Origin of the sequence: Prosthecobacter sp. (assembly GCF_044227185.1) — a bacterium.
Taxonomy (GTDB): domain Bacteria; phylum Verrucomicrobiota; class Verrucomicrobiia; order Verrucomicrobiales; family Verrucomicrobiaceae; genus Prosthecobacter.
The window spans coordinates 1-57671 of sequence record NZ_JBGAFO010000010.1 but is presented as its reverse complement, the minus strand read 5'-3'; the positions used below and the strand labels follow the sequence as shown (position 1 = coordinate 57671).

The window sequence follows — 57671 nt, the reverse complement described above, 5'->3', positions numbered from 1 at the left end:
GCATCGAAAAAATCGCCAATGAAACCTTCCTCAAGAACATCCGGGTGAACAGTGAGATCCCCCCTGGTCTTTGGATCGTCCCGGGAGACCCCACGCAGATTCATCAGATGCTGCTCAATCTCTGCCTCAATGCCCGGGATGCCATGCCCAATGGCGGTACCTTGAACCTTAGCGCCAGCAATCATCTCGTCGATGAGCAGTGCGCCGCGATGATCGCCGGCGCGCGGCCCGGCCCCTATGTGCTCATTGAACTGGAAGACACCGGCAGCGGCATGCCGCCGGAGGTGATCGACCGCATCTTCGAGCCCTTCTTCACCACCAAGGAGCTGGGCAAAGGCACCGGTCTTGGCCTCTCCTCCGCCCTGGCCATCATCAAAAGCCACCAGGGCTTCATCCGTGTCTTCAGTGAAATGGACAAAGGCTCCAAGTTTCAGGTCTATCTCCCCGCGCAGATGGCGGACGGCACGCCGCCTCCGCCTCCCACGCAGACCGAGATGCCGCGGGGGAATGGCGAACTCGTCCTGCTCATCGATGACGAGGAGCCCGTGCGGCACATCACCGGGCAGACCCTGGAGTCCTTCGGGTACAAAGTGCTGCCTGCTGCTGACGGCGTCGAGGCCTCCACCCTGTACGCCGCCCACAAGGACAAAGTCGCCGTGGTGCTCACGGACATGATGATGCCCGTCATGGATGGTCCCGCCACCATCCAGGTGCTCATGCGCATGAATCCTCAGGTGCGCATCATCGCCGCCAGCGGCCTCAGTGTGAAGGACATGGTGGCCAAGGCCACCAGCGCCGGCGTCAAACACTTCATCCCCAAACCCTACACTGCGGAAACGCTGCTGAGAATGTTGGACACCGTCCTGCACATGCAGCCCGCCCCGCTCCTTAAGCCGATGAACCTTCCGGCCATCACCGGGGAGCACGCCTCTCACGCCCGAATCCAGCTTGAAGCATGACAGAAGCTCTGATCTCCAGATTTGTCCTGCCTCCTTTCCGTGCTTCGGCATGGCGGTGTGGTCTGTTGTCGTTGCCCCGGCTCCGCTGCGTGCGTGCTTTCTTTCTGCTTGGCTCCCTCCTTCTCATTTCCCTGAATGCCACGGCGCAGGAGACGGCCACGCCCCACACCATCCGGGTCGTGACGGATGACAACTTCCCGCCCTACGTTTTCAGAGACAGTGAGGGCAGGCTGCAGGGGATCATCATCGACCAATGGCGCGTGTGGGAAAAGCGCACCGGCGTCACCGCAGAAATTCATGGCATGGACTGGAGCGAGGCCGTCCGCCGGATGAAGGCGGGCGAGTTCGATGTCATCGACGCGATGTTCAAGACGCCCGAACGCACGGCCTATCTGGATTTCGGCAAGCCCTACACCACCATCGAGGTCTCCATCTTTTTCCGCGACTCCATCGCCGGCATCAACAACCTCTCCTCCCTGCGAGGATTCCCCGTCGCGGCCAAGCTGGGGGACACCGTGGTCAAGCTCCTGCAGGAAAACAAAATCACCCCCATGTTGTTGTACAACAACTACGAGGCCATCATCACCGCTGCCAATGAGCGCAAGGTGAACGTCTTCGTCGTGGACAAGCCTCCCGCGCAGTACTTCCTGCAAAAGCTCGGCATCGCCTCTGAGTTCCGCATGTCCGAACCCGTCAGCATCGGCGAGTTTCACCGCGCGGTCCGCAAAGGAAATGCCGGGCTGCTGCAGCTCGTCGAAAAAGGCTTCGACGACGTGGGCGAGAAGGAGCTTTCCTGGATCGAAAAGAAGTGGTTCGGCCAGACCCTGGACGGTCATCCCTACCTGCGCAGCCTGGGCTACGCCGCGCTCGCCGCTGTCTCTCTGGTCACTCTTCTGGTCGGCCTGAACTGGATGCTTGCCGGCCAGGTCCGCATACGCACCTCCGCCTTGCAGGAGAAGGAGGAGCAGTTGCGCCTCTGCGTCCAGCACAGCCCGGCCGCCATCGCCATGCTGGACCGTGACATGCGTTATCTCGTGGTCAGTCTGCGCTGGATGGAGGATTACCGTCTCGGGGATCAGTCCGTCACCGGACGCAGCCATTACGAGGTCTTCCCCGAAGTCCCTCCTCACTGGATCGAAATCCACCGTCGTTGTCTCGCCGGCGCTGTCGAAAAAAGCGAAGATGAAAAATTCGTCCGTGCGGATGGCTCCATCGACTGGATCCGCTGGGAGATCCGCCCCTGGCATCAGGCGGACGGCGCGATCGGCGGCATCATCATCTTCTCCGAGGACATCACCACCCGCAAGCAGGCCGAGCTCGCCCTGCGCGCGAGCGAGGCCGAGTTCCGCACGCTCATTGAATCCGCCTCCGACGGCATCCTTGTTTCAAACGTGGCCGGCCGTCTGCTGGAGGCAAACGCCGCCGTGTGCCAGATGCTGGGCCATCCACGCGAAGAGCTGGTGCGCAAAGGCTTTGTGGACATCGTGGCCTCCGGTGAAATGATCCGGATCCTTCCTGAACTGGCGCGCATGAAAGAAGGCGAGGTAGTGCGGAGCGAATGGTCCTGCCGCCGCAAGGACGGCTCCGTGTTTCCAGCCGAAGTCAGCTCCACCGTTCTGCCTGACGGTCGCATCCAGTGCATCATGCGTGACATCACCCAGCGCAAGATGGCCGAGGACAAAATCCGAGAGCAGGCCTCCCTCCTCGACAAGGCGCGTGACGCCATCATCGTGTGCGGCCCGGACAACCATCGAATCTCCTACTGGAACCGCAGCGCGGAGCGTCTCTACGGCTGGCAGGCCGGCGAAGTGCTGGATCATTCCCTGGTCGAGCTGCTCAGCCGCGAGCCCGTGCAGTTTCTTGCCGTCATGAAAGCCGTCATGTCGCAGGGGGAGTGGGCCGGTGAAATGCAACAGTGCGACAAGGAGGGACGGCAGGTCATCGTGGAGTCGCGCTGGACGCTCATCAAGGATGCCCAAGGCCATCCCCAGTCCATTCTCTCCATCAACACGGACATCACAGAACGTAAAAAGCTTGAGCAGCAGTTCCTGCGCTCCCAGCGCATGGAGAGCATCGGCACGCTGGCCGGCGGCATCGCCCACGATCTCAACAATGTGCTGGCACCCATCATGATGTCCATCGAGCTCCTGAAGCTTCAGGAGAGAAGCATGAAAAAGCAGGACATCCTTGCCACCATCGAATGCAGCGCCAAGCGTGGCGCCGATCTGGTGAAGCAGGTTCTCTCCTTTGCCCGGGGCGTGGAGGGGCGCCAGCTCGCCGTTCAGGTGGGGCACCTGCTCAAGGAGATCGAAAAGATCACCAATGAGACCTTCTTGAAAAGCATCCAGGTCCGCTGCGAAAGCTCCGGCGGCCTGTGGCTTGTGCAGGGAGACCCCACCCAGATCCACCAGGTGCTGCTCAATCTCTGCGTCAATGCGCGGGATGCCATGCCCAATGGCGGCCATCTGAGGCTCTCAGCCAGAAACATGCTGATGGATGAGCAGTGTGCGACCATGATCGCTGGTGCCAAGCCCGGGCCCTATCTTCACATCGAGGTGCAGGACAATGGCACCGGCATGCCGCCGGATGTGATCGAGCGCATCTTCGAACCGTTTTTCACCACCAAGGAGCTGGGCAAGGGCACCGGTCTTGGCCTGTCCTCCGTCATGGCCATCGTGAAAAGCCATCACGGCTTTGTGCGGGTGGAGAGTGAAGTGGGGAAGGGCACCACCTTCCACATCTACCTGCCGGCCCACATTTCCTCACATACGGAGGTCGAGGTGCTTGTGCATGGCGAGCTGCCCCGCGGCAACGGCGAGCTTATTCTCGTCGTCGATGACGAGGCGGCTGTGCAGCAGATCACCAAGCAGACCTTGGAAACCTTCGGCTACAAAGTCCTCCTGGCCGCGGATGGAGCCGAGGCCGTCTCGCTTTATTCCGCCCACCGTTCGGAAGTCGCCCTGGTGCTCACGGACATGATGATGCCTCTCATGGACGGCCCGGCGACGATTCAGGTGCTCATGCGCATGAACCCGGAGATCTGCATTGTCGCTGCAAGTGGAATGAATGCTGCTGGCATGGAGGAGAAAGCCGCGTTCGCCGGCGTCAAAAACTTCATCCCCAAACCCTACACAGCAGAGACTCTGCTCAAGACTCTGGACGAGATGCTGCATGATCAGCGCCCCGTATGACCGGCGCTGTGCATCTGCCGCGAAAAGAAGCGCTGACCTCAACCGCTTTGATGTTCAAAGCGTTAGACTCGCGGGTGGTTATGACGTAATTTTCGGCCATGAACTTACACACGCTCTGACATAGGCGCATCATGTGGAAAACGTTCTTCATGGATGCCGGCTTGGATCAGGCTTGTGCAATGAAACAGGCGAAGCGCCCGACCTCGGGACGCAGGCTGTTCCGGAGATGGTACACTTCGTGGCGGACCAGTTCTGCCCTCCTCGCCGCTGCGGCGGCGGGACGCCGCTGGCTCCGCGCCTGTGGTGTCATTGTCTGCTTTCTGCCTGGGTTTGCTGATGCCGCGGCGTCCGCTCAGCAGCCTGAGCCTCCACGTAAAATCACCGTGGTCATGGATGACAATTTCCCGCCGTATGTTTTCAGGAATGACGGCGGAGATCTGCAGGGCATCATCGTTGATCAGTGGCGTGCCTGGGAAAAAAAGACGGGCGTCACAGCGGAGGTTCACGGCATGGACTGGGGGGAGGCTCTCAGGCGGATGAAAGCACGCGAATTTGATGTCATCGACACCGTTTTCGCCACGGCAGAGCGCGCCGCTTACCTCGATTTCTCCCAGTCCTACGCCACCGTGCAGGTTCCTATTTTCTTTCGCGCCACGATTTCAGGCATCACCGGCATCGACTCCCTGAAAGGCTTTCCGGTGGCGGTCAAAGAAGGGGATGCAACCGCCCAGATGCTGCAGGCCAGAGGTGTCACTCCGCTGCTTCTCTACCACAATTATGAATCCATCATCACCGCCGCTCGTGAGCGCAAGGTGAATGTCTTCGTCGTGGACAAGCCCCCGGCGCTTTATTTCCTCCACAAGCAGGGCATGGAGGCGGATTTTAGAATGTCGGAGCCCATCAATGTGGGGGAGTTTCACCGCGCCGTCCGCAAAGGGAACACCGGGCTGCTGCAGCTTGTCGAAAAGGGGTTCTCTGACGTGGGAAAGATGGAGTTCTCCCGCATCGAAAAGAAATGGTTTGGTCAGACCCTGGGTGGCGCCCGTCATTACCTGCGCTACCTGGGCTATGGCGCCATGTCCGCCGCCGCCATCGTGGCCCTGCTCCTCGCCTGGAACTGGGGGCTGGCCCGCCAGGTAAAAAAACGCACCCAGACCCTTCGCGAGCGTGAAGAGCAGCTTCGCCTGTATGCTCAGCACAGCCCCGCTGCCATCGCCATGCTGGACCGGGACTTGAAATATCTGGTCGTCAGCCGGCGGTGGATGACCGATTATCGTCTCGGCGACCAGTCCATTGTTGGCCGGGGTCACTACGAGGTCTTTCCGGAAATTCCGCCTCATTGGCGCGCAATTCATCAGCGCTGCCTCGCCGGTGCGATCGAGAAATGTGATGAAGAAGCCTTCCTGCGTGCGGATGGCAGGACGGACTGGATCCGCTGGGAGATCCAGCCATGGCGCCAGGCGGATGACTCCATCGGCGGTCTCATCATGTTCACCGAAGACATCACCGCGCGCAAGCAGGCCGCCGAGCTGCTTCGTGAAGGGGAGACCAGGCTGATCAAGGCCTTCCGCAGCAGTCCGGTTGCGCTGACCATCGCCCGCAGGCGGGATCAGCGGCTTGTGGAGGTCAACGACGCTTTCACCATTCTTCTCGGCTGGACGCGCGAGGAGGCGGTCGGTCGCTCCATGGTGGAGCTCGCGGTGCTGGATGAACCGGGCGCCGCCCTGTTTCGCAGGACTCTTGAAGAGCAGCACTCCACCCGCGACATGGAGCTCACGCTGCGCGCGCGCGGTGGCGAGAGTCTCAAGGCCATCGCCAGCATGGAATCCATCGAGTTTCAGGGCGAGCCCCACGTGGTGGCCACTTTTGTGGACATCACCGAGCGCAAACGGGCGGAGGAGGCGCTGCGTGGAAGCGAGGCCACCTTCGCCTCCGCCTTCGAGCATGCTCCCATCGGCAAGGCGCTCGTCTCTCCCGAAGGGCGCTTCCTGCGCGTCAACCGTGCGTTGTGCGATATTGTCGGCTATGCCGAATCCGAGCTCCTTGCCCTCACCTTTCAGGACATCACCCACCCGGAAGACATCGAGGGTGATCTCACCAAGGTGCGGCAAATGCTGCGCCATGAGATTGAGACCTTCCAGATGGAGAAACGATACCTGCACAAGAAGGGCGGTGTTGTCTGGGTCCTTCTCAGTGTCTCCATGGTGAACAATGAGCAGGGGAGGCCGGCGTTCTTTGTCTCCCAGGTCCAGGACATCACCGGCCGCAAAAAGGCGGAGCTCCGCATCCAGCAGCTCAACCGTCTTTACGCCGTGCTGAGCGGCATCAATGAAACCATCGTTCGTGAAAAGAGCACGGCGGCATTGCTGGCCGCCGCCTGCCGCATTGCGGTGGAAAGAGGTCTCTTCGGCATGGCATGGATCGGCCTGTTCGATCCTGACACAGGCCGTCTTCGGGTCGCTGCGCAGGTGGGCGTCACGGATGAAATGGTGCCCAGGCTCGAGACCATCGTCAATGACACCCCGCCGGGGTCGGGCTGCACCGTGACCGCGCATGCGCTGCGTTCCGGCGAACATTCGGTCTGCAATGACATTGAAAACGACCCGGACGCCGCCTCCTGGCGCGCGGAGGCCCTGTCCAGAAACTACCGTTCGATGGCATCCCTGCCGCTCAAGTCGGCGGACAAAACCATCGGTGTGTTCAACCTGTATGCGGACTCCGCGGAGTTCTTTGACGCCGAAGAAATGACCCTCCTCGACGAACTCGCCATCGACATCAGCTTCGCCATCGACATCAGCCGGCGCGAGGCCGAGCTGCGGGAGGCCGACAAGCGCTTCATCAAGCAGCGCAAGGCCCTCATCGAGCTCACCCGCCACTGGGGCGGAGATGGTGACGAGGCGCTGCTGCTCCTGCGAAAAATCGCCGAGGGAGCCGCCCAGACCCTCAGCGTCTCCCGCGTCAGCATCTGGCGCTACAACAGCGACCGGTCCGCCATCCGCTGCGTGGATTTGTACGAGTGGGAGGAGGGCCGCCATTCCTCCGGCCTGGAGCTTTCCGCGGACACTCATCCGGCCTATTTTCGCGCTCTCGCGGAGCAGGAGATGATCGTGGCGGACGACGCTGCGGAGAATCCCAGCACCTGCGAGTTTTTGGACGACTATCTGCGCCCTCATGGCATCCGCTCCATACTGGACGTTCCCATCATCGTCGGCGGGTTTCGCACCGGCGTGCTGCGCATCGAGCATGTGCGCACGCCGCGCGAATGGACGGCGGATGAGAAGACCTTTGCCCTGGCCATGTCCAATCTCGTTTCCCTCGCGCTCGAAGGCGTGGAGCGCCGCCAGGCGGAGAACTCCCTGCGGGAGAGCGAGAAGCGCTTCCGCCAGTTCGCTGAAACCATTGAGGAAGTGTTCTGGATGACCGACCCTGCCGGCGGCGAGATGATCTACGTCAGCCCGGCTTATGAAAAAATCTGGCACCGCACTTGCGCCAGCCTGTACGCAGACCCGCGGAGCTGGCTCGAGGCCGTGCATCCGGATGACCGCGAGCGCATCTCCCAGGCCACCGAGGTCAAAAGAAAACGTGGCGAGTATGACGAGCGCTACCGCATTCAGCGCGGCGACGGCACGCTGCGCTGGATCCATGACCGCGCCTTCCCCGTGCGCGATTCCCATGGCAACGTGCTGCGCATCGTCGGCACAGCCGAAGACATCACGGAAAGCAAGCAGGTGGAGGCTCAGCTCCTGCGTTCCCAGCGCATGGAGAGCATCGGCACGCTGGCCGGCGGCATCGCCCACGATCTCAACAATGTCCTCGCTCCCATCATGATGTCCATCGAGCTGTTGAAGCTGCAGGAGAAGGACACCCGGCGGCTGAACATTCTCTCCACCATCGAAACCAGCGCCAGACGCGGGGCGGACATGGTTCAGCAGGTGCTCTCGTTCGCCAGGGGAGTCGAAGCAAAACAGGTGCCCGTGCAGATGGGCCGCCTGCTCAAGGAGATCGAAAAGATCGCCAACGAAACTTTCCTCAAAAGCATCCAGGTCCGCAGCAGCATCCAGCAGGGCCTCTGGGTCGTCCAGGGAGACCCCACCCAGCTCCATCAGGTGCTGCTCAATCTCTGTGTCAATGCACGCGATGCCATGACCGGCGGCGGAATTTTGCAGCTCTCCGCCAGCAATGTGACGCTGGATGAGCGGTGCACGGAGATCAGCGCCGAGGCACGCCCCGCCGGGTCCTATGTCCTCATCGAGGTGGAGGACAGCGGCATCGGCATGCCTCCGGAAGTGCTGGAGCGCATTTTCGAGCCATTCTTCACCACCAAGGAGCTCGGCAAAGGCACGGGTCTGGGGCTTTCCACCACCCTCGCCATCATCAAAGGCCACCACGGTTTCCTCCGCGTGAACAGCGAGATGGGAAAAGGCACCCAGTTCCAGATTTACCTCCCCGCGGACGCCGCAAAGAGCGCCCAGCCCGCCCTGTCAGCCGAGCCGGTGCTGCCGCGCGGCGAAGGCGAGCTCGTCCTCGTGGTCGATGACGAAGTCACCGTCCGGCAGATCGTCAAACAGACGCTGGAGGCCTTCGGCTATCGCGTTCTCGTGGCCGCGGATGGTGTCGAGGCTTCATCCCTCTTCACCGCGCACCAGCAGGACATCGCCGTGGTGCTCACAGACATGATGATGCCCGTCATGGACGGACTGGCCACGATCCAGGTGCTCATGCGCATGAATCCCCAGGTGCGCATCATCGCCGCCAGCGGCCTGAGCATCAAAGACATGGTGGCCAAGGCCATGCGCGCCGGCGTGAAGCACTTCATTCCCAAACCGTACAGCGCTGAAATGCTGCTGAAGACGCTCGCGGAAGTTATGCGCAGCTAGCGCTTATTTCTGTTTCGCCTCGTAGCCCGGCAGGGGCTTGCCGTCTTCGCCCAGTTTGCCGCAGGCCCACAGCAGGCCGCGCGCCACCAGGTCCAGATAGACGGGGGACTGCATCGTTTCATTGCCGTGGCCCAGCGTGGTGCCGAAGACCCTGGCCTTGCCGTATTCGTTCACCCAGATCACGTTGTGGTCCTTTTTTGTGTCCTCGCCATAGGCCTTGGCCAGCGGCACAAAGTGCTCCCACAGCTTTTCGTTCTTATAGAGCTCGTCCTTCGCGTCCAGCCATTCCGCCGGAAAGCCCTTCATCACCGGATGCGTCTCCGCGATGTTCTTCACATGCAGGTCGCGGTTCTTCTCATGGCTCATCGAGGTCTGGCCCACGCACTTGCGCCACTCGTCCGTCTTGGCCGCACGATAGCTGTGGGTGGAGCAGTGCAGCATCACCGCCGGCACGCCGTTGAAGTGCGCCCTGGCGATGCGCTCCACAAACGCCACGTCTTCGATCGCGCCAAAACATTCGTTGTGCAGGATCACATCATAGCCTTCCGCCCAGTTGTCCTTTTCATAGATCGAGATCTTGTGGCTCTTGTCCTTCTTCCCTTCAGGCCCCTCTTCATGCACGATGGTGAACTCCACGTTCGCCCGCGCGCTCAGCCCCTCGGCCAGGATGAGCTTCTGATTCTCATAGTCATGGCAGCAGCCTCCGGTGACCATGAGGACCTTCAACGGTTTCACCTCCTCCTTGGGAGCGGCGGCTACGGCAAACAGGCAGGCGACAGACAGGAGGGAGATGAGAAGGGGGCGCATGGCGGCGGTTCGGGTTGGGAGTGGCCGAGTATGCGCGGAATGCGCCGCTTGTCTTTCACGATTCTCGCCCCCCTGCGGTTCTGCCTTGTGTCTCGCCTGGGAGATTTGGTAAAAGCTTCGAAAATTCTTTTATGCGCATTGGGTTCTTTTTCCTCGTTTCGGCCATTGCATGTTTCGGACAGTCCGCCCCCCCGCCGGGATCTGAGGCGGAAAAATACCACCAGATGCTGCTCAAGCGCCCCCAGCCGGGCTTGGTTTATGACAGGTTCTATTCCGCATGGCTGGAAACGGGAACCCCGGACTCTCTGGCGGAGTTCTTGTCCCACCGCACCGGCACCGCCGGCGATCTCCTCGTTCTCGCGATTTTCCATGACCAGCGTGGCAACGAGGCCGAGGCCCTGAAGGCTTACACTGCCGCCTTGGAGCGGGACGGTACAAACTCCCGCGCCTGGCTGCAGCGGGCCAGACTGGAGGCGCGCATGATGAATTTCGATGCGGCGCTCACCTCCCTGACTGCGGCGGACAAAGGCACCAAGGATGTGGGTCTCACCCGTGAGGTCGGCCAGCTCCGTGGCCGCTGGCTCCTGCGCACCGGCAAGCCGGAGGCCGCCCTCCAGGCCTGGCGCGATCTGGTCAAGGCGAACGCCGACGATGAAGATCTCATCGAGGAAGTCATCGATCTGCAGCTTGATGAAGGCCTCTTTGCCGAAGCGCAGGCGCAGATGTCGGCCCTGATCGCCAGGACCAAGGACACCTATGCAAAGGCGGTGCGCCAGCTCCGCCTCGCGGAAATCCAGCTGCGTGCCACCCAGAGAGAGGCCGCGCTCGCCACCTTGACCGCCACCCTCGCGGACACCGGCCAGGGCACCTGGATCGAGGGCGAAGTTCTCTCTCAGATTGAGGCTCTTTTTCGCCGCGATGAGAACCTCAGCGGTCTCCTGAAGGAACTCGAAAAGCTCCAGGCTGCGCACCCCCAGCGCACCACGCTCGAGCGTCAGCGCGCCCGCGTTCTGGCCGAGCTCGGCGAGAAGGACAAGGCGCTGGCCATCTACGCCGCTCTCCTCCAAAAAACACCCGGCCAGCGCGATCTGCGCGAAAGCTATCTCGATCTCCTCGCCCGCTTTGAAAAGTTCAAGGAGGCCATTGAGCAGACAAACCTGCTGCTGGAGCAGACCCCTGACGACCGCGAGCTCCTCGTCCGCCTGGCCACGCTCCAGGAGCGGGCGAAGGACAAGGCGGCCTCCAAAGCCACCCTGGAAAAATACCTGGCCGCGAAGGACACCGCGGAGTTCGATCACCTCCGCGTCGCGCGGCTCTACGAGAGCTGGGAGCGCACTGAAGACGCCACCCTCGCCTACGAGCGCATGGTCGCGGCCTTTCCCGACAGCACGGCCGCCAGGGAGGCCCAGGCCCACTACCTCCACCGCAGCGGCAGGCGGGATGCCGCGCTGGCCATCTGGCGGGCTCTCGCAAAAAGCGGCGATCTCCCCCAGGTCATGGCTGTCGGACAGGCCTTGATGGCCCGCCTCGAGCCTCAGGTCGCGCTGGAGATCTTGCAGGCCCGCCACACGGAGTTCGCGGCGGATGAGCGCTTTCTGGGCCTGCTGGTCAATGCCGCTCTCAGCGCCAAAAAATCTGCGGATGCCATCCCCTGGGCGCTCGCCCGCATTCGCGCCACCACGGACGTCAGTTATCTCGACGATGCGCTTCGTCAGGCGGTGACATGCTTCAAGGAGAATGAGGCAAAGTTTACTGAGACCTTGGCCTCTCTGCAGACGGGAACGCCCACCGTGCAGGAGCGTGTCCTCCTCGCCACCCTCCTCGAAGAAAAGCAGGACCGCATGGGCGCTGAAAAAGTCCTGCGCGAAATCCCCGCCGAGCACGCGCTGGCGGCGCAGACGCGTCTGCTGAAGCTCATGGAGTCCCGTCAGGACTGGCTGCGTGCCACGCAGGAGGCGGAGAAACTCATCGCCATGCCCCAGGGCAGAAATTCCACCAACCTGCAGCGCCTCGTGGATCTCACGGAGCGCTCTGGCAAACTGGACGAAGCCCTCAAGTGGGTGGCGGAGTGGAAGACGCTTTCCCCCGGCTCCTCCACCCCCTGGCTGCGCGAGGCCCGCCTGCTCCAGCTCAGCGGCAAAGGGCGCGAGGCTCTGAAAATTCTGCAGGCGGCCACGCGAAAATTTGATGACGATGAGGCCGTCGCCGATGCCCTGGCCTCCGGCTTCATCGAGCAGGGGCAGATGAGCGAGGCGGAGCGGGTTTACCTCTCTCTGTTTGAAAAGGAGGACAAGCCCGAGGATAAAATGCGCTGGGTGGGCACTCTCGCCCGTCTGGCCGCTGATCGCGGGCAGTTGAAGGCGCTCACTGATAAGTTCCTCGAACGTCAGCGCACCAATCGTGCCGACGCCGCTCCCTGGCTTGCGCTCGCGGAGATTCATCGCGTCGCCGGCAGCACCACCGAGCAGGAGCGCGCCCTGCGCGAGGCCCTGCGCCTCCGGCCGGACGACTCCAATCTCGCCATGCAGATCGCCCGCATGGATCTCGACATGGGCCAGTGGAAGCGCGCCATCGAGGAACTTCAGCGCCTCGCCAGTCTCGCCAGGGGTGGCCGCGTTCAGCAGATGATCGCCTCCATCGAGATCGAGTATGGCGACGCCAATGCCGGCTACCGCATGCTTTACGAAATCGCCGGCGGCGCCCAGATGACTGCGGACGACGCCCTGACCCTGGCCAAAAGCATGAGCGCCCAGCAGGACTGGAAGCGCGTCATCACCTTTCTGGAGCCTCTCCTGCGCCGTTTTCCCGAAGACTACCGCCTGGGCTATGTGCAGGCCGTCGCGCTTGAGGAGGACGGCAAAACCGCCGCCGCAGTCTCGCTCTTCCTGCGCCTCATGGCGCACACGCAGGAGCTTCCTTCCATCCTGGCCGCCACCAAGGCCCCCGCCACCGGCAAGGGTCAGTTTTACGAAGATTTGGAGAAGCGCATGCCAAAGGGGTCGGCGGACCTTGTCTGGCTCACTTCTGGCAGCTCCTATCAGGCCTACAATTATCGTCCGAGCTCCATCCGCTATTCCGGCCAGTCTCCCAGCAAGGCCGTGATGATTCCCTCCGCGCTCAACAGCCTTCACTCCATGTCCGTGGCCCACGCCGTCACCCTCATGAAAGGGGAGCCCGCCGAGAAAAAGGCGGCATGGCGCGCGGAGGCCGTGGCTGCCGGCGTCTCTGCCGCGCGCTACCTCGACGCCATCGACATCGACCAGTACTACCGCCTGCACGAAAGCCCTGTGGCCTTGGAATTCTATCCCGATGACGACGCCGTCCTGGCCTTTGTTATCAGCAGGGCGGACAACGTCTCTTTTGAGGTCGCCGCCCGGGGCTATGACCGTTTTAAATCGAAGTATCCCGACCTTGCCTTCCTTGCCGCAAGACGCGCGGTGATGGAGGACAGCCAGAAGGGCGCGGACCTCCTCGCCGCATCTCTGGACGCATTGGAAAAAATGCCGCCGGACGAGCTGCGCAAATCAAACGCCGGCAGTTTTTATATGAGCTACATGCTTGGCGGAGGCCAGAGCATGCGGGAGAATTCCTCGCAGCCCAGCCTGCCGGAGCCGGTGCGCCAGCGCATGCTCGCGCTGGTGCTGCGGCATCTCGATTTGAAGGATCCGGAGGTTCAGTCCCCGGTGGATAAAACCTGCGTGCCCAATGCCGCCAATGCCTGCCGCTCCCAGCGTGCATGGAAGGAGTTCGTCGCGCTGATGGAGCGCGAACAGCGGCTCTGGACCGAGCATGAGCCCACCCGCCGGGAGTGGTCGAAGTTCAATTCCCAGTATCAGCGCCGCAGCCAGACTCCCGCAGGAGACATGATCGCCCGCCTGCCTTTCCCAGGCGGCACGGTTCTGCCGTCCACCCTGGTGCTCTATTTCGGCCGCCACGACATCTATAATCCTCGCGATGACGACAAGCTGGAAGCGGAACCGGGCGAATATGAAGGCCTGAGACCTTTGATTGAGGGTGTCAAGTCTCCGGAACTGCGTGCCCTGCTCGCCTACAAGGTCGGCTTCCGTGAGCGCGTGAAGCGCGATGTCACCCAGCTCATTTCCACCCCGAATCCTTCCGTGGACTCTCTGTTGCTCGCCGCCTCATGGTTCAGCGTTGAGGATGAGTACGACCGCGTGGCCGAACTGCTCGTCCGCGCCTCCGGCATGAACATTCCCGCCAGTGTCCGCCCTGCTTTTGACGGCGCCCTCGTGCATGCCGCGCTCAAGCTCAAGCCGCAGGCAGGCAGCCCGCTCATCGAGCCCGCGCAGATGGCCCTGCGCCGCCTCCGCAGCGCACGCGTGACGATCGAGCAGAAGGAGGAGCTCGTCGCCGCCATGAAATCTCTCCGGATGGAGGACGAGGCGGAGCAGTGGTCCCGCATTGCCATGGTCACTCCTTCGGCCCCCCAGCGCACCGCCACCTATGTCAGCAGTTCCAGCATCGATACCAAAAAACTCCAGTCGCTCATCGCCGGCAAGGATGAGGACGCCATCGTCAAGGAGGCTGTCACCCAGTTGCGGCGCGTCATGCTCTATGCCAGCAACGGCAGTCAGTCCACCGCCACCAATCGCGCCAGGGAGATCATGCGCCTCGCGGGCAGGCCGGGCCTTTATGAAAAAATTCAGGCAGTTTTTGACCCGGGGGAAAACGCCACGGCCACAAAGCTCTATGAGCAGGCCCAGTTCCTCCAGGTGATCGAGCACAAGGCCGAAGCCATCACCGTGCTGGAGAAAATCGTGGAGATGAACCCAAAGCACTTCCAGGCGCGCCTCAACCTCTGCGCCCTTATTGCCGCCACGGATGCAGAGCGCGCGGTCAAGATGCTGACTGACGTCCCGCTCTCCGCCTACCAGCAGAGCAACGTGGGGAGCCAGATCGCGGAAATGCTGCGCCGGGAGGACTCCATGCCCTTTGAAAGCCGCATGAACATCGTCACGGCTCTGGCCGGCATGCTGGATGCTGCGCCGCCCTCGGCGGGAACAAAAGGCCTGGAGTGGATGATTGATCTGCCCGGCATCATCGCCAACAACATGTACCGGGAGCCGCGCCTCGCACATTTGTATGCGCGTCCAGGGCTGGCCAGTGAGTCCTCCTTCAATTATCTGCCAACGACTTCGCAGCCCGCATTGAAGCGGCGTGAAGTGCATGACCGCCTGTGCCAGGCGCTGATGAAGCATCCCGCCATGGCGGAGGAAGGATTCCGCCGCTTTGCATGTCTGGCGATTCATGACGGTCAAAAAATCGACGAACTGGCCGCCACGGCTCTCCGCCTTCTGCAGGAGATGAAAGCAACCCCGAGCGCGCAGCGGATCGGACTGACCCGCCGGTATAACAGCTATCAGGAGATGACCGGCCTGTGGCCTCCCACCCCGGCGGAATTCCTCGCCTGGAAAGCCTGGAAGGAGAACCGCCTGGAGCAGTTCCAGCAGGAGGTCCTTCCCCTGGCCGCCGCAGCCACGGATGCCGCGCAGCAGAGCGCGCTGCGCGCAAAGCTGAATGTCTGGTCCTGCCCGCCGGATGCCTTCGCCCAGAATGCCAAAACCTTTCTCACCACCGTCGGCGGTCGTAGCAATTCCGGCTTTGGCGATGAGCAGAACGTCATGTGGCTGATCGACCGCTGGGAGGAGCGCAAAATTGAAGGCCTGCCGCTTGATGAGCTGATCGCCGGCAGCTTGAAGCAGAGCCGGGGCTTTGGGGATGGTTCAGCCGTCGCCCGCTATCTGGACCTGCGTCAGCAGCAGCATCCTGAGGCTGGACTCACAAAGTTTTTGACCCGTCTCGTTTCCAATGTCCTGGGTGCTGATCAGAATGCCTGGCCCTCAGCCATGAAGAGCACGCTGGATAGCTATTATGGCGGTGGCGGCTCACTGAACAATCCCTCCGCTTACACCTTGCTGCGTGTCATCAATGGTCTGATCCGCAAGCCTGCCACCTTTGGCGCCGGTCTGCAGATGGCCACCCTGGTGGGCGCCGTCGGCCACTCCGGCTGGACTCGCAGCAACGGCTCCAGCATGACCGCTGCCATGAAGTCGCCGGAGCATGCTTTCGCCACGCTTGGTTCGCTCGGGTGGCTCGGTGCTGCGGATCAGATGATCCTGCCCGAAAATCCGGCCTGCCTCCAGGTCGAGTTCATCAAACAAACACGCGAGAACCGCGATGTGATGCAGGACCTGCGCGTGCGGCTGGCGGCGCTGAAGCAGCGCACCTTCGGGGTGGAGCTCTGCGAGGCCCTCATGCAGGAAGCGCCCGGCGGCCCGGTAGCTGCGGTGCTGAAGCGGCGCGCGGCTGATATCGCGCTGATTCCCGAAAAAAGCGGCCCTGCTTTCATGGCGGTCATCAAAGCGCAGATTCCTGCCCTCAACCAGCCTGCCACGGCCGACCCCGCCCTGGTCAAGGCGCTCGGCCCGCTCTACGACACCGAACAGAAAAAGGCCATGGATGAGATCGACCGCTGGATCGCCGCCACTCGCGCCGAGGACGTGCATGGGGACGCCGAGACTTATGCGGACACGCTCAAAGGCATGCTGAAAACCCTCATCCCTGGCGATGCGGAAAAGGCGCGCAGCCTTTTCCTCCACGGCTGTGAACTGATGGAGGCCAAAGCCACCTCCTCCAACTGGAAATACTACGCCGGAGCCAATGCCTGGCTCACCCGCTCCAACATCCTCGACGAATTGAAAAAGGAGTGGGCCAAACCGGAGACCATGGCCTTTGTCATGCGGCTCTGCCACGAGGACATCTCCGGCAATCTCTCTCCGGACGGCTGGGCGGCCAACAGCGGCTATGGCCAGACGCTGGTGGAACTCTGGCGCACCAATGGCGGCGCTGCCGTCATGGGCCGTGGCATCGATGCCATGCTCAAGCGCACCACGGAAGTCCTGCAGGACACTCCCCACACGCTCATGCCCCTCGCCTTCTTTGACTTCTACCAAAGGCTGCCGCAGAGCCTGCGCGTGCCCGCCATGAAGTATGCCGCGCACCTGCCTGCCTCCCACCCCCAGGCCGCGCTGGGGCGCGAGCTCGATCTCGCCGGGCGTTTCTTCCTCGCCACTGACCCCCAATCCCGGCAGAATCCAGCCACTCAGAAGGCTGTGGCGGAACTCGGCGGCATGCAGCCCGTCTGGGAGCACTGCAGGGCCCTGCTGAGCACGGACAAAGCCAATGCGCGGGTACGCCAGTCTCTCGTTCACTTCCTTTCCTACTGGGCTCATGACGACATCGATCCCGAGTGCGCCAGACTCGGCGCTGCTGCCGCGCTCGAGTCCATGAAGCAGAAACACTGCATCCACGGCTACCAGTACGGCTGGATCATGCGGGCCTTCAACCGCCTTCCCGTGGATGATGCCTGGCAGGCCGCAGCCCAGGAGCACTGGGACGCCTGGCTCGCGCGCCTGAGCAACGGCGGCCTCACCAAATATGATCCCTGCGAGTGGGTCATCAACAGCATGCTGCGCATGACCGCCCGCACCGGCAACGACGACTGGATGCGCACCATGCTCCGCCAGCACCACGCCGCGCTCAGCAAGGAGCCGTCCGGCATTGTCAGCCTCATCATCGGCGGCCAGCCGCAGCTCGCCGCCGAGCATTTCAAGGCCGAATGGCGCAGCTTTTTGTTCGATCCGCAGCGGGAGCTGCTCTGGAGCAGGGAGCTCGTGGACAATCTCCCGGCCTTCAAAGCCGCCTGTGGGGATCCCGGCCTCGCCTTGCTCGGGGAGATCTACCTCTCCTACCTCAAAGATCCCATCAAGCCCGAGCAGGCCGCCATTCCTGGCTTCAAGAGCCGCGAGGACCGCTTCAAGGATCTCGCCAGGCGCTTCAAGGAAACCAAGTTCACCGACGAAGAGGTGCGCAGGGACTGCGTCGAGATCATCTGCAACTTCTACGATGCCGCTGACATCATCCACGATGCCGTCGATGAAGTCGCCGACAAAACCAAGGTGGAGGCGATCGCCGCCATCGATGAAACCTGGGAGCACTGGCGCCAGCTCAAGCCCCTTCAGTTCTCTCTGGGCTGGAAGGCCGCCCATGGCGATGTGAAGCCAAACATGGCCGCCTATGACCGCGTCCTGGCCGCCCGCTACAGCCAGAGCTACTACCAGCGCTCGGCGGTGAAAGAAACCGGCTGGGGCCCCTCCTGGGTCAGCGGCTGGCTCTGGTCCCGCGAATCCGAGGCCGGTCGTGAGCCCGATGTCCGCGCCACCCTGCCGTTCCTCGATCACGTCATTGCCAAAACCCCCGTCGATCTGCGCGACATGCACGTCGCCGACTGCATCACCCAGAAATGGCTCATCCACCTCGTGAGCAATGAGCCCGCCGTCTTTGAGTCCTGGCGCAAAGGACTCAGCGAGGACGACAGGCGCGACTTCAAAAAGCGCCTCAAGGACCGCTGGGAGATGTGGACCTGCATCCGCCAGCTCTCCGGCACGCAGAAAAAGATGCGCCTCTCGCCGGAGCAGCGCGCCGGCCTCATCGCTGCGGTGGCACGTGATGAATGGTGCGCCGCCATGTATCCCCCCGCAGGCCCGGGCATCCCCAATCTCATCAATGACATCGTGCAGAAAAGCACCGTCTTCAAACCTGACGAATTTGCCCCGGTGGCCGCCCAGATTGCCGACGCCCTCCCGCGCCTGGGCCGCACCGCCAGCGAAGCCGCCGACCTCCTGGTCGCCAATGGCAGACATGACGCCGCGGTCCCCCTCTTTGCCCTGGCCTTCGAGCACGCCCGCAAGGGAAACGAAAAAGATTACAATCTCGCCGCCGGCTACGCCGTGAAACAGGCGGAAATCCTCGAGCGCACTGGAAAAAAACCAGAGGCTCTGCAGGTGCTTAAAACACTCGACGAGAAGCGCTTGGGCGGAGGCGTTAAAAAATCCGTCGATACCGCCATCACACGTCTTTCGAAGTAGTCCCAAGCAAAGTCTTGTCCCGCACGTCTCTCTCTGGTAAAACCTCCGCAATTCCGCACACCATGCCTGCTCACGATCGAATCCTCGCGTTTCTGTCCGCTGTCAAAGCCCGTCTGGACCTCGCCTGGCTCGTCCGGGCTTTCTGCGCCTCCCTCCTCCTCATCGGCTCCGCGCTCTGCCTCTGGTGCCTGGTCTGGGTGCTGCGTGGCTATGCCGTCCCGGTCAGCGGTTACATTGCGGCGGCTGCCGCCCTTCCGCTCATGGCTTTGGCGGCCTGGGTCTTTGGCCGTGCCTCCCAGCGCAAGGCCGCCCGCATTGCCGATGAGCACTTTGACCTCAAGGACGCCATCAGCTCCCACCTCGGGTTCAGCGACGAGCATCGTGAAGGCGACTTCATTGCTCTGCAGGCGGAGGCCACCGCCGTGCGTGTGCAGGAGCTCTCGCCGCGCAGCATCCCGGTTCAGTGGCCGCGCCGCATGCTCACCATCGCCAGCGTGCTCCTGATCGCCTGCTTCGTCATGGGCTTCAAAAAGAACTCCCCCATCGTCATGGAGCGTCTCGCCCTCGAAGAGGAGACCTCGCGCAAGAGCGACGAGATCAACAAGGAGCTCGAAAAGGAGGTCGAGGAACTCCTCAAATCCGCCAGTGATGACGAAAAGGAGCTCCTCCGTCCCGACGAATGGCGCCAGTGGGTCAAGGAATTACGCGAGACCAAGGACCGCAAGGAAGCCATGCGCCAGTATGCCGAGCTCGAGCGCAAGATCTCGGAAGCCGCCCAGAAGCTGAGCCAGCGCGATACCGAGCAGCTTCTCGCCAAGGCCGCGCAGGAGATGAAGCAGACCGCGGAGCTCAAGCCCATTTCCAAATCTCTCGAAGAGCAGAACTACCGCCACGCCGCCGACCAGCTCCGCCAGATGAAGCTGCAGGCCGATGTGCGCAAACCCGATGACGCCCAGAAGGAGCTCTCGAAGCTGAAGTCCGCCTCCCAGCGCATGGCCTCCGCCGCGCGCAATTTCCAGCAGCGCACCGGCCAGCAGGGGAACCAGGGCAAAGGCAACCAGTCCCAGTCCAGCCAGAACCAGAACTCCCAGCAAAGCGGCCAGAACCAGCAGCAGGCCCAGGGCCAGCAGGGCAGCCAGGGTCAGCAGAGCATGGACCAGCAGATGACCGCGCTGGAGCAGGCCGTGCAAAATCTGGAGCAGCAGCTTCAGCAGCAGCAGCAGAATCCCAATCAGAATCAAAGCCAGTGCCAGGCCTGCCAGAACAAGGCCAACCAGGCCCTGCAAAGCCTCTGCCAGAGCATGTGCCAGTCCTCCGCCAAGCGCGACATGATGAAGAAGCTGCTCTCGCTCAGCCAGTGCACCGGCAAATGCCAGGGTTTCATGTGTGACAAGGAGTGCCAGAGCCTCAGCCAGTGCATGGGCACCAAGCCCGGCGGCAAAAAAGCCGGCGCAGGCACCGTCGAGAGCCGCCGCTCCGAAAGCGACGCCACCCAGGACAATGGCAATCGCGACCAGCTCACCGGTCAGAAGGGCAGCGGCCCCAGCAACACCAGCATCGAGTCCGCGGACAGCGGCACCGGCCGCGCCACCCGCACCGCCACCCTTCAGGAAAAAGCCTTCCAGCGCCAGGTCGAAAGCTTCATCCAGCGCGAAGACGTGCCCGCCGAAGTCAAAGAAGGCGTGAAGGAATACTTCAAAGGCATCCAGCAGGTCGGCAACGAAACGACCACGCCTGCCGCCAAATAAAGCTGACTCAGAGAGAGAGAAGTCGCTTCGTCATTTTCCCCACTCCATCCTCATGCCCGAAACTCCCGCCGCCGTCACCCACTTCAAGGAAACCTTTGAAAAACTCCGAGCCGAAGTCTCCAAATTCATCGTCGGACAGCAGGACATCATCGAACAAGTTCTAAGTGCTGTCATTTGCGGCGGTCACGTCCTCCTCGAAGGCGTCCCCGGCCTCGGCAAGACCGCTCTGGTGAACACACTGGCCAAGGCGCTTCATCTCAAATTCCAGCGCATCCAGTTCACGCCCGACCTTCTTCCTGCGGACATCGTGGGTACGCAGATCCTCGTCGAGCGCGCTGGCCAGAAAGTCTTCGAGTTCCAGCCCGGCCCCGTCTTTTGCAACGTGCTGCTCGCCGACGAAATCAACCGCGCCACACCCAAGACGCAGTCCGCCCTGCTCGAAACCATGCAGGAAAAGCGCGTCACCGTCGCCGGCACTTCGCACAATCTCGGCTCGCCCTTCTTCGTGCTCGCCACACAGAACCCCATTGAGCAGGACGGCACCTACCCGCTTCCCGAAGCCCAGCTCGACCGCTTCTTCTTCAAGCTCTTCGTTCCCGTCCCCAGCCACGGCGACTTCATCGAAATCCTCAACCGCACCGGCGGCAAGACCACGCCTGAGATCAATGCCGTCGCCACCGGCGATGACATCCTGCAGATGGGCCAGGTTGTGCGCGAAGTCCCGCTGGAAGCCAGCGTGCAGGACTACCTCGTCCAGATCGTGCGCGCCACTCACCCCACCGATGCCAACGCCACCGACCGCGTGAAAAAATACGTGCGCCACGGCTCCTCGCCGCGTGGTGCGCAGACCATCCTCGCCGCCGCCCGCGTGCGCGCTCTGCTCGATGGCCGCTACCACGTCGCCCGTGAAGACATCGCCAAAGCCGCCACTCCCGCTCTCCGCCATCGCATTCTCCTCTCCTTTGAAGGCGAGGCCGAAGGCGTGAAGACCGACGAAGTCATCGCCGATGTGATCGAAAAGGTGAAGGCATGACGCTCACCGATCCAGCCTTCATCCGCCGCCTCGAATCCCTCTACTTGCTCGCGCGCAAGATCCTGGGTGGTTCGTTGCAGTCGGATCGTCGCAGCACCAAAAAAGGCGCGGGCATCACCTTCGCCGATTATGCCCAGTACTCGCTTGGCGATGACTACCGCAGCATTGACTGGCGCATTTACGCCAAGTTCGAGTCCCTGCTCATCAAGCTCTTCGAACTGGAGGAAGACGCCACCATCTACCTCCTCGTCGATTGCAGCCCTTCGATGGCCTCTAAGCATGCCTACGCCAAGCAGCTCGCCGCCGCGCTCGGCTACATCGCCCTCAATACCCTCGACCGCCTCGCCGTTTACGGCCTTGCCGATCGTCTTCAGCCGCTGTTCGAACCCAGCCGCGGTCGCAATCAGGTCATCCCCTTTCTCCGCTCTCTGGAAGCCGCGCAAACCTTCGGTGGCAACACCGATCTCAACGCCTGCGCCCGCGAATTTGAAGCACGCCATCGCCGCAAAGGACTCGTCTGCGTCATCTCAGATTTCCTTCTGCCCGGCGGCTACGAAGAAGGCCTCAGCCGCCTCCAGTGGCACAAGCACGAAGTCTTCTGCCTCCAGACGCTCGACGACAACGACCTCCGCTGTGAGTGGAAAGGGGACGTCACCCTGGAATGCGTCGAGACCGGCCGCAGCGAACGCGTCACCATCTCCCCTCGCGAAGCCAAGCTCTACGAAGACGCCATCGCCGAATGGAACACCGGCCTGAAGCAGACCTGCGCCAAGCGCGGCCTCGGCTTCCTCTCCACCAATACCGACGTTTCCTTTGAAGCTGTCATCACCGACCTCCTGCGTCGCGGAGGTCTCGTCACATGACGCTTCTCGCTCCAGCATTCCTCTGGACCCTGGCGGCGCTCGCACCGTTGGCCGCCATCTATTTTCTCAAGGTGCGCCCGCGCAAAAAGCCGGTCACCGCCTTCTTCCTCTGGCAGAAAATCTTCACCGAGAAAAAAGCCTCCGCCCTCTTCAAGCGTCTGCGCGATGTCTTCTCCCTCATCCTCATGGCCCTCGCCTTTGCCGCCATCGCCTTCGCTTTGGCAGAGCCCGACTTCGCCGGCGATGAGCGCAAAGACCTCCTCATCGTCGTCGATCATTCCGCTTCCATGTCTGCCAAAGACGGCACGACCACGCGCCTCGAAAAAGCCAAGAAGCGCGCACGCGATCTCATCGCCGGCATGAACGGCACCCAGCGTGCCGCCGTCGCCTCCTTCGCGGAAGTCACGCGCGTGCTAGAGCACCCCACCCGCCACCGCAAAGCCCTGCTCGAAGCCGTTGATGGCATTCAGCCCACAGAGCTTCCCTCCCGCGTCGAAGCCCTGCGTGCTCTGCAACCCGGAGACGAATGGATGAAGGACACCCGCGTCCTCCTCATCACCGACGGTTGCCTCGATCTGCCCGACCGTTTGCCCAATGTCGAAGTGCTTCGCATCACCGACTCCGCCAAAAACATCGGCATCGCCTGTGCCGATCTCCGCAGCGTTCCCGGCGGCCCCGCACGCCTTGGCCTTTTCATCCTGCCCGTTTCCTCCTTCACCGAGCCCGTGAAAACCGACATCACCCTCATGCATGTCGATTCCAACAAGCTCGTGAAAATCATCCCCGTGACTTTGCAGCCCGGCGAAAATCCCGCCATCACCCTCACCCTCGATGACGCCCCCACCGGCTCATGGAAAGCCATCCTTGGCATGGAAGACGCCCTCGAAAGCGACAACACCGCCTTCCTCTACGTCCCTCCGCGCCAGCCCGTGCCTGTGGGCGTTTTGGCAGATGATCCCTTCTTCTTCCAAAACGCCGTCAGCGCCTTTGAGCGCAGCGATCAGCTCCTCGCCCTCGCGGAAGACGCCAAAGCCGCCCGGCTCATGCTCAGCAAAGGCAAGGTCCCCGCGGACATCAGCACCGTCGTCTTCCAGCCCTCCGGCGAATCCACAGTCTGGTCCAAAGTCGGCGACGAAATCGCCGCTCCCGTGCCCAAAGTCCTCGCCAAAGACCACCCGCTCCTGCGCTACCTCGATGCCGAAACCATGACCTTTGCCGGTGCCCGGCAAATCACCGCACCCACCGGCGCCGTCGTTCTCGTCGCAGATGAATCCGGCCCGCCGCTGATCTACCTCATGCGTCAGGGCGCACAAACCGTCTGCGTCGTGAATCTCGATCCCCTCGCCGCCCAGTTCTACCTCAGCGCCTGGTTCCCAGTTCTCATTCACAACGCCGCTGCTCACCTCACCCATCGTGAGGACATGCCGCCCGCCACACTGGCTACCGGCTCCAGCGCCCGCGTCCCCGGCCGCGCCGATCCCACACCCTTCGGCCCCATGCTCACCACTGGCTTTCACGAAACCGGCGAGTGGACCTTCGGCGCCTCCCTCGTCTCACCCGAAGAAAGCCTGCTGAAAAACGACACCCTCAAAGAAAGCGTCAAGCCCATCGCCAGCGGCGAAGCCCCCAGCTACTGGCTCCTCGTCCTCGCCCTCGGCGTCCTCGTCGGTGAGTCCATCCTCTACGACAGGAGGAAAGTCGGATGAGCTTTGCCGCAATCACCAGCGCTCGGGATTGTAGCTCGGTATTCCGATACCGAGTCCGCGCCGCCGCGAAATCTGTGCTCCGCGTTACCTCGCCGCATGCCACACCCATGCCGCCGAAAACCGGTTATCAACCCAACACGCCGGAGGTGCGCCAGCCATGAGCTTCACCACCTTCACCCCTCTCCTCTGGCTCCTCCTGCTCTCAGTCGCAGGTTATGGCTACTGGCGCTCCCTCGTTGACCGCCCCACCGGCCTCAAAGCCACCTCCTTCGCCCTCCGCATCCTCGGCGTCATCCTCCTCGCTCTCGCCCTCTGCCAGCCTTATGCAGGCGAAGAGTCAGACGAAGCCCACGTCGTTTTCCTCGTGGACGTCTCCCAGTCCATCGATCTCGAGTCCGCCAAAGACGCTCTCAAACAAGTCGAAGCCGGCGTCAAAGCCCTCCGCCCGCAGGACACCCACTCCCTTTTCGCCATGGCCAATGGCCTCCGCGACAAAAAGCTCCCCGACTTCACCAAGATGCTCGACGACTGGACCAAAGGCGTCGCCGATGACGCCTTCCGCTCCCACACCCGCCTTGGCGACTCTCTCCTCGCCGCCCGCCTCGCCTTCCCCGCCGGCAAAGCCAAACGCCTCATCATCTTCAGCGATGGCATCGACACCGAGAACGGCGTGGACACCTCACTCGAACAACTCCAGCGCGAAGGCGTGGACGTAAAATTCGCCACCCTCAAAACCCTCAGCGAACCCGAGGCCGCTCTCGTCAGTCTCGAAAGCACCTCCCCCTTCGCCTTCCATGGCGAAGTCCTGCGCCTCACCGCTCGCGTCATCGCCAATCAGCCCATGAACACCCGCGTGCGCCTCCTCAACAAAGGCGTGGCCGTTCAGGAAAAAACCGTCGCCCTGAAACCCGGCGAAGACGCCAAGGTCTGGTTCGACACCGAAATGACCACTCCAGGCCCCAGCGTCTGGAGCGCCGAGATCGTCCCCGAGCGGGATCACTTTCCCATCAACAACCAGGCCACCACCACCATCACCGTCCGTGGCAAGCCCCGCATCCTCGTCATCCATCAGGACGAGAAAAAAATGCGCCCCTTCATCCGCGCTTTGAAGGAGCAGGATTTCGATGTCGATCTCCGCGGCAAACGCGGCCTGCCCGAAGGCATGGAGGACATGCTCTCTTTCGATGCCATCGTGCTCGCCAACATGTCCGCCACCGACATGACCCCGCGCCAGATGAGCCTGCTGCGCAGCTACGTCTCAGACTTCGGCGGCGGCCTCGTCATGACCGGCAGCGAAAACAGCTTCGGTCTCGGCGGCTACTACAAATCCCCCGTCGAAGAAGTCCTCCCGCTCGTCTCTCGCTTCGAAAAAGAAAAAGAGAAACCTTCTCTCGCGATGGCGCTCGTTATCGACAAAAGCGGCTCCATGTCCGGCCTGCCGATCCAAATGGCACGCCAGGCCGCGAAGAGCGCCGCCGAGCTCCTCGGCCCCCAGGATCAGATCGCCGTCGTCGCCTTTGACGGCGATGCACAGATCGTCTGCGAAATGACCCCCGCCTCGCAGCAGGGCACCATCCAGGCCTCCATCGATTCCATCGCGGAAGGCGGCGGCACCTTCATGTACACCGGCATGGTCGCTGCCAAAGACATGCTGGACCGCACCACCGCCAAGGTGAAACACATGATCTGCCTCACGGACGGCCAGACCCAGGAGGCCGATCACATGGGCCTCGTGCAGCAGCTCGTCGATGGCGGCGTCACCGTCTCCACTGTCGGCCTCGGCGATGGCGCTGCCCGCGAACTCCTCGCGCAGATCGCTGAAGCAGGGAAGGGGCGCTATTACGAAAGCAACGACCCCGCCACCCTCCCGCAGATCTTCACCAAGGAAACCACGCAGGCCTCCAAGAGCGCCGTGCAGGAAGGCGTCTTCACCCACATCGGCATCACCGAGCACCCCATGCTCGCCGGTTACGAAGCCGAAGGCCTCCCCGTCGTGCTCGGCTATGTCATGACAGAGGCCAAGCCCGCCGCCCAGGTTCTCCTCGGTGCCGAGAATGGCGATCCCCTCCTCGCCGTCGGTCGCTTCGGTCTCGGCATCGGCCTCGCTTACACCGGCGATCTCACCGAAGTCTGGGGCGGCGAATGGCTCGCCTGGGACGGCTGCGGCCGCTTCTGGGCCCAGGTGCTGCGTGGCGCCTTGCGCAAGGCAGACGTCGAAGGCATGGAATCCCGCGGCGAAATCCGCGATGGCGCCTGGGTCATGAAAATCGACCGCCGTGGCGACGATGGCGCACCCGTCTCCGGCATCCATTGGGCCGCACAGTCCCTCGACGAAAACGGCAATACCCAGGACGTCACCATCCGCGAAACCGGCCTCGGCCGCTACGAGGCCCGCATCCCCATCGGCACCCGCAAGCACCTCAGCCTCCGCATGCATGACCGCGACCACGACAAGCTCGAGGTGAAGCACTACCACGCCCCCTATCCCGCCGAATACCGCCTCAATGGCAAGACCCCCGAAAGCCTTGCCGCCCTCGCGAAATACGACTCCACCACTCTCACAGCTGGACTCTCGCCTGCAAAACAGCTTCAGCCCGTTGGCCACTGGTTTGCTTGGAGCGCCCTTGGCATGCTGCTCGGTGGCATCTTGCTGCGTCGAATTTGAGTGGAGTGCGGCCAATTCGTCGCCATAGGGTGCGGCCCCCATGAAAATCGTTCTCCTCGACGCCCACACCGCAAATCCCGGCGACCTCTCCTGGCAGCCTCTCGAAGCCATCGCCCCGTGTGAAGTGCACCCTCGCACCCCGCTCGATCAAACCGTGGCCCGTTGCGCCGGCGCCGAGATCGTCATCACGAATAAAGCCCCTCTCACCCGCGAAATCATCGCCGCGCTTCCCGATCTCAAATACATCGGTGTCACCGCCACCGGCTTCAATGTGGTCGATGTCGTCGCCGCCAAAGAGCGTGGCATCATCGTCACCAATGTCCCCGGTTACAGCACACCCGCAGTCGCGCAGCACGTCATCGCCCTCATGCTGGAAATGACCAACCACGTCGGCCACGCCGCGCAGAGCGTCGCCGACGGCGGCTGGGTGAAGTGCCCCGACTTCTGCTACTACGACCACCCCATCATCGAGCTCTCTGGCCGCACCCTCGGCATCATCGGTTATGGCGAAATCGGCAGCGCCGTCGCCCGCATCGCCGTCGCCTTTGGCATGAAAGTCCTCGCCTCCAAGCGCACTTGGAAAGAACCCCCACCCGCCGGCGTCACCGCCGCCGAGATCGACGACATCTTCCGCCAGTCCGACGTCATCAGTCTCCACTGCCCCCTCACCGATGCCACCAAGCACCTCGTCGGCGAACGCACCCTCAATTTGATGAAGCCCACCGCCATGATCATCAATACCGGTCGCGGCCCCCTCGTTGATGAACCCGCCCTCGCCAAAGCCCTCAACGAAGGCCGCATCGCCGCCGCCGGCCTCGACGTCCTTTCCGTCGAACCCGCCAAAGCCGACAACCCTCTCCTCACCGCCAAAAACTGCCTCGTCACTCCCCACGTCGCCTGGGCCAGCCGCGAGTCCCGCTTCCGCCTCATCGACATCACCGCCGCCAATCTGCAAGCCTTCCTCGCAGGCAAGCCGGTGAACGTGGTGAATGGTTGAGGTGATCGAGACGTCATGGCTGTGCCTTGACCCTGACCATGGATCGGGTATCCTCGGTTCATGACTCAGCTTGCTGTCAATGTGCCTGTGGAATTGGGAGAATTCATCAGGACGTCGGTCGATGCCGGTGATTTTGCCGGTCCAAATGAACTTGTCGCTCAGGCACTCTATTTGTTCCGTGACCAGCACGAGCTTGACCGCATCAAGCTGGAGCGCCTGCGCAGAGACATCCAGGTTGGGATTGATCAAATCGAACGAGGTGAGGCAGTGACGGATTTTGATGTGGATAAATTCCTGGCTGAAATGAAATCCCGGCGAAAGCAGGCTCAAGCCACCTCCATGTAAATGGCACCGCAGGTCAACCGCTCACCTCAGAGCATTCTCGATTTGGAGGAAATCTGGGGCTACATCGCCCAGGACAGCGAATGGCGCGCGGATCGTTGGATTCGCAGGCTCAATGAACGCATGGTTCATCTCGCGTCCCATAACGGCCTCGGACGTTCTCGACCTGAACTCGCCGCACAACTTCGTAGCTCGCCGCTTAAGGACTACATTATCTTCTACCGGTCTCTTGGTGAGACCGGTATCGAAGTGATCCGCATTCTGCATTCCTCCCGTGACATTCGGCCGGAATTCTTCGGCGGGTAAAGCTGTTACAACGCCGCGATAATCGCCTCGCCGATCTCCTTCGTGTTCACCTTCTTCGTGCCAGGAGCCCCGCTGAAGATGTCTCCGGTCCGCAACCCGTCGTCGATCACCTTCTTCACCGCCGACTCAATGCTCGCCGCTTCCTTTTCCAGGCCCAGCGCAAACCGCAGCAGCAGCGCCACCGAAAGAATCTGCGCGATCGGATTCGCGATGCCCATGCCCGCGATATCTGGAGCCGTGCCGCCCGAAGGCTCAAACAGACCGAAATAGAGCCCGTCGCCCTTCGGCTTGCCCAGGCTCGCGCTCGCCAGCATGCCAAGCGATCCCGCGATCATCGCCATCTCATCGCTTAGGATGTCGCCAAACAGGTTCTCCGTCACCAGCACGTCAAAGCTGCGCGGCGCCTTGATCAGCTGCATCGCCGCATTGTCCACATACAGGTGCGCCAGCGTCACATCCGGATATTCCTTCGCCACTTCCACCATCGTCTCGCGCCACAGCACGGAGTTGGTCAGCACATTCGCCTTGTCCACGCTCGTCACATGCTTGCGGCGCAGTTGCGCAGCCTTGAAGGCCACATGCGCGATCCGCACGATCTCGCTCTTCTTATAAACCATCGTGTCGATCACCTCGATGTCGCCATCCGGCAGCGTCGTGCGGCTCTTCGGCTGGCCGAAGTACATGCCACCCGTCAGTTCACGCACGCACAGCACATCAAAACCACCTTCCACCAGATCTGCACGGATCGGCGAGGAGGAGGTCAGCGCCGGATAGCAGATCCCAGGGCGCAGATTCGCAAACAGGCCAAAGTGCTTGCGCAGCGGCAGCAGCGCGCCGCGTTCCGGCTGCTCGTTCGGCGGCAGCTTCTCCCACTTCGGTCCACCCACGGAGCCAAACAAAATCGCATCGCTGGCCTCGCACGCAGCCACCGTTTCCGCCGGCAGCGCCTTGCCCACCGCATCGATCGCCGCACCACCCACCAGCTGGTGATTGTAGCTGAAAGAAAGACCCGAACGGGCCGCAACGGCATCAAGAACTTTGAGCGCCTCGGCCATGACTTCAGGGCCGATGCCATCTCCGGGAAGGACTGCGAGTTTGTACGTACGTGACATAAAAGGTAGGGAAGGGGGCCTTCAGTGCATCCAAATCCCCCCCCTGGCAAGTCCCCGCCCCAAATTATGGAATTTCAAAGAAACGCCCCGCCGCCGCCCTTTCGTCTCCGGCCAGCCACCGTCAACAATCGTCAACCACAGTAAACAACCGTAAACTCCCCCTCCGGCCAACCACCGCAAACAATCGCAAACCACTGCCAACAACCGCAAACTCCCCTAAACTTCCCCTTGCCAAAAACAGCCTTTATGGTTCCTTCGCGGCCCCACATCCCAGAACACACCCCCGCCTGACAAGTTGTCCGGCCATTCAAACGAACCATGAGCGAAGCAACCACCATCGATTCCACCTCCTTCAAGATCCACGAAAAAGACACCGGCAGCGCCGACGTCCAGGTGGCCCTCTTGACGAAGCGAATCAACGATCTCACGCAGCACCTCGCCGCGCATGAGAAAGACCATTCCACACGTCGCGGCCTGCTTCAGATGGTCGCGCGTCGTCGCAAGCTGCTTGATTACCTCAAGCTGACCGCCAACGAGCGCTACCAGAAGCTCCTCAAGAGCCTCGGTCTCCGCCGCTAACAGAATTTCGCGAAGGGGTGATGCCACGTGCATCGCCCCTTTTTCTGTTTCTGGCTTTTTCCACGCATGTCGGCACCTGCCGATTCTTTTCATGCTGCTTGATGCGCGTCCGCGCATTGCCGCCGGGCTGAAGCCTGGAGTCTATTTTTTCACCCAAACCAAACAAACAACACAAGCCAACCTATGGCCATCCATACACAAAAAGTCCAGCTCGGTGCTGGAACCCTCGAAATCGAAACCGGCAAGTTTGCCAAGCTCGCTGACGGCGCCGTCACCGTCCGCATGGGCGACACCATCGTCCTCGTCACCGCCGTCTCCGCCACGAAAGTGAAAGACGGCCAGGACTTCTTCCCCCTCTCCGTTGAGTACAAGGAAAAAGCCTCCGCTGCAGGCCGCTTCCCTGGTGGCTACTTCAAGCGCGAAGGCCGCCCCACGGAAAAAGAAATCCTCACCTGCCGCATGACGGACCGCCCTCTGCGTCCCCTCTTCCCGAAAGGCTATTACTACGACACCCAGGTCGTCGCCATCCTGCTTAGCGCAGACGGCGAAAACGATCCGGATATCTGCGCCATGAACGGCGCCTCCGCCGCTCTTTGCGTGTCGGACATCCCGTTCGCAGGTCCCGTCGGTGCCGTCCGCATCGGCCGCATCAATGGCGAGTTCGTCATCAATCCCACCCAGGATCAGCGTCTCGACAGCGACCTCGACCTCGTGTACGTCGGCAACAAGACCGACGTCATCATGATCGAAGGTGCCGCCAACGAACTCCCTGAAGCCGAGTTCGTCAAAGCCCTCCACTTCGCCCAGGGCGAAGTCGCCAAGATCGTCGCCGCCCAGGAAGAGCTGACCAAGCTCGCCGGCAAGACCAAGCGCGAAGTTCCCCTCATGCTGGTGAAGGACGAGCTCCTCGAAATCGCCTACGCCGTTGCTGGCGACCGCATTGAAGGCGCTCTCTACACTCCCTCCAAGGTGGCCCGTGGCAAAGCCGTCGGTGCTCTCAAGGATGAAGTCGAGGCCGCCATCAAGGCCAAGTTCCCCGAAGCCACCGGCTTCGAAATCAGCCAGGCCTTCGACTACCTGCAGAAGAAAGCCTTCCGCATCTCCATCCTCGACAAGAAGAACCGTTGCGACGGCCGCGGCATCGACCAGCTCCGCCAGCTTTCCGGCGAAGCCTCCGTGCTTCCCCGCACCCACGGTTCCGCCAGCTTCACCCGTGGCGAAACGATGGCTCTCTCCATCGCCACCCTGGCCCCTGCGGACGAAGCCCAGGAAATGGACACCTACGCAGGTGGCCCGGACTCCAAGCGCTTCATCCTTCACTACAACTTCCCTCCGTTCTCCGTCGGTGAGACCGGCCGCTTCGGTGGTCAGAACCGTCGCGAAATCGGCCACGGTGCCCTCGCAGAGCGCTCCATTGAGCCTGTCATTCCGCCGAAGGAAACCTTCCCCTACGCCATCCGCGTGAGCAGTGAAGTCATGGAGTCCAACGGCTCCACCTCCATGGCCTCCGTGTGCTCCGGCGTCATGGCCCTCCTCGATGCAGGCGTGCCGATCAAGCGCCCTGTGGGTGGTATCAGCGTCGGCCTTGTCACCGAGTTCGAAGGCGACAACATGAAGCGCTACCTCACGATGCTCGACATCATCGGCAGCGAAGACCACTTCGGCGACATGGACTTCAAGCTTTGCGGCACCTCCGAAGGCGTCACCGGCTACCAGCTTGACCTCAAGCTTCCCGGCATTCCTCTGAGCATCCTCGAAGAAGCCATCGTCAAGGCCAAGGAAGGCCGCACCCAGGTGCTCTCCGCCATGGCTTCCGCCATCGCTGAAGTGAAGCCTCTCAGCCCGTATGCTCCGCGCATCGAGATCGTGAAGATCAACCCTGACAAGATCGGTGAGCTCATCGGTCCTGGCGGCAAGAACATCAAGGGCATCCAGGCCGAGTCCGGCGCCGAGATCAGCATCGAAGACGACGGCACCGTGTACATCTACGCTTCCCGCAAGGAAAGCCTCGACCGCGCCGTCGAGATGATCAGCGGCACCTCCCAGGAGATCGAAGTCGGCAAGACCTACACAGGCAAAGTCGTCAGCACCACGAACTTCGGTGCCTTCATGAACCTCGGTGGCAAGAAGGATGGCCTCATCCACATCAGTGAGCTCGCCGACTTCCGCGTCAACAAGACCGAAGACGTCGTCAAGACCGGCGACATCGTCACCGCCAAGTGCATTGGCATCGACGACAAGGGCCGCATCAAGATGAGCCGCAAGGCCGCCATGAAGGAAAAGGACGCCGCCGCCAAGGCCGAAGCCGAAGGCGCAGCCGCTCCTGCCGCCTAAGCTCCATCGCTCCCAAAACTCCCAAACCCCCACGAAGAGGCCGCTGCAAAGCGGCCTCTTTTTTTGCAGGGCGACAGACACTCCTGTCTGTCGATCAGCGCCCCCTCATCCCCTTGATCCACGTCCAATTCCCACCACACTTAGCAAGTCACTGACCAAATCAGCACCCAGCAGCTCGGAGATTCGCAAAAGGTCGATTTTCACATCGCCCGCGATGCAGCAAGAGCATCCTGCGAGTTCATGCGCGGAAATTGTCGTAATGCAGTCCCAGCTTGAGTTTCATGACCGCGAAGTGTCTGCTCGTTGTCTATGAGCCAACCTGCCTGCCCGCTGTGCGAGATGAATGATGTCCTGGACCACGCCGACCGCTTCGAATGCATGACCTGCGGTCACGAGTGGCCTAAGGAGGCCGCACCAGACGAGCCGGAAGCCGGACGCGTCGTGAAAGACGCCTACGGTGCCGTGCTCGCAGACGGCGATATCGTGGCGATGATCAAAGACCTGAAGCTCAAAGGAACCAACGAAGTGCTCAAAGTCGGCACCAAATCAAAGCCCATTCGTCTGGTGGACGGCGACCACGAGATCTCCTGCAAGATGGACGGCATCGCGATTGGCCTGAAGGCCTGCTTTGTCAAGAAGGTGGTCAGTTAAACGCCCGGCGCGGCCGCCACCTTCAGCTTCGGATTGATCACGCTCTTCCACCACGGCGGCAGCAGCACCATCGCGATCGCCCAAAAATACCCCACCGGCAGCTTCGGTGCCGTAGGCTCAGGCGTCAGCAGATAATACGGCTTCACCGCGATGTGATGGTACGAATGGTGCCCCACCCGATACGTCACATAGCTGGAGAAAAAGTGGTAGGTGTCCCACGAGTGCTCCGCTCCCGTCTTCTCATATTCCCCGTCATGCTTCTCCCGCATCAGCCCGTAGTGCTGGATGTAGTTCACCGACTCCAGCACGATGTGCGCCCCCAGGATGTGAGCCAGATAAAACAGCAGCCCGTTCGGGCCTGACAGCAAAAACAGCCCCAGCAGCAGCGCCGCTTGTCCCAGCGCATAGATGAACATCTGGTTCTTCAGCAGCCCGTTCCCGCTGCATCGTCTCGCCTCCATCTGCCAGCACCGGATCATGCTCCCGGGAATCGTGCGCAGGATGTACGTGTAGATGTTCTCGTTCAGCCACGCGGTGTTTTCATCGTTTTCAGTCCCCGCATGCACATGATGGCTGCGAATGTGAATCAGCTTGTAATGCGGATAAAACAAAAACGTCGTCAGCGCCCTCTGCACCATCTGGTCCAGGTCTTCCTTCCCATGCAGCAGCTCATGCGCCGCCCCAAAGCCAATCCCGCCCAGCAAGCTGGCGGCCGCCACCAGCATCCCAATTTCCATCGCATTGAAGCGCTCCAGATGCATCGCCAGCCACACCACCGAGGCCATGTAAAAGATCGCATACAGCCGCGTGTTCCAGTGGAGCAGCGCCAGTTGTCCTGCGGAGAAGTCGCTCTTCTGGTACTGCCCGTCATCCTGCCAGCCCGTCACCCAGTCCAGCGCAGGCAGCACCACCTGCAAAAAGACAATTGGCAGCAGCAACCACAATCCGCCGCCCCACACACCCAGCGCCAGCAGCACAAACAGCGCATGCGGCAGAAAGCACCACGCGACGTGGCGGCTGGTGGCCTTCTTGCTCTGGCTGGCTGGGGCGGTTGATTCCATAATGACGTGAAAGGAGAACGCGGAACTGCGTGGTTAAAACGAAGCACAGGCGCTGAGAATGATCCCGCCACGCCTTCTTAAAGATGTGCGCCCGCATTGCCCTCGCAGCTACTAAAACTTTATTTAGCCGGTTTCGCTTCGGCGGCGTGCTTGGACTCCGAATGGCCTTTGGCTGTTCCGCTCAGCTTCGAGTAACATCCAGCTCGCCAAACGCTCGTCCCTCGTTTCCTCGCGAGCGAGCCAATCTCACCCGCCGCTCCCTTCCAAAGCGCCCTAGCCGCACGGATTTCCCTTCGGCGCTGTGCAGCCGAACCCGCAGCACCTGTTCCTCCGCTCTTTCCACCCCAGGCCATTCCCATTGTCAAAAAACAGCACACCCTCTTCACCAAGAGCCTCTGTCGTCTCTCCACCTCCCCAAATCCATTCGTCCCCGCCGCTTCTTCACGCCTCAATAGGGTGGCGTTCCCGTCCCCTTTCGTCTACTCCTCCCCTCATGTCCGACCCAACCACCCCCACGGCTCCCTCACCTCAGCTTTTCTTCGAAACGATCAATGCTTTTCAGAAATCCGCCGCCCTGAAAGCCGCCATCGATCTCAGCCTCTTCACCGCCATCGGCAGCACCCCCGCCACTTCAGCCGAGATTGCCACGCTCTGCCAGTGTCCCGAGCGCGGCATCCGCATCCTCGCGGACAATCTCACCATCCTCGGCTTCCTCACCAAGGAGGACTCTCGCTACGCCCTCACGCCTTCCTCCGCCGCCTTCCTCGATCAAAAATCCCCCGCCTACTTCGGTGCTGCGGTAAAGTTCCTCCTCGCCCCCGGTCTCACCGAAGCCTTCTCCGATCTCGCCTCCACCATCCGCCGCGGCCGCCTCCACACCACAGAGCAGGGCACCACCGCGCCCGATCATCCCGCCTGGATCGAATTCGCCCGCGCCATGGGCCCCATGATGATCCCCACCTCGCAGGGCACTGCGGACCTCCTCTCGCTCGATCCCTCACGCGACACCCGCATCCTCGACATCTCCGCCAGTCACGGCGCCTACGGCATTGCCGTGGCGCAGAAAAATCCACGCACCCACCTCGTCGCTCTCGATTGGGAGGCCGTGCTCCAGGTCACTACAGAAAACGCCACCGCCGCAGGCCTCGCCGACCGCTTCAGCACCATCACCGGGGACGCCTTCACCGTCGATCTCGGCAGCGACTACGACGCCGTTCTCGTCCCCAATTTCCTCCATCACTTCAATATCGAAGAATGCACCCGCTTCCTCCAGCGCGTCCATGCCGCACTGCGTCCCGGCGGCAAGGTCGTCATCGTGGAGTTCGTGCCCAATGAAGACCGCGTCACTCCTCCACCCGCCGCCAGCTTCAGCCTCGTCATGCTCGGCACCACCCCGGAGGGCGATGCCTACACCTTCTCCGAGTATCAGCAGATGCTCACCGACGCCGGCTTCCGCGAGTCCTCACTCCACCCCCTGCCACCCACCGTGCAAAGCGCCGTCATCGCGGTGGCGTGATCAATAGTCAGTTCCGAGTAGCAAAGCACCCCTGTTTCTACGGAAAAAGAGCTCTCCGTTCCATAACACTTAAATCATTGCGTATCCGACTGACTTAGTTAGCTAGGGAGCAACGCCGCTCTCCCTCTCCCCGCCCCTAAAAACCGATAACATCAAATTTTCTCTCCGGGGAGAGGGCTGGGGTGAGGGGAGACTCACACTCTTCGCAACCGTCCGTCGCGCCCTCGTCTCCGTTCCCGGCATCACCAGCACACGATCAAGCTCTCTTCGTCCTACCCTCCGCCTTCGCCGAGATCTTCCTCAAGATCTCGCAGAACTTCTCACCCGCAGGCGTCACATCCCCTTTTTGAGCATGGACGATGCCCACTCGCTGGACTGCGTCCGAGTTGGAAATACGCCGGTACACCAGCCGCTTGCCCGCCACCCGCTGAAAAACTTCGCTCACCACACCAATGCCTCGGCCCACCTCGATCTCGGCGATCAGTGAACTCGCGCCATCGCACTCCACCGCGATGTGCGGGCGCACTCGATGAGGAGCGAAGATGCCGTCCAGTATCCGATAATACTCCGAGTAATCCAGACGGCGCAGACCCACCAGCGGCTCTGCGGCCACTCGCTCCACCGTCACGCTTTTGAGCTTCGACAGCGCATGCCCTGGCGCCATCGCCACATAGTACGGATACCGCTTCAGCTCTTCAAATTTCAGGCCCGCGCCAGACTCCGCGCTCGGCTGGATCATCACCGCGATCTCCAGCGTGCCTCGGTGCAGTCCTTCACAAAGTTCATCTCCGGCCAGGTCATGCAGCACCACCTTCACTCCCGGCGCTGCGTAGCGAAAGGCCGCCAGCGCCCGCGGCAAAACCTCCACGGTAGGCGAGGGCGCATAACCGATGTGCAGTTCGCCATACTCGCCGCGTGCCAGCGCTCGCACCTTCTCCACAGATTCATCCACCCGCTTCAGCGTCTCCAGCGTTTCTGCCAGAAAGAGCTTCCCCTCCGCCGTCAGCGTCACCCCGCGCGGGCTGCGCTTCAGCAGGTCCACTCCTATCTCATCCTCCAGGTCCTGCACCTGCCTGCTCAGGGAGGGCTGCGCCACACGCAGCCTTGCTGCGGCCTTGGTGAAGTTCATCACCTCGGCCACCGCTGCAAAATATCTGAGATGTCGCAATTCCATGGATGAATTCCATCATGCCTGAAAAGCATGGCTGCGCAAGGAACGCGGTATTGGGCGGAATGAGCAGCCCGCATTATCACTGTCGCCAGATGGACGAAGAGTTCATCACACACCTTCAAACCAAACACAAAACACGCAGGAGAAACAAACATCATGAATACGAACAACAACCTCAAACTGGCAGGCAAAACAGCACTCGTCACCGGCGCTTCCCGTGGCATCGGCGCGGCCATTGCTCATCGTCTTGCCTCCGAAGGTGCCGCCGTGGCCATCACCTACAGCTCCTCTCCTGAAAAGGCCGAGGAAGTCGTCCAGTCCATCAAATCGGCGGGCGGCAAGGCTTTCGCCATCAAGGCAGATGCCACCGATGCCGAGGCCACCGTCCAGGCCGTCGCTCAAACCGTCAAAACCTTCGGCGGCATCGACATCCTGGTAAACAATGCAGGCTACCTCTCCGTCGCACCGCTTGAGCAGTTTACCCTGGCCGACTTCGACCGTTCCGTCGCCATCAATGTCCGCTCCGTCTTCGTTGCTGCGCAGGAAGCCGCAAAGCACATGAAGGAAGGCGGCCGTATCATCAATATCGGCAGCACCAATGCCGACCGCATGCCCTTCGCTGGCGGCGGTGTCTATGCCATGAGCAAGTCCGCGCTCGTAGGCCTCGTCAAAGGCCTTGCCCGTGACCTCGGCCCCCGCGGCATCACCATCAACAACGTCCAGCCCGGCCCTGTGGACACCGACATGAATCCCGCCAGCGGCCCCTTTGCTGAAACCCTCAAAGGCCTCATGGCCCTGCCACGCTACGGCCACATCGATGAGATCGCCGCCATGGTCTCCTACCTCGCCAGCCCAGAAGCCGGCTTCGTCACAGGCTCCAGCCTCACCATTGACGGTGGCTTCGCCGCCTAAGTGCCAGTCCTTCACCGCGAACTCTGAGGTCATGCATCATGAAAGCTGCCTATCTCACCCGCCAGGCCCGCGCTGAAGCTTTGATCCTCGGCACTCTGGCCAATCCCTCTCCGAAGGCCGGAGAGGTGCTGGTCAAAGTTCACGCCACCGCCATCACCCCGAGCGAGCTCGACTGGTATCCCACTTTCCACCTCGCATCCGGAGCCGCGCGTCCGTTTCCCATCGTTCTCGGTCACGAGTTCTCCGGCGTCATCGCATCCCTCGGCGCAGACGTCGCGGGCTTTCAGGTCGGAGACGCCGTCTTTGGCCTCAATGACTGGTTCACCAATGGTGCCCAGGCCGAATACGTCGTCGCACCCGCGACCATGCTCGCACACAAGCCCGCATCCCTCGACCACGCTCACGCCTCCGCAGTCCCCATCTCCGCCCTCACCGCCTGGCAGGCCCTCTTTGAAAAAGCCACCCTCCAGCGTGGCGACCGCGTTCTCATTCACGGTGCCGCCGGAGGTGTTGGCCTGTTTGCTGTGCAACTGGCCAGGCATCACGGCGCGCATGTCACCGTCACCGCCTCCGCTGCCAGCCAGCCCTTCCTCCAGTCGCTCGGCGCTCATGAGATCATCGACTATCGCAGCACCCGCTTTGAAAACGTCATCAGCCATGTCGATGTTGTCTTCGACACCGTCGGCGGAGAAACCCTTGCCCGTTCCTGGGGCGTGCTGAGGCCCGGCGGCCGTCTCGTCACCATCGCCTCTTCCAGCTCAGCCTCCATCGAGCCACGCGTGCACGGGGCCTTCATGCTCGTCCGTTCAGATGGCGCACAGCTCGCGGAAATCGGCAGACGGTTGGACGTTGGAGAGCTGCATGCGTACATAGCCGGCACTTATCCTCTGGAGCACGTGCGTCGCGCATGGCGACCATGCTTCCTCCGGCACCGGGCATGGCAAGTCCGTGCTGCAGATTATTCAGCCAGGTATCGCCTCCTGACGCCGCCTCATTTTGCTTCCGGTTTCAGCCGTCCCTCATCGATCTCGATGTACTCAAACATCGTCTGCACCGTCCCTGCCGGCAGCCCGATCTCCTCCAGCCGTTCATTCAGCCGCTGCGTTCCCGCATCGCGCCAGCCGCGTTTCGTCATGAATCCATTCCACACCTCGATTTCCTGTTCCGTCGACTGTCTTCCGTTCGCATACGCCCACGCCAGCATTTCTTCATCACTGCCACCCTTCAGCGTTTCAGCTTCCAGCGTCGCATAGTCGACCTTCAAAAACTCGCAGCAGCGCCAGTCAAAGCTCCCTTTTGCATTGCCACGCATTGGCTGCCAGCCTTCCGGCAGCGTGCCCGCCGCGTTCAGCCGGATCTTGTCCAGCATCCGGCCGAAATACACCAGCCCCTTCACCTGATCGTACGGGCTGCGGAGTCCAGGAATGAGAGTAGGGTAGGGGAGTGCCATGGGCGAAGCTATGCACGGCCCGGCCATCTCTTCAAGAAAGCCCCCTTTGCAAACCGCCCTTTTTTAAATATATCGCACCCCATGAAAAGTCAGAAGATCAACAACCGCGCCCCCCGCCCCTTCAAGACCAAGGCGGACCGCTGGTCCGGCGGCCAAAATTTCATCCCTTTCTCAGGCCCCAAGCCCGCTGCCAAACCTCTCGCGGCAAAACCCGCGGAGAAAAAGTCAGACGGAAAGTGAGATGACATCCGCCACAGGCGGCAGGCCCGCATCATCCATTCCATGAGCACCCCTTCCGCCATCTCTTCGCTGCTGGCCCGCACACGCACCAGCACCGGCGAATCGCTCGCGGAGCTCTCTGAAAAAACGCCAGTCCTCCTCGTGCTCCTCCGCCATGAAGGCTGCACCTTCTGCCGCAATGCCATGTCAGACATCGCACGCCTGCGCCGCCAGATCGAAGCCTCTGGCACGCGCATCGTCCTCGGCCACATGAGCACCCCCGAAGGTTTCGCCACCTTTGCCGCACGCTACGGTCTGGCAGATGTTCCCGCCGTGGAAGATCCTCAATGCGCCCTCTACAAAGGCCTCGGCCTCAAACGCGGCCGCCTCATGCAGCTCATCGGCCTTCGCGTTCTCACAGCTTGGATCAAATCCACCTTGGCAGGCCATTTCCCCGGCAAAATCAAAGGAGATCCCCTCCAGCTTCCCGGCGCCTTTCTCCTGCATCATGGCAGGGCGGTCAAAAAACACACCTACCGCGACGCTTCGGACCGCCCCGACTACATCGCCCTCGCTACCCCGCAGCAGGCCGCGTAAGCTGTGCGGATCAGCCCCTTCAACCTTCCGCAGGTGCTCAGCGCTGCCATGCCCGCAGCACTCCGCTGCTGCCTCTCAGTATTCCGCCATCGGCCCTCGCCATACTCACCAGGAGTGGAATCATCCTGATCCCTCACGCTTCCGCCACACCCATCTCATGCCGCGTCTCCTTCTCATCTTCCTCGCCCTCGCTCTGAGCGCCTTCGCTCAAAGCACTTCTTCGCCGCGCACCGTCATCATCTTCGGCGATTCCATCACCGCCGGCGGCGCCCTGCCACAGTCTCAAAAAGACCAGCTCTGGCTCACCCAGGTTCAGCGCCAGTTCTCCGCCGCCCTCACCTTGGTCAATGAAGGCAAAGGCGGCCGCCCCACAAACTCGCTCACCGAGTTCGATGCCATGCTCACACGCCATCCCCACGCGGACGCCCTCGCCATCGCCCTTGGCATGAACGACTCCCGCGACATCACCCCGCAGTGCGTCCCCAAAGCCGTCGCCAATCTCCGCGCCATGATCGCCAAAGCTCGCACCGCCTACGGCCCCAGTCTCCCCGTTCTCCTCATCGGCCCCTCCAACATCAACAAAGCCGCCCTCGGCCCCACCAAGCCCATCGCCAACGAACGCGAGACAAAACTCCGCGAACTCAACATTGCCTTCAAAAACCTCGCCACCGAGACCCGCTGCCAGTTCGTCACGCTCTTCGGCATCGTGCCCGCCCCATCTCTCCTCAAAGACGGTGTCCACCCCGATGCCTCAGGAAACACCGCCATCGCCAAAGTCCTCGCCCCAAAGTTAAAGGCGCTCCGTTAGGCCAAATCAAAATCAGAACTTCGGTAAAATTTTTCCGCCCTGTTTCTGCACAGCTTGGCCCCTCTTCGGCTCATTTTCCTAGGCCCCCTCATCGCACCATCATCCACAGCGTGCTCGCCCCATGCCCCGCCGGGAAATCCACCGGCACACCGAGGCTCATATACTCCGCAGCACGCCGCTTGATCTTCGCGCACCACCGCGCCCGCCGCTCCATCGAGTTCGGGTCCAGCTTCGTGCAGTTCGTCGAAAGCAGGATCGCACACTTCGGTGCCGCCACTTCCAGCGCCGCATTCACGAGATCTTCAAAGTGATCCTCCACCTGCCAGCGCCGCCCGCTCTTGCTGCGGGAAAAAGTCGGCGGATCCAGAATGATCGCATCAAACTTCTCCCCCTTGGCCGCCAGCTGCGCCAGTAGCTCCATCGTGTCATCCGCAATGAAGCTATGCTTGCTCTCAGCAATCCCATTCAGCTTCAAATTCTCCCTGCCACGATCCAGCGACTTGCGCGAGAGATCCACGCTCACCGTCTCCGCCCCCGCCAGCGCCGCCACCACTGAAAAGCTGCACGTATACGCAAACGTATTCAGCACCCGCTTCGGCTTCAGCGCCTGCAGCTTCGCGCGATTCAGCCGCTGATCCAAAAACAGCCCATGACTGTAGCTCGCGCCAATGTCCAGCCCATAGCGAATCCCCGCCTCCGTCACCACCGTCGTCAGCGGCAGCGCCGCATCCCCGCTGTGGAGCACCGGGCAGATGCGGTCCGCATTCTTGATCGGCATAAACCGGTGAAATACCCGCACCGGCCGCCACTCCGCCTTCGCACACCACGCATCCAGTCCCGCTCCCATTTCATCACGCGCCGCGTCATGCTTGTACGAGATGATCACATCATCCCCCAGCCTCTCCACCCATCCCCCCGGCCCCGAGGCCAGCCGATACGCCGTCGTGCCCGCAGCTTCGATCACCTTGCATTGCGCAGGTGTCATCCAGATCAAAGAAGCAGCAGCAGTCGCAGGTCGGAAAGAAGGATTCACAGTCCAATGTCTTGCCGCAGGTTGTGCAGGCATTCAATGAAGGTTGCGTCTGGCCGTGCAAATTCGCTTTCGCCCCAGCCACTCATGGCGAACTTTGGTTCCAATATGTGCAACATCTACCGCACCACGGACGGCAAGGTCTGGAAAGCCAGCCAAAAGGTGGATTTGTCCCGTGCTGACGGTTCCAAAGTGGAAGGTGTCTGGGGCGGCTCCGCCAAACAAGAGAAGCTCGACTGGTGGCTCAAGAAGCCCGGCCACGAACTCACCCAGACGGCGGAAGTCGCCGCCGTGGGCGTGAAGGACAACAAAACCGAAGACGTCGCCTGGGGAGACGCTCCTGAAGGAGCACACCTTTTGTTCGTGCTCGAAGCTCCGGTGGTCGGCAAAAATGGCGCACCTTATCGCATCGCCAAAATGGTGACACGAGAGGCCACCGAAGGAGAAGCCTCTTATTTCCAGGAGCCACGCTGCTCTCTTTTCGGCACGATGACTGCGGACCGTGGCATCCGCAGGTTATCTCCGCTGCCCGCACCTCCGCCCAAGCCATCTGCGCAGAGCGAGCTGTTCTGATCAGTCATCCATCACAGCCGCCTCACCGCGCGAAAGCTCTTCGCATACAGACCAGTCCCATCCAGGATCGACTTCCCCTGTGTGTCCCCCATCGTCGGCCCATCCGCCGATTTCCGGCTCGAGATAAACCGATGATGCCCTCCCGCATCGAGACCCAGATACGTGCCCACATGATCAATCGCCGCCCCGTCATTTTCTGAAGCGTCAAAAAACACCAAATCCCCCGGCAGCATCAAATCAAACGCCGTGATCTGCTTCCCCTCATTCGGCACGATCACCACACCCGTGCCACATTCCGCCAGTTGCACCGCACGCCGCGGCAGCTCTCCTGCCTTTTGCGAATCCCCCGCCACCAGCGTAAACACCGCATCCTTGTTCGGCGCACACACCCGATACCCAAACAGCAGCCGCGTAAACCCCGAGCAGTCCACGCAGCGAAATTGATCCGCCTCCGGTGCGTCCGCCTGCCCACCTGCACTCACCGTGATGCCCAGGTAATCATTAAAATCCGAACCCTCCGCCCGGCTCCCCGAAGCCGTCGGCGGCCCATACGAGGCATCCCCCGCGATCTGCGTTTCACCCACCTTCACCGCCGGTGCATCACGCAGATACTGCATGCCCATCGCGAGGATGTCCGGCGCCTTCACGTGGTTCGCCTTCAGCGCCTCCATCAGCCACTCCTGCGGTACCCTCTCGCCATCAAATGCCTTCGGCATAGTCCTCACCCACACCTCATGCGCCACAGGATCAGTGGCCGTGCTTTCCGCAAAGCTCCGCTTCGGCCCCAGCAGTGTCACCGTCTGGCAGTCTTTCGTAAACGTCGCCAGCCACTGCCCCGTGCTGCTCTTCACCTCCACCCGTGCAGGATTGCTCTGTGCCTGAAACGTAAACTGCGCCTGCAACGTGGCCGCGCTGAGACAAAGCAAGGCCGCCAAAACGACCCAAGGGCGTGAAGGTAGAATCATGGTTGGGACCACAAGCCTAAAAAGACGCGCCCCATCCGGCAAGTCCCCTGTTTTGGCGAGGCACACTCTCACCTCATCCTTTCGGCGGCCACTCCACACCCGCCAGTTCCTTCGGCAGTTGCGTCGGATCCGTCGGATAAATCAGCGTCATATCCGGCTTGTTCACCGCGCCCGGCAGCAGTTCCACCTCCTCCGGTGCGCCAATGATCAGCCACAGCACCTCCTCGGCCGTGTCGTTAAAAACCTGCCGCAGTTGCCCCGGCCCCACCAGCACTCCGCCATGCTTCGGCACCGTCAGTGTCTCCTCACCCACACGCAGTTTCCCCGTGCCTTCCAGCACAAAGTAAAACTCCTCCGCCCGGATGTGCTTGTGCAGCGTGTTCGCGCTCATCGGCGGCATGCGCCACAGCCTTGCGCCCATGTTCTCGCTGCCCGTTCGCTCCAGAAAATCCGCATTCGGAATCTTCATCAGGTTGGAAAGCCGCCACGTCAGATCCTCTGGCTTGATGAGGTGATACCCTTCGATCGTTTTCATGAATGCTCCTTCAAATGTGCCGCCTCACGTTTCCGCAGCTGCCCGCACGCCGCATCAATATCCGGCCCCCGCGCCCTTCTCAGATGCGCCACCGTCCCATGCGCACGCAGCTCCATCAAAAACGCCTCCGTCTTCTCCAGGCTGCTCGGCGCATACGTCCGACCGCGCAGGCTCAATCCCGTCGCATTATACCGCAGCAGATTCACATGCATTCGCCGTCCCTCCAGCAGCCGCGAAAGATCCCGCGCCTGCGCCAGCGAATCATTCACTCCCTCCAGCAGGCAATACTGAATCGTCGTGATCCGCCCGCTGCTCGCCTGATACCGGTCCACCGCCGCCAGCACATCCTCCACATCAAATCGTTTGCCCATTGGCAGCAGATCCGCCCGCGTCGCATCATCTGGCGCATGCAGTGAGAGCGCCAGATGCACCCCCAGGTTTGCCTCCCTCAGTTCATCAATGCCCGGCACGATCCCCACCGTCGAAATCGTGATCTGCCTCCACCCAAACGCCCCCAGTTTCGGATCCGCAATCCGCCTCACCGCCGCCAGCACATTCTTCAGGTTCAGCATCGGCTCGCCCATCCCCATGAAGACAATCGTCCTCAGCGTCCGCCCCGCATCCCGCGCTTCACGCCGCAGTTGGATGAACTGCTCCACAATCTCCCCCGAAGTCAGGTTCCTCTCAAATCCCGTCTGCGTCGTCGCACAAAAATCACACCCCATCGCGCATCCCACCTGGCTGGAAATGCACCCCGCCGCCCGCTCCGCATGATAGTCCGGCATCAGCACCGACTCCACCGTGCGTCCATCCTGCATCCGCAGCAGCAGCTTCGTCGTGCCATCCTCAGACACCTGCCGCATCGCCAGGCTCGCCGCGCTTGGAAACTCATGCTGCAGTCTCTCCGTGAGTTCCGCAGGCAGCAGCATCCCCGGCCGTGATTCGCGCTCATGCACACCCAGCAGATTGCGCAGCACCCGCGGCGCATGCGCACCTTTGAAGCCCTCCACCTCCATCCATGTCGCCAGCTCCTCCACGGAGAGGTCAGGCAGCGAACGCGGGGCAGGGGAAAGTGGCGGCATACAGCGCCTACAGTCATAAAGTTGTCCAGTTGCGCCGCAACTGGAGTTCTATCGCCCGCACCTGTCTCTCAGCGTCAGGTCTTCAGCCACCTCACACACCTTCGCCGCCACATCTCTCTTGGCTGAAAACTCCACCCGAGTTCTGCGTTTCACCCCTCATGCCATCACCCCTCCGTTTTGCCGCTCTCTGCCTCGCTTTCACACTCCGCTCTCTGCCATCCCTGGCGCAGGCCACGGATGCGGATTTCAAATCAGAGCTCTTCCAGAGCCTGAAACCCATTTATTCCGACACCTTCGACAGCGGACCGTTGAACACCGAGTTCTGGGAAGTCCGTCAAAACACCACCTGGGCCGTCAAAGACGGCGTCCTCACCGGCACCCCTTCATCCAAGGAGTTCCAGGACAAAAAGAAAGCCAGCACCGATCCCTCCCACGCCGGCCTGAAGCCCGTCATCTGGCTCAAAAAAGTCCCGGAAAATTTCGTCTGCTCCATGCGGGTGCGATACGATGCCACAACCTACCAGAAAGGCTTCCCCATCTTCGACCTCGGCCATCACATTCACACCCTCACCTTCAGCGAAAAAGCCACCACCCTGGTCATCAAAAAGAATGTCGAGTCCCTCCCCGTCGGTCAGCCCCTCTTCACCCTCAATCAGTGGCACGACGTCGTCATCGAGCTCAAAAAAGGCACCCTCATCCTCAAAATCGATGGCACAAAGCACCTCTTCGAGAGCAAAAACATCGACATGACCGGCCAGGCTCAGATCGACTTCAAAGCCGTCGATGGCGGCTCCTGCCAGATCGACTCCATCCACGTCTGGGAAGGCCAATAGACCAGTTCTCAAAAAGATTGTCATATTGAACCGGCGAGCGCAGCAGACCCAGTGGCAAGGCGGGAGCGCCGCCTGCTATTTGAAAATAACAGGCAAGCGACCAACGCAGCCAATGGGGCCGCTCCGCCGTCCGGGCAATGTGACAAGATTTTTGAGAGTTGGTCTAGTTCACGGCTGCTGTCTGAAGACATCCCCTGCCATAGAAGGTTTGGGTTGAGCATAATTCACTCCGCCGTCCTGGCAATGGGCTGCCTCGCGACCGGCCCCATGCCTCATGGGACTCATGGCATAATGCCTTCACGCTCGAAAATCGACTCCACAAACAATCCCGGATCGTTTTGAGTTTCCCTGATCGTTCCGTGCATTCCGTCCGGTCTGCTTTCACACAGCATCGCCCTGCTCCCGATGCCTTTTTCCAGTGTATAATAGCGCGTTGACGGCGCGGTTTCGAAGTGGACCTTGGCTTCGTCATCCTTGAAAAGAATGCCTGCGTAATAGGCTCCGGGTGATACTGACTCCGGCATGGTGATCACATGGACCGAGTAGCCACCCCGGCGGTGCGTCGAGATGTTCAGGTCGCCAAATAGTTTCATGTCGGCCATCAGCCGCTCCTCGCTTTCAGGTGTCTCATCTGTTTCACCTCGACCACAGCGATGAAGAGTTTTGGACCGAAAATGCAGGAGATTGAAGGACAGGCGCGGGGTTTCAAGTTCACGGATCAGTTCCGGATGATTGGTAAATGCCGCCTCAGGCAGCACCGTAAACTGAAGTGTATGGAGCAACTGGTCTGCCAGCGAGAGCGGCTTCGGATTCGTCAGCCCTTCGAGAAACGCTTCAAATTCTTCATCCGATACTTCGGTTGGGTTATTCGTGTTCATCGCGTTTGGATCTTGCCTGCAATCCACTGGGGTAGGCAAGTCGAAACCGCCCGCCGATCCGGCTCATTCAAGGTGCAACAAATCCATTCCGTCCAGCGCAGCGCACGCCGGAGGACGGGTGGGGCCCTGCTGCGTCAGGGCCGAAATTTTGGGTCTGCAGTGTCGCAGGCACATCAAAAAGTGCGCCGTCCATGCAAGGTTGAAAGGCATAAAAATCGCGTGCTTGCTGCCCCGCGGATTCCTCACGACCAGAGCCCGCCTGACGGGCAAAACAAAGCAGCCTTGCTCCTGCGGAACAAGGCTGCTCAGTCTCAATTCAAAAACTTGCCAGCTAGTTCCCCCCGCGCAGCGTACCCGCCGCTTTCGGCACCGTCATCTGAGGGGTGTTTCCAGACCCGCCTTCGTTCCGGTTGTAGCCGCCGCCCAGCGCCTTGTACGCTTTCACAAAAGCACTCAGCTGCTCTTGCTTCAGCTCCACCAGGTCCATCTTGGACTCCAGCGCGTCACGTTGCGTGAACAGCACCTCGGTATACTCGGCACGCGCATTGAAAAAGAGCTGGCCTGCGATCGTGATGGAATCAGACAGCGCCGCCACCTGCTGGCTCTTCAGGTTGTAGCTCTGGCCGTAGTTTCGGATCTGTGCCAGCTGATTCACAGTCTCGATGTAGGCTTTCAGCACCGTTTGCTGGTACGTGTAGATCGCCGCGATCTGGCGCGCACTCGCACCTTGGAAGTTCGCCTTGATCGCGCTTCGGTTGATCAGCGGTGCCATCAGATTGGCCGCCGCGCTGTAAGCCAGGGACGCCGGCATCGTGAACGACGACTGCAGGGAGAAAGACTGCAGGCCCAGCGCTCCGGCAATGCTCAGGGAAGGGTAGAACTGCGCCGCCGCAGCCTTCACATCCAGCCCTGACGCCGCCAGTTCCAGCTCCGCACGTCGCACGTCCGGACGGTTCCTCAGCAGCTCCACCGGCAGCCCGGTGTTCACGTTTGTCAGCATCAGCTTGTCGAATCCGTCCGACTTCCGCTTCACACGTTGCGGATATCGTCCTGCCAGGTAGTTCAGCCTGTTTTCAGCCACCACGATCTGCTGCTGGATCTTGAAGAGCCGGCTCTGGTTCTTGAGCACTTCAGCTTCAAAGCGTCGCACGGCCAGTTCGGTCACACGCGCGTTCGCCTTCTGCAGCTTCACAGCTTCGAGCGCGCTCTTCTGGTTCTCGATCATCGCTTTCAGAATGGACAGCTGGTTGTCAAAGGCTATCAGCTCATAGTACGTCTGGGCGATCTCCGCCACGATCGAGGTGACCATGAAATTCCGTCCTTCTTGCGTGCCCAGGTAGCGCAGGATCGCCGCGTCACGCTCGTTTCTCAGCTTCCTCCAGATGTCCAGCTCCCAGTCAAAGTTGGCTCCCAGCGTGTAGTTCGGCGTGTTCGTTGGAATCTTCTGTCCGGCCGCGATCTCATTGGCAATGTTGTCCTCCGCAGCTCCCGCCGCCGTATGCCGTCCGATCTTGTCCAGCCCGGCGCTTGTCCCTGCCGTCACGAATGGCAGGTAGGCGCCCTTGGTCCTCGTCACATCAGCCTGTGCCGCCTTGATCTCCTGGATCAGGATGTTCAGCTCCATGTTGTTGCTCAGCGCGGTGCTGATCAGCGAGGTCAGGTTCGGATCCTTGAAGTACTCCTTCCAGCCGATCATCGCGGAACTCCTCTTTCCAGACGCATCCGGAAAGTTGGCTGGCAATGGCGGGTCGCTGGAGGGCAGGGGACCGCGTCGGAGCACCGACGAGCACCCCTGCACCAGAACGCACATGCAGGCCAGATTAAATGCTAGGAACTTGCGATTCACTTTTTTCATGATCATGCTTACCGTATTCTCCGAGTTCGCTCAACGGCATATCGTCCTCGTCAGGCAGGAGTTTCCCACGTGCTGCGAGCGTGCCGAAGATGTAATAGAGTCCGGGAATAACGAGGAGGCCGATGATCGTTCCCAGCAGCATGCCGCCGGCGGCGGATGCACCGATGGTCTTGTTCGCGATGGCGCCTGCTCCAGAGGCCCTCAGCAGCGGAATCATCCCTGCCACGAAGGCGAAAGAGGTCATCAAAATCGGGCGGAAGCGCACCTTCGCACCTTCGATCGCGGCTTCCAGAATGGTCAGGCCTTCATGGTGCCGCTGCTGCGCAAATTCCACGATCAGAATCGCGTTCTTGCCCAGCAGGCCCACGAGCATGATCAGACCCACCTGCGCATAGATGTCATTGCTCAGCTCCATGCCCTTCAGCAGCACGAAGGAGCCCATCACCCCGATCGGCAGGGACAGAATCACCGCCAGCGGCAGCGTGAAGCTTTCATACTGGCCCACCAGCACCAGATACACAAACAGCAGCACCACCACGAAGATCACGATCGCCTCGTTGCCTCGAGCGGCTTCGTCAAATGACAGGCCCGCCCACGCGATGTCGTAGCCGGGTGGCAGTGACTTCGCCACGTCCTTGATTGCGGCGATGGCTTCGCCGCTGCTGAATCCATCCGCCGGCGCGCCCTGAATGCTCGGGGCAGGGTAGGCGTTGTATCGCGTGATTTCGTTCAGGCCCAGGCGCGGCTTCAGCGTCATGAAAGCGGAGTATGGCACCATCTCGCCCTTGTCGTTGGCCACATACAGGTCCTGCAGATCCTTCGGCAGCTTGCGGTAGTCCGGGTGCGCCTGGATGTAGAGCTTCCAGAACCGGTTGAACAGAATGAAGCCCTGCTCATACGTGCTTCCCACCATGATGTCCAGGTTGTCCATCGCCTTGCCGATCGAGACGCCTTTCTGCATCGCGATCTTGTTGTCGATCACGACTTCCAGCTGCGGATAGTTCGCACTGAAGAAGGTGAACAGGCCGCGTACTTCCTTTCGCTTCGCCAGTTTCTCCATGAACTGGTTGTTCACCTCCTGCAGGCGGTCGTAGTCGCCAGAGTTGGTTTTGTCCAGAAGACTCAGGGCAAAGCCACCCGCAGCACCGTAGCCAGGCACCGCCGGCGGTTCGAAGAACTCGATGCGCACGCCTGAGATCTTGGAGCACTTCTCTTTGAGCTCCGCGATGATCTCCGGCGCCGTGAGTTTTCGTTCTTCCCAGTTCTTGAGGTTGATCAAGCAGGTGCCGGAGTTCGATCCGCGACCCTCCGTCAGCACTTCATAGCCCGCCAGCGTGGACACCGAGTCAATGCCATCGATTTCCTTCGCCACTTTCATCATCTCACGTGACTTCGCATAGGTTCGCTCCAGCGTCGTGCCCGGCGGTGTCTGCAGAATCGCGTAGATCATGCCCTGGTCTTCCGTCGGAATGAATCCGGACGGCAGCGTGAGGTTGATGAAGTAGATGCCCGCCATCGCTCCTCCCAGCACCAGGAAGGTCAGTAGCCGCCGGTGCACGATGTGCCTCAGCAGCCCCACGTACACATCCGTGACCTTGTCGAACCAGTAGTTGAAGATCCCCAGCAGCCACGCGATCGGCCCTCTCGCCTTGTGATGATGATCCGTTTTCTTCAAAATCATTGCGCACAGCACCGGCGTCAGCGTCAGCGCCATCACGCCCGAAAGAATGATCGCCACCGCCATCGTGATCGAGAACTGCCGGTAGAAAACCCCCACCGGGCCGGACATGAACGTCACCGGCACAAACACCGCCGTCATCACCAGCGTGATCGCGATAACCGCACCCGCAATTTCGTGCAGCACCATCTGGGTCGCCCGATACGGCGAAATGTCCGTGCCATGCATCTTCGCATGCACCGCCTCCACCACCACGATCGGGTCGTCCACCACAATGCCGATCGCCAGCACCAGCGCGAAGAGCGTGATCAGGTTGATGTTCACATCCAGCATCTGCATCAGGAAGAACGCACCCACCAGGGACACCGGCACCGCCAGCGTCGGAATCAGCGTGGATCGCCAGTCTCCCAGGAAGACGAACACCACCAGCGCCACCAGCACGAAGGCTTCCACCAGCGTGTGCAGCACTTGATGAATCGAGGCATCCAGGAAGCTGGACACGTCATAGCTGATCTTATAGTCCATTCCCGGCGGAAACGTTTTCTTCGCTTCCTCCAGTTTGCCCTTCAGCTCTTTGATCACCTCCGCCGCGTTGCTTCCGTAGCTTTGCTTGATCACGATCGCCGCCGCAGGGTCGCCGTCCAGGTCAGAGTACAAGTCGTAGAATTCGCTTCCCAGCTCCACTTCCGCCACATCCTTCAGCTTCAGCAGCTCCCCATTCTCCGTGGAGCGCAGGATCACGTTCTCATACTGCTCCGCCGTGTTGAATCGTCCCACATACGTCAGCACGTATTCCAGCGACTGGGAGGTCTTGCTGTCCGCTCGCCCTATTCGTCCCGGAGATCCGATCATGCTTTGCTCTCGTAGCGCCGTCATCACCATCTCGCTTGAGACGTTGTAGGCACGCATGCGGTCCGGCTTCAGCCACACGCGCATCGCATACTGGCGCGTTCCCAGAATCTTCACGTAGCCGACCCCGCGTGTGCGGAACAGCTCAGGAAACAGCGAGATGTACGCGTAGTTGAACAGGAACTTCATGTCCGCGTTCTTGTCCTTGCTGTACAAGTTCACGTACATCAGCATGTTCGGCGCTAGGTTCCACACGATGATGCCCTCTCGAACCACCAGCGGTGGTAATCGGAATGACACCGCGTTCACACGGTTCAGCACGTTCACCGTCGCCTGGTTGGGGTCGGTCCCCATGTGGAAGAAGATCTGGATCACCGCCTCGCCGGAGCTCGCCGCGCTGGACACCATGTACTTCATGTTCTGCACCCCGTTGATGGACTGCTCCAGCGGAATGAGGCAGGACTCTTCCAGCACCTTCGCGCTCGCACCCGGGTAGTCCAGCGTCACCGTCACCAGCACCGGTGCCACGTTCGGGAACTGCGAAATCGGCAGCGTTAATATGGAAAGCCCTCCCAGGAAGAGGATGATCAGCGAAATAACAATGGCCAGTGCTGGCCTTTTCAGGATCTTCGTAAACATGGTAGAGGTATTTTATTCCGCCTTGATCTTCAAATTCTTGAAGGCTTCCGCCGCTCCGACTGTCTTGTAGTCGCTTGCCTTGTCGCCGTCTCGTGCCTGCCGCACGCCTTCAAAAATGATCCTGTCGCTCGTCTTTACCCCTGAACTGACGATGAACAGATCCTCCACTTCCTCCACCACGTGGATTCTCTCCTGCTTGATGATCTCATCCTTGCCCACCACAAACACGTAGTGGTGGTCCAAAATTTCAAACGTCGCCTTCTGCGGCACCAGGATCGCCCCTTTCACCATTTTCTGCATCCGGATGTTGCCCGTCTCGCCATGCCGCAGCAGGCGGTCCGGATTCGGGAAATCCGCGCGGAACGGGATCGTTCCGGTCTGGTTGTTAAACTCCGCCTCGATCACGTTCAGTCTTCCCGACTGGTTGAAGACCTTGCCGTTCGCCATCACCAGATCGACTTTCTTTCTTTCATCCGGCTGCGGCTGGGTCATGTAGTCCAGGTACTCCGCCTCCGGAACGTTGAAGTACACCCACATCTCGCTGTTGTCCGAAAGCGTCGTCAGCAGGTCCCCTTCGTCCACCAGGCTGCCGTTCCGCAGGCGCAGCCGGTCCATCAGTCCCGGAAACGGTGCGTTGATGTTGGTAAATCCCAGGTGCGCTTGCGCCAGGTTCACCTCCGCCATCTTCGCGTCATACTTGGCCTTCGCCATCGCCAGCTCTTTGTCAGACACCACTTTGTTTTCGGTCAGGCGCTTGGTGTTTTCAAATTCCACCTTTGCCACCTGGGCTTCTGCTTCAGCACTCTTCAGCTCCGCCTGGTACACCAGCGGCATGATCTTGAACATCGGATCGCCTTCTTTCACGATCTGCCCTTCTTTGACAAACACGCCTTCCAGGTAGCCTCTCTCCAGCGCCCGCACTTCAATGTTACGGCAGGAACGGATTTGGCAGACATATTCGCGTGACACGAGCGTATCTTGCTGGATCGGATTTGTCAGCACCAGCTGCGGCTTCTCCTCTTCTTCCTCGTGTTCCGCTTCCTTGTGGTGGCAGCCGCTGAGGATCAGGCTGGCCATCAGGCCGACTAACATGAGGGATTTGCGGGGTGAGATATGCAGGGATTCCATTCTTGGTGCATACGAAGCCATACACCACCGTCTATTCATATAACCTCTTCAGGGGGTTTTTACACCCATCCCCGGCACCACTGCCATTCACCCGCAGAAAGGCCCGCCGCCACAAGGCCATACAAAATCACCCGGTTTCCTCCCGCCACCTTGCCACGCCACCCGCCCAAATCTACCTGCGCCAAGTTTCTTCATTGGTATTCAATGTATTCAAAATCAAAGAATTAAGTTTTGGTGCTCCTTGGCTCAAACACCACCCCCGCAGTTCCTCCGCCGCTCACATCATCCTGAGCACTTTCCTCCCTTCGCACCCCTCCATACCCCCTCCGTCATCACGATCTTGGGGGACTCCGGTATCCCCCGTTCATTCTGCTGATACTGCGTCACCAGCAGATCCACCGCCGCCGCACCCAGCACCGCAGCCTGTTGGTCGATGCCCGCCACCTCCGCCATGTCCGCCCGCCACCCCAGCGTCACATGCTCCGGCCTTCGCCTCGCAGGCAGCTCCGCCAGCCACTCCTTCACCACGTGCCCGCCATCGATCACCACCTCCGGCTTCACCTTCCGCACCCATTCCAAAAAGTCTCCCCGCTCCGGCACCTTCCTCAGCGCCAGCAGCTCCCCCGGCTCCGCCAGCGGATGATGCGCCACAAAGCTCGCCGACCACGCCCGAAACATTCGCTCATTGATCGTGTTCCCGCAGTAAAACCCAATCCTCTTGCACCCCTGTTTCTTCAGCATTCGCAGAGCCGTCATCATCCCCAGATAGTGATGATGGTGCACCCGGTGCAGCTGCGGCCTCGCATACCCCAGCCCGATCACCACGCTGCAAAATTTCTCCCATGCCATGCTCACATGCCCGCGGCTGCGCGAAACCAGCGGCGAAAGAATGAACCCAGGAATCCCCCGCGCCTCCAAAATCTCCGAAAGCCGCCTCCCCGTCATCCCCCGCGCAGATAAATAAAACTCCTCCAGCCGGAACCCCAGCCTCGCCGCCTGCCTCTGCGCCCCCAGAGCCAGCTGCTGCGACCACGAAGACCTCTCAATCTCCCCCGCACTCCGCTCCGCCCACACAAACCCCAGCGTCCGCGGCTCGCTCACCCCCCGCGCCCTCCGCATGTGCGTCATCAGCTTCGCGATCTCCGGGTCCGGCCTGTACCCCATTTCCTCCGCCATCCTCACAATCTTCTCCCTTAGCTCCGCCTCCACATGCTTCCCCCCACGCAACGCCCGCGACACCGTCATCTTGGAAACCCCAAGCCTCGCCGCAATATCATTCAAAGAAAGCCGCCCCATGCCCCCACTCTACACGCCCTCCTCCTCCCCCAAATCAGAAATCATAAATCGTAAATCATAAATTCCCCGCCACACGTATCCCTCCGCTCTCACCCCACTCCCCATGCCCACCGCCAAAGCCTACGCCGCCTCCAGCCCCACCTCCGCCCTCTCCCACCTCAGCATCCCCCGCCGCGAGCCCACCGACCGAGACGTCGAACTCGACATCCTCTACTGCGGTGTCTGCCACTCCGATCTCCATCAGGCACGCAACGAGTGGAGCGCGATGCCCACCGTCTATCCCTGCGTCCCCGGCCACGAAATCGTCGGCCGCATCACCAAGGTCGGCTCCGCCGTGAAAAAGCACAAAGTCGGCGACATCGTCGGCGTCGGCTGCCTCGTCGGCTCCGACCAGTCCTGCCCGCAGTGCGCCGCCGATCTCGAGCAGTTCTGCCCTCACGCCACCTTCACCTACAATTCCCCTGACAAGCACGGCACCGCCCCCGTCACCTACGGCGGCTACTCCTCCTCCATCGTCGTCGATGAGCACTTCGCCCTCACCGTCCCCGCCAACCTCAGCCTCCCCGGTGTCGCCCCGCTCCTCTGCGCCGGCATCACCACCTACTCCCCCATGCGCCGCTGGGGCGACCTCAAGGGCAAAAAAGTCGGCGTTGTCGGCCTAGGCGGCCTTGGCCACATGGGCGTAAAATTCGCCCACGCCTTCGGAGCCCACACCGTCGTCATCTCCACCTCCCCCAAAAAGAAAGACGCCGCCCTCGCCCTCGGTGCCGATGAAGTCATCATCTCCAGCGACGCCAACGAGATGCAGCGCCACGCCTTCAGCTTCGACTTCATCCTCGACACCGTCTCCGCCGACCACGACATCAACAGCTACCTCAACCTCCTCAAAATCGACGGCACCCTCACCCTCGTCGGTGCCCCCGACAAACCTCTCCCCGTCTCCGCCTTCGGCCTCCTCTTCGGTCGCAAGCGCCTCGCCGGCTCCCTCATCGGCGGCATCGCCGAAACCCAGGAAATGCTCGAATTCTGCGGCACCCACAACATCACCTCCGACGTCGAAATCATCCCCATCCAAAAAATCAACGAAGCCTACGACCGCCTCCTCAAGAGCGACGTCAAATACCGCTTCTCCATCGACATGGCCTCCCTCAAATCCGAGTAAAAAGCCAGTCCCCCAATCCCCCCTCCTCAACGCGGTGCGTCCTCCCGGACCCACCGCGTTTTTTTGGAGTACGACAGACACTCATGTCTGTCGATCAGCGCTCCCTTCACTCCCAAAACCATCTGCGCCACCCCACCACCACCTCTCCCCACAAGGTCCCCACCTCAAAAATCAAAAATCGATTGCTCATCAATCGTCAATCCCTCAGCCCTCACCACAGACTCCCTCACCAATTCATCCTCTGCTCCCTCTGCCTCTCCGCTCCTCTGCGGCAAAATCGGATGTCCCTTCCACTGCGAAACGCCTGCGCCGGCCAATTTCCAATTCTCAGTTTTCAGTTCCCAGTTTTCAGTAAATCCCCAGCGCTCTCCCTTTTCGGCCAATTCAAAATCATTCCTCCGTCATTTTTTGCGTCCCTTCTTGCGTCTCTTTGCGGCCATTCATCTCTGATCTTTTCCCCTCTTTCCCCTTTTTCGGCCAACCTCCCCCAAATCATCAATACCCCGCCTGTTACCGTAACAAACACTCCACGATTGCTTTCCCCCCTCGCCGTCGTTTAAAACCTTCCCCACCCATGAAATCCGCCCTCCTCGCCACCCTCCTCACCCTCACCGCCGCCAGCGCCCAGCCGCTCTGGCTCGAAGCCGAATCCTTCTCCTCCCCCGGCGGCTGGGTCCTCGACACTCAGTTCATCGACATCATGGGCTCCCCCTACCTCATGGCCCACGGCATGGGCAAGCCCGTCAAAGACGCCACCACAGACGTCGACCTCCCCGCCGGAACCTACACCCTCTGGGCCCGCACCAAAAACTGGGTCGCCCCCTTCAATGCCACCGGCACCCCCGGCCGCTTCCAGATCACCGTCAACGGCACCACCCTCGACCACGAATTCGGCACCACCGGCAAAGACTGGCAGTGGGAAAAATCCGCCCCCATCAAAATCACCGGCAAGACCACCACCCTCGCCCTCCACGACCTCACCGGCTTCGATGGCCGCATCGACGCCCTCATCCTCGCCAAAGACGGCGAAGACTTCACTCCTCCCACCGACCTCGCCGCTACCAATAAACTCCGCCGCCAGCTCCTCGGCCTCCCAGAGAAAGCCCCCGAATCCCCCGAGTTCGACCTCGTCGTCATCGGCGGCGGCTACTCCGGCATGGGCGCCGCCATCTCCGGCGCACGCCAGGGCCTCAAGGTCGCCTTCATCCAAAACCGCCCCGTCCTCGGTGGCAATGGCTCCAGCGAAATCCAGGTCTGGGCCATGGGCGGCACTCGCCGCGGCCTCTATCCCCACCTCGGCGAGATCGTCGAGGAGTTCGCCGACCGCGCCAGCAACAGCCCCGCCGCCAATCCCCAGGAGTTCAATGACAAGCTCAAAGAAGACACCGTCAAAGCCGAGAAAACCATCCAGCTCTTCCTCAACACCCACGTCTACGGCGTCGAAATGACCGCCGACAAAAAGAACATCCGCTCCGTCATCGGCCTCGACACCAAATCCGGCAAAGAAACCCGCTTCCTTGGCAAGCTCTTCGTCGACTGCACCGGCCACGGCAGCGTCGGCGCCCTCGCCGGAGCCGAGTTCATGATGGAAGAAAAAGGCCGCATGGGCATGAGCAACATGTGGGTCATGCAAAATTTGAAGCACCCCGTCACCTGGCCCGCCACCCCCTGGGCCCTCCCCCTCACGCTCGATGACTTCCCCGAGCCCAAGCCCATGGCCCCCGTCGGCAAAAAGAACGCCGAAAACATGAAAGGCTACGACCTCGGCTACACCCCCACACCCGCCCCTGAAGACTACGTCCACGGCGAGTGGTTCTGGGAAAGCGGCTTCGACAAGCACCCCCTCAACGACCTCGAACTCATCCGCGACCACAACTTCCGCGCCGTTTACGGCGCCGTCTCCGCCCTCAAAACCCTCAAGGCCGACAAATACGCCGACTTCGACCTCACCTGGCTCGCCTACATCGGCGGCCCCCGCGAATCCCGCCGCATCGTTGGAGACATGATCCTCAATGGCGAAGACATGGTCAAAGGCATCATCCATCCCGACGGCTGCGTCCCCACCACCTGGGACCAGGACCTCCACTATCCCAAAGAGCAGTACGCCAAAAACTTCCCCGACAATCCCTTCATCTCCCGCGCCGAATTCGGCAAGCACACCGACCGCAAAAACGGCTACCCCGTCCCCTACCGCTGCTTCTACAGCAAGGACATCGGCAATCTCTTCATGGCCGGCCGCACCATCTCCGTCGAGCGCCACGCCCTCGGCTCCACCCGCGTCATGCGCACCTGCGGCATGATGGGAGAGGTCGTCGG

General features: G+C 61.2%; 38 protein-coding genes and 1 pseudogene (1 of these 39 running past the window's edge). 25 read left to right on the top strand and 14 right to left on the bottom strand.

Annotated features, from left to right (window positions below):
- From ACILSQ_RS21975 to ACILSQ_RS21965, 3 genes are all read left to right on the top strand, one after another.
- Nucleotides 1-959: the 3' portion of a response regulator gene (locus ACILSQ_RS21975; protein WP_395745814.1), read on the top strand. 1201 nt of this gene lie to the left of the window's left edge; 959 of the gene's 2160 nt are visible here — the last part of the coding sequence; the start codon falls outside the window, past its left edge; the stop codon is at nucleotides 957-959.
- A gap of 89 nt (nucleotides 960-1048) precedes the next feature.
- A complete protein-coding gene (locus ACILSQ_RS21970) occupies nucleotides 1049-4150 on the top strand; it encodes a PAS domain S-box protein (RefSeq protein ID WP_395745813.1) in 3102 nt (1033 codons plus the stop codon).
- Between the two features lie 389 nt (nucleotides 4151-4539).
- The gene (locus tag ACILSQ_RS21965) at nucleotides 4540-9027 is read left to right on the top strand and encodes a PAS domain S-box protein (RefSeq protein WP_395745812.1); all 4488 of its coding nucleotides are present in this window, start codon (nucleotides 4540-4542) and stop codon (nucleotides 9025-9027) included.
- A 3-nt stretch (nucleotides 9028-9030) separates the two neighbouring features.
- Here the strand turns inward: ACILSQ_RS21965 and ACILSQ_RS21960 are convergent, their stop codons facing one another.
- Nucleotides 9031-9834, bottom strand: coding sequence for a ThuA domain-containing protein (locus ACILSQ_RS21960; protein WP_395745811.1), 804 nt, complete (start codon nucleotides 9832-9834; stop codon nucleotides 9031-9033).
- A 131-nt stretch (nucleotides 9835-9965) separates the two neighbouring features.
- Here ACILSQ_RS21960 and ACILSQ_RS21955 point away from each other — a divergent pair, with 131 nt between their 5' ends.
- The 9 genes from ACILSQ_RS21955 (at nucleotide 9966) to ACILSQ_RS21915 (ending at nucleotide 28442) form a co-directional block, all read left to right on the top strand.
- A complete protein-coding gene (locus ACILSQ_RS21955) occupies nucleotides 9966-18782 on the top strand; it encodes a tetratricopeptide repeat protein (protein WP_395745810.1) in 8817 nt (2938 codons plus the stop codon).
- Nucleotides 18783-18844: 62 nt separating this feature from the next.
- Nucleotides 18845-20530, top strand: coding sequence for a hypothetical protein (locus tag ACILSQ_RS21950; protein ID WP_395745809.1), 1686 nt, complete (start codon nucleotides 18845-18847; stop codon nucleotides 20528-20530).
- A gap of 52 nt (nucleotides 20531-20582) precedes the next feature.
- The gene (locus tag ACILSQ_RS21945; protein ID WP_395745808.1) at nucleotides 20583-21563 is read left to right on the top strand and encodes an AAA family ATPase; all 981 of its coding nucleotides are present in this window, start codon (nucleotides 20583-20585) and stop codon (nucleotides 21561-21563) included.
- Nucleotides 21560-22426, top strand: coding sequence for a DUF58 domain-containing protein (locus ACILSQ_RS21940; protein ID WP_395745807.1), 867 nt, complete (start codon nucleotides 21560-21562; stop codon nucleotides 22424-22426). The genes ACILSQ_RS21945 and ACILSQ_RS21940 overlap by 4 nt, the downstream gene beginning before the upstream one ends.
- Nucleotides 22423-24132 (top strand): VWA domain-containing protein, encoded by a 1710-nt coding sequence (locus tag ACILSQ_RS21935; protein WP_395745806.1) that lies wholly within the window; start codon nucleotides 22423-22425, stop codon nucleotides 24130-24132. The genes ACILSQ_RS21940 and ACILSQ_RS21935 overlap by 4 nt, the downstream gene beginning before the upstream one ends.
- 157 nt (nucleotides 24133-24289) lie before the next feature.
- Nucleotides 24290-26797 carry a VWA domain-containing protein gene (locus tag ACILSQ_RS21930; protein WP_395745805.1) on the top strand — a complete coding sequence of 836 codons (2508 nt, stop codon included), beginning with the start codon at nucleotides 24290-24292 and terminating at the stop codon, nucleotides 26795-26797.
- 40 nt (nucleotides 26798-26837) lie between these two features.
- Nucleotides 26838-27794 carry a D-2-hydroxyacid dehydrogenase gene (locus ACILSQ_RS21925; protein WP_395745804.1) on the top strand — a complete coding sequence of 319 codons (957 nt, stop codon included), beginning with the start codon at nucleotides 26838-26840 and terminating at the stop codon, nucleotides 27792-27794.
- A gap of 60 nt (nucleotides 27795-27854) precedes the next feature.
- A complete protein-coding gene (locus tag ACILSQ_RS21920; protein ID WP_395745803.1) occupies nucleotides 27855-28139 on the top strand; it encodes a type II toxin-antitoxin system ParD family antitoxin in 285 nt (94 codons plus the stop codon).
- Entirely contained in the window at nucleotides 28140-28442 is a 303-nt protein-coding gene (locus ACILSQ_RS21915; protein WP_395745802.1) for a type II toxin-antitoxin system RelE/ParE family toxin, read from the top strand.
- 5 nt (nucleotides 28443-28447) lie between these two features.
- Here ACILSQ_RS21915 and leuB read toward each other — a convergent pair whose 3' ends face one another.
- Nucleotides 28448-29554, bottom strand: a complete 1107-nt coding sequence (gene leuB, locus ACILSQ_RS21910; RefSeq protein WP_395745801.1) for a 3-isopropylmalate dehydrogenase — start codon at nucleotides 29552-29554, stop codon at nucleotides 28448-28450.
- Nucleotides 29555-29872: 318 nt separating this feature from the next.
- Between leuB and rpsO the strand changes: the two genes are divergently transcribed.
- From rpsO to ACILSQ_RS21895, 3 genes are all read left to right on the top strand, one after another.
- On the top strand, nucleotides 29873-30133 hold the full coding sequence (gene rpsO, locus ACILSQ_RS21905; protein ID WP_395745800.1) for a 30S ribosomal protein S15: 261 nt from the start codon (nucleotides 29873-29875) through the stop codon (nucleotides 30131-30133).
- A 183-nt stretch (nucleotides 30134-30316) separates the two neighbouring features.
- Nucleotides 30317-32467, top strand: a complete 2151-nt coding sequence (locus tag ACILSQ_RS21900) for a polyribonucleotide nucleotidyltransferase (protein WP_395745799.1) — start codon at nucleotides 30317-30319, stop codon at nucleotides 32465-32467.
- A gap of 309 nt (nucleotides 32468-32776) precedes the next feature.
- Nucleotides 32777-33118: a zinc ribbon domain-containing protein YjdM gene (locus tag ACILSQ_RS21895; RefSeq protein ID WP_395745798.1), complete on the top strand. Its 342-nt coding sequence runs from the start codon at nucleotides 32777-32779 to the stop codon at nucleotides 33116-33118.
- Here the strand turns inward: ACILSQ_RS21895 and ACILSQ_RS21890 are convergent.
- Complete coding sequence (locus tag ACILSQ_RS21890; protein WP_395745797.1) at nucleotides 33115-34179, bottom strand: fatty acid desaturase; 1065 nt, start codon at nucleotides 34177-34179, stop codon at nucleotides 33115-33117. The genes ACILSQ_RS21895 and ACILSQ_RS21890 overlap by 4 nt on opposite strands.
- 493 nt (nucleotides 34180-34672) lie before the next feature.
- Between ACILSQ_RS21890 and ACILSQ_RS21885 the strand changes: the two genes are divergently transcribed.
- A complete protein-coding gene (locus ACILSQ_RS21885) occupies nucleotides 34673-35695 on the top strand; it encodes a methyltransferase (protein ID WP_395745796.1) in 1023 nt (340 codons plus the stop codon).
- A gap of 256 nt (nucleotides 35696-35951) precedes the next feature.
- Here the strand turns inward: ACILSQ_RS21885 and ACILSQ_RS21880 are convergent, their stop codons facing one another.
- The gene (locus tag ACILSQ_RS21880; RefSeq protein ID WP_395745795.1) at nucleotides 35952-36869 is read right to left on the bottom strand and encodes a LysR family transcriptional regulator; all 918 of its coding nucleotides are present in this window, start codon (nucleotides 36867-36869) and stop codon (nucleotides 35952-35954) included.
- Nucleotides 36870-37022: 153 nt separating this feature from the next.
- Here ACILSQ_RS21880 and ACILSQ_RS21875 point away from each other — a divergent pair, with 153 nt between their 5' ends.
- Together ACILSQ_RS21875 and ACILSQ_RS21870 are read left to right on the top strand one after the other, a co-directional pair.
- Nucleotides 37023-37778 (top strand): 3-oxoacyl-ACP reductase family protein, encoded by a 756-nt coding sequence (locus ACILSQ_RS21875; RefSeq protein ID WP_395745794.1) that lies wholly within the window; start codon nucleotides 37023-37025, stop codon nucleotides 37776-37778.
- A 38-nt stretch (nucleotides 37779-37816) separates the two neighbouring features.
- Nucleotides 37817-38632, top strand: a pseudogene (locus tag ACILSQ_RS21870) (NADP-dependent oxidoreductase); the annotation flags it as partial.
- Between the two features lie 137 nt (nucleotides 38633-38769).
- Here ACILSQ_RS21870 and ACILSQ_RS21865 read toward each other — a convergent pair.
- Nucleotides 38770-39228 (bottom strand): DUF5069 domain-containing protein, encoded by a 459-nt coding sequence (locus ACILSQ_RS21865; protein WP_395745793.1) that lies wholly within the window; start codon nucleotides 39226-39228, stop codon nucleotides 38770-38772.
- Nucleotides 39229-39309: 81 nt separating this feature from the next.
- Between ACILSQ_RS21865 and ACILSQ_RS21860 the strand changes: the two genes are divergently transcribed.
- From ACILSQ_RS21860 to ACILSQ_RS21850, 3 genes are all read left to right on the top strand, one after another.
- Nucleotides 39310-39468: a hypothetical protein gene (locus tag ACILSQ_RS21860; RefSeq protein WP_395745792.1), complete on the top strand. Its 159-nt coding sequence runs from the start codon at nucleotides 39310-39312 to the stop codon at nucleotides 39466-39468.
- Nucleotides 39469-39510: 42 nt separating this feature from the next.
- Nucleotides 39511-40044 (top strand): SelL-related redox protein, encoded by a 534-nt coding sequence (locus ACILSQ_RS21855; RefSeq protein ID WP_395745791.1) that lies wholly within the window; start codon nucleotides 39511-39513, stop codon nucleotides 40042-40044.
- A 157-nt stretch (nucleotides 40045-40201) separates the two neighbouring features.
- The gene (locus ACILSQ_RS21850) at nucleotides 40202-40852 is read left to right on the top strand and encodes an SGNH/GDSL hydrolase family protein (RefSeq protein WP_395745790.1); all 651 of its coding nucleotides are present in this window, start codon (nucleotides 40202-40204) and stop codon (nucleotides 40850-40852) included.
- Between the two features lie 88 nt (nucleotides 40853-40940).
- On the opposite strand, the gene ACILSQ_RS21845 is transcribed toward ACILSQ_RS21850, so the two are convergent.
- A complete protein-coding gene (locus ACILSQ_RS21845) occupies nucleotides 40941-41837 on the bottom strand; it encodes a class I SAM-dependent methyltransferase (RefSeq protein ID WP_395745789.1) in 897 nt (298 codons plus the stop codon).
- Between the two features lie 153 nt (nucleotides 41838-41990).
- On the opposite strand from ACILSQ_RS21845, the gene ACILSQ_RS21840 reads away from it, so the two are divergent.
- On the top strand, nucleotides 41991-42455 hold the full coding sequence (locus ACILSQ_RS21840; RefSeq protein WP_395745788.1) for a hypothetical protein: 465 nt from the start codon (nucleotides 41991-41993) through the stop codon (nucleotides 42453-42455).
- An 11-nt stretch (nucleotides 42456-42466) separates the two neighbouring features.
- On the opposite strand, the gene ACILSQ_RS21835 is transcribed toward ACILSQ_RS21840, so the two are convergent.
- From ACILSQ_RS21835 to rlmN, 3 genes are all read right to left on the bottom strand, one after another.
- Entirely contained in the window at nucleotides 42467-43420 is a 954-nt protein-coding gene (locus ACILSQ_RS21835; RefSeq protein ID WP_395745787.1) for a hypothetical protein, read from the bottom strand.
- A 73-nt stretch (nucleotides 43421-43493) separates the two neighbouring features.
- Nucleotides 43494-43955 carry a cupin domain-containing protein gene (locus ACILSQ_RS21830; RefSeq protein WP_395745786.1) on the bottom strand — a complete coding sequence of 154 codons (462 nt, stop codon included), beginning with the start codon at nucleotides 43953-43955 and terminating at the stop codon, nucleotides 43494-43496.
- On the bottom strand, nucleotides 43952-45037 hold the full coding sequence (gene rlmN, locus ACILSQ_RS21825) for a 23S rRNA (adenine(2503)-C(2))-methyltransferase RlmN (RefSeq protein ID WP_395745785.1): 1086 nt from the start codon (nucleotides 45035-45037) through the stop codon (nucleotides 43952-43954). Before rlmN ends, ACILSQ_RS21830 begins: the two co-directional genes overlap by 4 nt.
- 158 nt (nucleotides 45038-45195) lie before the next feature.
- Between rlmN and ACILSQ_RS21820 the strand changes: the two genes are divergently transcribed.
- Nucleotides 45196-45870 carry a hypothetical protein gene (locus ACILSQ_RS21820; RefSeq protein ID WP_395745784.1) on the top strand — a complete coding sequence of 225 codons (675 nt, stop codon included), beginning with the start codon at nucleotides 45196-45198 and terminating at the stop codon, nucleotides 45868-45870.
- Between the two features lie 281 nt (nucleotides 45871-46151).
- Here the strand turns inward: ACILSQ_RS21820 and ACILSQ_RS21815 are convergent, their stop codons facing one another.
- The 5 genes from ACILSQ_RS21815 to ACILSQ_RS21795 form a co-directional block, all read right to left on the bottom strand.
- Nucleotides 46152-46748 carry a hypothetical protein gene (locus tag ACILSQ_RS21815; RefSeq protein WP_395745783.1) on the bottom strand — a complete coding sequence of 199 codons (597 nt, stop codon included), beginning with the start codon at nucleotides 46746-46748 and terminating at the stop codon, nucleotides 46152-46154.
- Nucleotides 46749-47079: 331 nt separating this feature from the next.
- Nucleotides 47080-48444 (bottom strand): TolC family protein, encoded by a 1365-nt coding sequence (locus ACILSQ_RS21810; protein WP_395745782.1) that lies wholly within the window; start codon nucleotides 48442-48444, stop codon nucleotides 47080-47082.
- A gap of 124 nt (nucleotides 48445-48568) precedes the next feature.
- Entirely contained in the window at nucleotides 48569-51769 is a 3201-nt protein-coding gene (locus tag ACILSQ_RS21805) for an efflux RND transporter permease subunit (protein WP_395745781.1), read from the bottom strand.
- 12 nt (nucleotides 51770-51781) lie between these two features.
- Complete coding sequence (locus tag ACILSQ_RS21800; protein WP_395745780.1) at nucleotides 51782-52897, bottom strand: efflux RND transporter periplasmic adaptor subunit; 1116 nt, start codon at nucleotides 52895-52897, stop codon at nucleotides 51782-51784.
- A 282-nt stretch (nucleotides 52898-53179) separates the two neighbouring features.
- Complete coding sequence (locus ACILSQ_RS21795) at nucleotides 53180-54193, bottom strand: LacI family DNA-binding transcriptional regulator (RefSeq protein WP_395745779.1); 1014 nt, start codon at nucleotides 54191-54193, stop codon at nucleotides 53180-53182.
- Between the two features lie 103 nt (nucleotides 54194-54296).
- On the opposite strand from ACILSQ_RS21795, the gene ACILSQ_RS21790 reads away from it, so the two are divergent.
- A complete protein-coding gene (locus tag ACILSQ_RS21790; protein ID WP_395745778.1) occupies nucleotides 54297-55355 on the top strand; it encodes an NAD(P)-dependent alcohol dehydrogenase in 1059 nt (352 codons plus the stop codon).
- A gap of 574 nt (nucleotides 55356-55929) precedes the next feature.
- A partial coding sequence (locus ACILSQ_RS21785) for an FAD-dependent oxidoreductase (protein ID WP_395745777.1) occupies nucleotides 55930-57671 on the top strand: 1742 nt, incomplete at its 3' end.

What these genes read in the sequence shown, in the direction of transcription:
- ACILSQ_RS21835 (WP_395745787.1), bottom strand. Translation starts at nt 43,420, where the DNA reads ATGATTCTACCTTCACGCCCTTGGGTCGTTTTGGCGGCCTTGCTTTGT.
- ACILSQ_RS21885 (WP_395745796.1), top strand. Translation starts at nt 34,673, where the DNA reads ATGTCCGACCCAACCACCCCCACGGCTCCCTCACCTCAGCTTTTCTTC.
- ACILSQ_RS21800 (WP_395745780.1), bottom strand. Translation starts at nt 52,897, where the DNA reads ATGGAATCCCTGCATATCTCACCCCGCAAATCCCTCATGTTAGTCGGC.
- ACILSQ_RS21875 (WP_395745794.1), top strand. Translation starts at nt 37,023, where the DNA reads ATGAATACGAACAACAACCTCAAACTGGCAGGCAAAACAGCACTCGTC.
- ACILSQ_RS21925 (WP_395745804.1), top strand. Translation starts at nt 26,838, where the DNA reads ATGAAAATCGTTCTCCTCGACGCCCACACCGCAAATCCCGGCGACCTC.
- ACILSQ_RS21890 (WP_395745797.1), bottom strand. Translation starts at nt 34,179, where the DNA reads ATGGAATCAACCGCCCCAGCCAGCCAGAGCAAGAAGGCCACCAGCCGC.
- ACILSQ_RS21940 (WP_395745807.1), top strand. Translation starts at nt 21,560, where the DNA reads ATGACGCTCACCGATCCAGCCTTCATCCGCCGCCTCGAATCCCTCTAC.
- ACILSQ_RS21795 (WP_395745779.1), bottom strand. Translation starts at nt 54,193, where the DNA reads ATGGGGCGGCTTTCTTTGAATGATATTGCGGCGAGGCTTGGGGTTTCC.
- ACILSQ_RS21955 (WP_395745810.1), top strand. Translation starts at nt 9,966, where the DNA reads ATGCGCATTGGGTTCTTTTTCCTCGTTTCGGCCATTGCATGTTTCGGA.
- ACILSQ_RS21880 (WP_395745795.1), bottom strand. Translation starts at nt 36,869, where the DNA reads ATGGAATTGCGACATCTCAGATATTTTGCAGCGGTGGCCGAGGTGATG.
- rlmN (WP_395745785.1), bottom strand. Translation starts at nt 45,037, where the DNA reads ATGCCGCCACTTTCCCCTGCCCCGCGTTCGCTGCCTGACCTCTCCGTG.
- rpsO (WP_395745800.1), top strand. Translation starts at nt 29,873, where the DNA reads ATGAGCGAAGCAACCACCATCGATTCCACCTCCTTCAAGATCCACGAA.
- ACILSQ_RS21900 (WP_395745799.1), top strand. Translation starts at nt 30,317, where the DNA reads ATGGCCATCCATACACAAAAAGTCCAGCTCGGTGCTGGAACCCTCGAA.
- ACILSQ_RS21915 (WP_395745802.1), top strand. Translation starts at nt 28,140, where the DNA reads ATGGCACCGCAGGTCAACCGCTCACCTCAGAGCATTCTCGATTTGGAG.
- ACILSQ_RS21920 (WP_395745803.1), top strand. Translation starts at nt 27,855, where the DNA reads ATGACTCAGCTTGCTGTCAATGTGCCTGTGGAATTGGGAGAATTCATC.
- leuB (WP_395745801.1), bottom strand. Translation starts at nt 29,554, where the DNA reads ATGTCACGTACGTACAAACTCGCAGTCCTTCCCGGAGATGGCATCGGC.
- ACILSQ_RS21790 (WP_395745778.1), top strand. Translation starts at nt 54,297, where the DNA reads ATGCCCACCGCCAAAGCCTACGCCGCCTCCAGCCCCACCTCCGCCCTC.
- ACILSQ_RS21815 (WP_395745783.1), bottom strand. Translation starts at nt 46,748, where the DNA reads ATGAACACGAATAACCCAACCGAAGTATCGGATGAAGAATTTGAAGCG.
- ACILSQ_RS21930 (WP_395745805.1), top strand. Translation starts at nt 24,290, where the DNA reads ATGAGCTTCACCACCTTCACCCCTCTCCTCTGGCTCCTCCTGCTCTCA.
- ACILSQ_RS21845 (WP_395745789.1), bottom strand. Translation starts at nt 41,837, where the DNA reads ATGACACCTGCGCAATGCAAGGTGATCGAAGCTGCGGGCACGACGGCG.
- ACILSQ_RS21865 (WP_395745793.1), bottom strand. Translation starts at nt 39,228, where the DNA reads ATGGCACTCCCCTACCCTACTCTCATTCCTGGACTCCGCAGCCCGTAC.
- ACILSQ_RS21830 (WP_395745786.1), bottom strand. Translation starts at nt 43,955, where the DNA reads ATGAAAACGATCGAAGGGTATCACCTCATCAAGCCAGAGGATCTGACG.
- ACILSQ_RS21965 (WP_395745812.1), top strand. Translation starts at nt 4,540, where the DNA reads ATGGATGACAATTTCCCGCCGTATGTTTTCAGGAATGACGGCGGAGAT.
- ACILSQ_RS21820 (WP_395745784.1), top strand. Translation starts at nt 45,196, where the DNA reads ATGCCATCACCCCTCCGTTTTGCCGCTCTCTGCCTCGCTTTCACACTC.
- ACILSQ_RS21895 (WP_395745798.1), top strand. Translation starts at nt 32,777, where the DNA reads ATGAGCCAACCTGCCTGCCCGCTGTGCGAGATGAATGATGTCCTGGAC.
- ACILSQ_RS21945 (WP_395745808.1), top strand. Translation starts at nt 20,583, where the DNA reads ATGCCCGAAACTCCCGCCGCCGTCACCCACTTCAAGGAAACCTTTGAA.
- ACILSQ_RS21855 (WP_395745791.1), top strand. Translation starts at nt 39,511, where the DNA reads ATGAGCACCCCTTCCGCCATCTCTTCGCTGCTGGCCCGCACACGCACC.
- ACILSQ_RS21960 (WP_395745811.1), bottom strand. Translation starts at nt 9,834, where the DNA reads ATGCGCCCCCTTCTCATCTCCCTCCTGTCTGTCGCCTGCCTGTTTGCC.
- ACILSQ_RS21935 (WP_395745806.1), top strand. Translation starts at nt 22,423, where the DNA reads ATGACGCTTCTCGCTCCAGCATTCCTCTGGACCCTGGCGGCGCTCGCA.
- ACILSQ_RS21810 (WP_395745782.1), bottom strand. Translation starts at nt 48,444, where the DNA reads ATGATCGGCTGGAAGGAGTACTTCAAGGATCCGAACCTGACCTCGCTG.
- ACILSQ_RS21840 (WP_395745788.1), top strand. Translation starts at nt 41,991, where the DNA reads ATGTGCAACATCTACCGCACCACGGACGGCAAGGTCTGGAAAGCCAGC.
- ACILSQ_RS21950 (WP_395745809.1), top strand. Translation starts at nt 18,845, where the DNA reads ATGCCTGCTCACGATCGAATCCTCGCGTTTCTGTCCGCTGTCAAAGCC.
- ACILSQ_RS21805 (WP_395745781.1), bottom strand. Translation starts at nt 51,769, where the DNA reads ATGTTTACGAAGATCCTGAAAAGGCCAGCACTGGCCATTGTTATTTCG.
- ACILSQ_RS21860 (WP_395745792.1), top strand. Translation starts at nt 39,310, where the DNA reads ATGAAAAGTCAGAAGATCAACAACCGCGCCCCCCGCCCCTTCAAGACC.
- ACILSQ_RS21850 (WP_395745790.1), top strand. Translation starts at nt 40,202, where the DNA reads ATGCCGCGTCTCCTTCTCATCTTCCTCGCCCTCGCTCTGAGCGCCTTC.